At 69.9% G+C, this 57,671-nt stretch carries 36 protein-coding genes and 1 pseudogene; 18 read left to right on the plus strand and 19 right to left on the minus strand.

Annotated features, from left to right (window positions below):
• Positions 1-446 precede the first annotated feature (446 nt).
• Together TsocGM_RS09865 and TsocGM_RS09870 are read right to left on the minus strand one after the other, a co-directional pair.
• Positions 447-1,166 carry a manganese catalase family protein gene (locus tag TsocGM_RS09865; RefSeq protein WP_126725150.1) on the minus strand — a complete coding sequence of 240 codons (720 nt, stop codon included), beginning with the start codon at positions 1,164-1,166 and terminating at the stop codon, positions 447-449.
• Positions 1,167-1,364: 198 nt separating this feature from the next.
• Positions 1,365-2,432: an NAD-dependent epimerase/dehydratase family protein gene (locus tag TsocGM_RS09870; RefSeq protein ID WP_126725151.1), complete on the minus strand. Its 1,068-nt coding sequence runs from the start codon at positions 2,430-2,432 to the stop codon at positions 1,365-1,367.
• A gap of 607 nt (positions 2,433-3,039) precedes the next feature.
• On the opposite strand from TsocGM_RS09870, the gene TsocGM_RS09875 reads away from it, so the two are divergent.
• The gene (locus TsocGM_RS09875; RefSeq protein ID WP_126725152.1) at positions 3,040-4,215 is read left to right on the plus strand and encodes a glycosyltransferase family 4 protein; all 1,176 of its coding nucleotides are present in this window, start codon (positions 3,040-3,042) and stop codon (positions 4,213-4,215) included.
• Between the two features lie 63 nt (positions 4,216-4,278).
• On the opposite strand, the gene TsocGM_RS09880 is transcribed toward TsocGM_RS09875, so the two are convergent.
• The 6 genes from TsocGM_RS09880 to TsocGM_RS09905 form a co-directional block, all read right to left on the minus strand.
• Positions 4,279-4,803, minus strand: a complete 525-nt coding sequence (locus TsocGM_RS09880) for a peptide chain release factor family protein (protein ID WP_126725153.1) — start codon at positions 4,801-4,803, stop codon at positions 4,279-4,281.
• Positions 4,800-5,222 (minus strand): secondary thiamine-phosphate synthase enzyme YjbQ, encoded by a 423-nt coding sequence (locus TsocGM_RS09885; RefSeq protein WP_126725154.1) that lies wholly within the window; start codon positions 5,220-5,222, stop codon positions 4,800-4,802. The genes TsocGM_RS09880 and TsocGM_RS09885 overlap by 4 nt, the downstream gene beginning before the upstream one ends.
• A gap of 159 nt (positions 5,223-5,381) precedes the next feature.
• The gene (locus TsocGM_RS09890) at positions 5,382-7,505 is read right to left on the minus strand and encodes a sulfatase (RefSeq protein WP_126725155.1); all 2,124 of its coding nucleotides are present in this window, start codon (positions 7,503-7,505) and stop codon (positions 5,382-5,384) included.
• 132 nt (positions 7,506-7,637) lie between these two features.
• Positions 7,638-9,053 carry a glycosyltransferase family 2 protein gene (locus TsocGM_RS09895; protein ID WP_126725156.1) on the minus strand — a complete coding sequence of 472 codons (1,416 nt, stop codon included), beginning with the start codon at positions 9,051-9,053 and terminating at the stop codon, positions 7,638-7,640.
• 79 nt (positions 9,054-9,132) lie between these two features.
• Complete coding sequence (locus TsocGM_RS09900; protein ID WP_126725157.1) at positions 9,133-9,660, minus strand: hypothetical protein; 528 nt, start codon at positions 9,658-9,660, stop codon at positions 9,133-9,135.
• Positions 9,661-9,812: 152 nt separating this feature from the next.
• Positions 9,813-14,609, minus strand: a complete 4,797-nt coding sequence (locus TsocGM_RS09905; RefSeq protein ID WP_126725158.1) for a bifunctional serine/threonine-protein kinase/formylglycine-generating enzyme family protein — start codon at positions 14,607-14,609, stop codon at positions 9,813-9,815.
• A gap of 361 nt (positions 14,610-14,970) precedes the next feature.
• On the opposite strand from TsocGM_RS09905, the gene TsocGM_RS09910 reads away from it, so the two are divergent.
• Together TsocGM_RS09910 and TsocGM_RS09915 are read left to right on the plus strand one after the other, a co-directional pair.
• Positions 14,971-15,573, plus strand: a complete 603-nt coding sequence (locus TsocGM_RS09910) for a 3-keto-disaccharide hydrolase (RefSeq protein WP_126725159.1) — start codon at positions 14,971-14,973, stop codon at positions 15,571-15,573.
• A gap of 27 nt (positions 15,574-15,600) precedes the next feature.
• Positions 15,601-16,386, plus strand: coding sequence for an alpha/beta hydrolase (locus tag TsocGM_RS09915; protein WP_233578697.1), 786 nt, complete (start codon positions 15,601-15,603; stop codon positions 16,384-16,386).
• Positions 16,387-16,593: 207 nt separating this feature from the next.
• Here the strand turns inward: TsocGM_RS09915 and TsocGM_RS09920 are convergent, their stop codons facing one another.
• The 6 genes from TsocGM_RS09920 to TsocGM_RS09945 form a co-directional block, all read right to left on the minus strand.
• The gene (locus tag TsocGM_RS09920) at positions 16,594-17,997 is read right to left on the minus strand and encodes a DUF1501 domain-containing protein (RefSeq protein WP_126725160.1); all 1,404 of its coding nucleotides are present in this window, start codon (positions 17,995-17,997) and stop codon (positions 16,594-16,596) included.
• Between the two features lie 132 nt (positions 17,998-18,129).
• Positions 18,130-18,927: a class I SAM-dependent methyltransferase gene (locus TsocGM_RS09925; RefSeq protein ID WP_126725161.1), complete on the minus strand. Its 798-nt coding sequence runs from the start codon at positions 18,925-18,927 to the stop codon at positions 18,130-18,132.
• Between the two features lie 86 nt (positions 18,928-19,013).
• Positions 19,014-20,813 carry a glycosyltransferase family 4 protein gene (locus TsocGM_RS09930; RefSeq protein WP_126725162.1) on the minus strand — a complete coding sequence of 600 codons (1,800 nt, stop codon included), beginning with the start codon at positions 20,811-20,813 and terminating at the stop codon, positions 19,014-19,016.
• A 48-nt stretch (positions 20,814-20,861) separates the two neighbouring features.
• A complete protein-coding gene (locus tag TsocGM_RS09935) occupies positions 20,862-21,935 on the minus strand; it encodes a class I SAM-dependent methyltransferase (RefSeq protein ID WP_126725163.1) in 1,074 nt (357 codons plus the stop codon).
• A 73-nt stretch (positions 21,936-22,008) separates the two neighbouring features.
• Entirely contained in the window at positions 22,009-23,307 is a 1,299-nt protein-coding gene (locus TsocGM_RS09940) for a glycosyltransferase (protein WP_126725164.1), read from the minus strand.
• Positions 23,308-23,635: 328 nt separating this feature from the next.
• Positions 23,636-25,738 (minus strand): calcium-binding protein, encoded by a 2,103-nt coding sequence (locus tag TsocGM_RS09945; protein ID WP_126725165.1) that lies wholly within the window; start codon positions 25,736-25,738, stop codon positions 23,636-23,638.
• Between the two features lie 877 nt (positions 25,739-26,615).
• Between TsocGM_RS09945 and TsocGM_RS09950 the strand changes: the two genes are divergently transcribed.
• From TsocGM_RS09950 to TsocGM_RS09960, 3 genes are all read left to right on the plus strand, one after another.
• Entirely contained in the window at positions 26,616-27,254 is a 639-nt protein-coding gene (locus TsocGM_RS09950; RefSeq protein WP_158633471.1) for a sigma-70 family RNA polymerase sigma factor, read from the plus strand.
• A gap of 37 nt (positions 27,255-27,291) precedes the next feature.
• Positions 27,292-28,410: a serine/threonine-protein kinase gene (locus tag TsocGM_RS09955; RefSeq protein WP_126725167.1), complete on the plus strand. Its 1,119-nt coding sequence runs from the start codon at positions 27,292-27,294 to the stop codon at positions 28,408-28,410.
• Between the two features lie 163 nt (positions 28,411-28,573).
• Positions 28,574-30,247: an SdrD B-like domain-containing protein gene (locus TsocGM_RS09960; protein WP_126725168.1), complete on the plus strand. Its 1,674-nt coding sequence runs from the start codon at positions 28,574-28,576 to the stop codon at positions 30,245-30,247.
• A gap of 91 nt (positions 30,248-30,338) precedes the next feature.
• Here the strand turns inward: TsocGM_RS09960 and TsocGM_RS09965 are convergent, their stop codons facing one another.
• Both TsocGM_RS09965 and TsocGM_RS09970 read right to left on the minus strand, forming a co-directional pair.
• A complete protein-coding gene (locus TsocGM_RS09965; protein ID WP_158633472.1) occupies positions 30,339-35,594 on the minus strand; it encodes an Ig-like domain-containing protein in 5,256 nt (1,751 codons plus the stop codon).
• Between the two features lie 1,048 nt (positions 35,595-36,642).
• The gene (locus TsocGM_RS09970; protein ID WP_126725170.1) at positions 36,643-38,151 is read right to left on the minus strand and encodes a Gfo/Idh/MocA family protein; all 1,509 of its coding nucleotides are present in this window, start codon (positions 38,149-38,151) and stop codon (positions 36,643-36,645) included.
• Positions 38,152-38,455: 304 nt separating this feature from the next.
• Here TsocGM_RS09970 and TsocGM_RS09975 point away from each other — a divergent pair, with 304 nt between their 5' ends.
• The 8 genes and pseudogenes from TsocGM_RS09975 (at position 38,456) to TsocGM_RS10005 (ending at position 47,783) form a co-directional block, all read left to right on the plus strand.
• Positions 38,456-39,499: a TRAP transporter substrate-binding protein gene (locus tag TsocGM_RS09975; RefSeq protein ID WP_199756747.1), complete on the plus strand. Its 1,044-nt coding sequence runs from the start codon at positions 38,456-38,458 to the stop codon at positions 39,497-39,499.
• Positions 39,496-40,047: a TRAP transporter small permease gene (locus TsocGM_RS09980; RefSeq protein WP_126725171.1), complete on the plus strand. Its 552-nt coding sequence runs from the start codon at positions 39,496-39,498 to the stop codon at positions 40,045-40,047. Before TsocGM_RS09975 ends, TsocGM_RS09980 begins: the two co-directional genes overlap by 4 nt.
• Before the next feature lie 3 nt (positions 40,048-40,050).
• On the plus strand, positions 40,051-41,367 hold the full coding sequence (locus TsocGM_RS09985; RefSeq protein ID WP_126725172.1) for a TRAP transporter large permease: 1,317 nt from the start codon (positions 40,051-40,053) through the stop codon (positions 41,365-41,367).
• Positions 41,368-41,385: 18 nt separating this feature from the next.
• Complete coding sequence (locus TsocGM_RS09990; protein ID WP_126725173.1) at positions 41,386-42,588, plus strand: galactokinase family protein; 1,203 nt, start codon at positions 41,386-41,388, stop codon at positions 42,586-42,588.
• A 28-nt stretch (positions 42,589-42,616) separates the two neighbouring features.
• On the plus strand, positions 42,617-43,783 hold the full coding sequence (locus TsocGM_RS09995; protein ID WP_126725174.1) for a P-loop NTPase family protein: 1,167 nt from the start codon (positions 42,617-42,619) through the stop codon (positions 43,781-43,783).
• A gap of 262 nt (positions 43,784-44,045) precedes the next feature.
• Positions 44,046-44,423: pseudogene (locus TsocGM_RS27900) on the plus strand (DUF6797 domain-containing protein); the annotation flags it as partial.
• Positions 44,424-44,441: 18 nt separating this feature from the next.
• The gene (locus TsocGM_RS27905) at positions 44,442-47,081 is read left to right on the plus strand and encodes a DUF6797 domain-containing protein (RefSeq protein ID WP_391732093.1); all 2,640 of its coding nucleotides are present in this window, start codon (positions 44,442-44,444) and stop codon (positions 47,079-47,081) included.
• A 36-nt stretch (positions 47,082-47,117) separates the two neighbouring features.
• Positions 47,118-47,783, plus strand: a complete 666-nt coding sequence (locus tag TsocGM_RS10005; RefSeq protein WP_126725176.1) for a hypothetical protein — start codon at positions 47,118-47,120, stop codon at positions 47,781-47,783.
• A gap of 113 nt (positions 47,784-47,896) precedes the next feature.
• Here TsocGM_RS10005 and TsocGM_RS10010 read toward each other — a convergent pair whose 3' ends face one another.
• On the minus strand, positions 47,897-49,387 hold the full coding sequence (locus tag TsocGM_RS10010; RefSeq protein WP_158633473.1) for a TolC family protein: 1,491 nt from the start codon (positions 49,385-49,387) through the stop codon (positions 47,897-47,899).
• Between the two features lie 422 nt (positions 49,388-49,809).
• Here TsocGM_RS10010 and TsocGM_RS10015 point away from each other — a divergent pair, with 422 nt between their 5' ends.
• Positions 49,810-51,150, plus strand: coding sequence for an efflux RND transporter periplasmic adaptor subunit (locus TsocGM_RS10015; protein ID WP_158633474.1), 1,341 nt, complete (start codon positions 49,810-49,812; stop codon positions 51,148-51,150).
• Positions 51,151-51,222: 72 nt separating this feature from the next.
• Complete coding sequence (locus TsocGM_RS10020) at positions 51,223-54,369, plus strand: efflux RND transporter permease subunit (RefSeq protein ID WP_126725179.1); 3,147 nt, start codon at positions 51,223-51,225, stop codon at positions 54,367-54,369.
• 31 nt (positions 54,370-54,400) lie between these two features.
• Here TsocGM_RS10020 and TsocGM_RS10025 read toward each other — a convergent pair whose 3' ends face one another.
• Positions 54,401-54,754 carry a PadR family transcriptional regulator gene (locus tag TsocGM_RS10025; protein ID WP_199756748.1) on the minus strand — a complete coding sequence of 118 codons (354 nt, stop codon included), beginning with the start codon at positions 54,752-54,754 and terminating at the stop codon, positions 54,401-54,403.
• A 268-nt stretch (positions 54,755-55,022) separates the two neighbouring features.
• Complete coding sequence (locus TsocGM_RS10030; RefSeq protein WP_126725180.1) at positions 55,023-55,604, minus strand: IS5 family transposase; 582 nt, start codon at positions 55,602-55,604, stop codon at positions 55,023-55,025.
• 325 nt (positions 55,605-55,929) lie between these two features.
• Here TsocGM_RS10030 and TsocGM_RS10035 point away from each other — a divergent pair, with 325 nt between their 5' ends.
• Positions 55,930-56,292: a hypothetical protein gene (locus TsocGM_RS10035; RefSeq protein WP_199756749.1), complete on the plus strand. Its 363-nt coding sequence runs from the start codon at positions 55,930-55,932 to the stop codon at positions 56,290-56,292.
• Between the two features lie 341 nt (positions 56,293-56,633).
• The gene (locus tag TsocGM_RS10040; protein WP_126725181.1) at positions 56,634-57,053 is read left to right on the plus strand and encodes a hypothetical protein; all 420 of its coding nucleotides are present in this window, start codon (positions 56,634-56,636) and stop codon (positions 57,051-57,053) included.
• Positions 57,054-57,671: the final 618 nt, after the last annotated feature.

Raw genomic sequence — 57,671 nt, forward strand, 5'->3', positions numbered from 1 at the left:
CCGCATCGCTGGTGGGCGTGGTCTGGGACGGGCAGGCCGACCGACGCCGACGGCGAGGGGGAGGTGCCGGGGCCCCGAGCCCACCGAACCTGCACCGGCAGCTTGACAGTCCCCCTCTCATAGATGGGTTCGCTCCGTCCGGGGACGCCGTGAGGGAGGCCGGGGCCCTTCGGCGGTTGTCGACGAAGGCGCAAGGGGATCGGCCCAGGAGGTCGGTTCCCCAGCGGCTCGGGAAGGACCCGCGATCCCGGCGAGCATGATCGACAGCCCCCGACGGACGACGAACCTCCGATCGATCGATCGGCTCTCTCTGAGATGATCGCGAAATCGGGCCGGTTCGGTGAGCGACGATGCTCAAAGGGGACGCGAATGAGGGCGGCCCGCCGGGGATGGCGGGCCGCCCTGGGGAGGTGGGACGAGAGAAGGTCCGGCCCCGGGGCGTGGGCTCAGCCCTTGGGGCCGCGGACCTTGGCGTGGAGGGCCGCGTCGGGATCCTCCATGAACTGCCAGTCTCCCTGGTTCCAGGGGCCGCGCTCGTCGCTGCCGAGGCCGACGTCTCCCTGGCCATCGCTGGAGAGATTGTAATAGGTGTTCAGCTCGGTGTCGGGCTCCAGTTCTCCCTCGAATTCCTTGCCGAGGCTCTCCAGGGCGGCTCGGAACATGCGCTGGTGCGACATTTCTCGGGCCATCAGGTACTTCAGGGTTTCCTGGCAGCCCTTGTCGTCGGTGAGGGCGATGAGACGTTCGTAGGCCATTTTGGCGCCGGCCTCGGCGGAGATGTTGTGCTTGAGGTCGGCGACGGGGTCGCCGGAGGAGCGGACCCAGTCGCTCGTCCAGGCGTTGCCCATGCTGTCGAGGAAGTGAGGGCCCTTGCCCATGACGGAGAAGAGGGTGTCTTCGTAGGCGGCTTCGCGATCGGCCTTGCTGGTGAGCTGCTCGACCATCAGGCCGACCATCTCCAGGTGGCTGACCTCTTCGGTGGCGACATCCATGAGCAGGTCTCGGATCCCCGTGTGGTCGCAGGCGAAGCTCTGGACGAAGTACTCGGCCATCGCCGTGAACTCTCCGGAGCGGCCGCCGAACTGCTCCAGCAGCTTCTGGGCGAACTTCGGGTCGGGGGCGTCGACCTTCACGGGGAAGATGGGGCGCTTGCGGTGCAGGAACATCGGGGGGAGTCTCCTCGGCGTGGATCGGACGGGATGCCTGTTGACATCGGGTCAGCCGATGCAAGCGGCGCGCCGAGGGACTGTGGTGGCGATCAGCCATCGCCCGAGGAGAGGGGAGGCCGGGGTCGGGTCGGGTCGGGTCGGGTCGGCCCCGGACCCGGCCGTCTTCCGCGCCGCGGCCTCCCCGAGCCCTCCGGATCAGCCGGCGAGGGCGGCGGCGGGGCGGAGGCGTCGGGAGGTCTGGAAGACGTCGTCGACGATGTCGTCGAGGCTCATGGTCAGCTCCCAGTCGGGGTAGTGGGAGCGGAACTTGCGGAGGTCGCTCATGTAGCAGATGTGGTCGCCGACGCGGTTCTGCTCCTGGTAGGAGTGCGGGATCGGCCGGCCGGCGAGCTGGCCGAAGCGGTCGAGCAGCTCCAGCAGGCTGGCGGCGTTGGCCCGGCCGCCGCCGAGGTTGTAGACCTCTCCGGGGCGGGGATCGCGGTAGAAGGCCTCGAAGGCCCGGACGACGTCCTCGCTGTGGATCTGGTCGCGGACCTGCTTCCCCTTATAGCCGATGATGGTGTAGGTGCCGCCGGTCAGGGCGACTCGGGCCATGTAGGCGAGGAAGCCGTGGAGCTGGACGGCGCTGTGGAAGGGGCCGGTGAGGCAGCCTCCCCGGAAGATGCCCGTCTTCAGGCCGAAGTAGCGGCCGTACTCCTGGGCCATCACGTCGCCGGCGAGCTTGGAGCAGCCGAAGAGGCTGTGGGTGCTCTGGTCGATGCGCAGGGTCTCGCTGATCCCCTCGTAATCCTCGGGCCGGGCATAGTCGTACCGGGTGGGCAGCTCGACGAGGGGAAGCTCGTTGGGGGCGTCGCCGTAGACCTTGTTCGTGCTCATGAGGATGAACACGGCCTCGGGAGCGTGCAGGCGGGTGGCCTCCAGGAGATTCAGCGTGCCGACGGCGTTGACGTCGAAGTCGTCGAAGGGGCGGCTCTTGGCCAGGTCGTGCGAGGGCTGGGCGGCGCAGTGGATGATGAGGTCGGGCGTCGTGTCGGCGACGACGCGGAGCATGGCGGCTCGGTCTCGGATGTCGAGGTGGCGGTGCTCGAAGTTCTCGCAGGAGTCCTTCAGGTTGCGGAGGGTCCAGGAGGTGTCGCCGTCGGGGCCGAAGAAGTCGGCGCGCATGTTGTTGTCGATGCCGAAGACGGCGTCGGCCTTGGCGTCGAAGTAGCGGACGGCCTCGGATCCGATCAGGCCGCTGCTGCCGGTGACGAGCACCTTCATGATGTCTGCCCTCGTGGCCACTGCCGCCGGCGGTTGGGTGGTCCCGAAGGCGCCGGCGTCGCTCCGTCGATGTCCATCCCTGGGGGCGGTCGAGGCCGCCCGGCGAGGGGGGATGGTAGCCCGATCGTCGGGGGCTGGCAAGAGCGATGCCCTGGGTTTCCTGGCGAGAGAACCGACCGATCCGGAGGGAATCGAGGACAGGCCGACCGTTGCCCAGCGGCGGACCTCCTTGGACGTTCCCTCGCTGACCAGCAGCGGTCGGGGGAGGTTCTCAAGCCCGACGAACCCGAGGAACCACGGTCGAGTCATCGCCTCCGCCGGGTCGACGCCCAAGTCGTTCGCGAGTTCTCCGATGAAGGCGTCAAGGTGTGGGGGGGACACTGACATGCGATCGATCGCACAAGCCGCGGCGAAGGGCCGAGAGGCCGGGAGAAGGGGGGCGGTCGGGTCGAGCCAGGGTGGCTCATCGCGCTTGCCTGCCGATCGGTTCCTCAGGAGGCCGGCCGATTGATCGGCCTTCACATTCTTGCGACAACGATTAGGATAGCGAAGCACGGTTCGTTGCCGGGAGGCCAGACGAACCCACCTGGGCAGGGAGGTTCCCGCGATGCGCATCCTGATGGTCACCTCGTTTCCGATCGTCGGGCAGACGGACGGCACGGCGATGCTGGCGATCCAGGTCTTCCGGGCCTTGAGGAGGCGGGGGGTCGAGGTCGCGCATGCGTATCTGAAGGCCCGAAGGCCGTGGGACGTGCCGTTCGAGGGGGAGTTCGAGGGGGCGCCGAGCTTCTCGCTGCCGCCGTCTCGGTGGATCGGCGGGATGGCGGAGATTCGCCGGAGGTTCCCGTTCGACCTGGTGCACGCCGAGCACTACGGCGGCGCCTGCCGGGCCCTGGCGGCCTGCAAGCTCAACGGCTGGCCGATGATCTACTCGATCCACTCGCTGCTGGGCGAGGAGGTGGAGCGCGACCGGCTGGGCCGGGGGCTGGTCTTCCGGTCGTACCGGGCGCTGGAGCGGCAGGTCTGCCGGTATGCCAGCGGCGTGGTGGTGCTGGGCCGGGGGGTGAAGCGGATCGTCGTGGAAGAGAAGGGCGTGCCGGAGGAGCGGGTGGTGGTGATCCACCCGGGCGTGAACCTGGCCGACTACGCCCCGGGGCCGGCGGCGGAGATCGAGGGAATCGACCCCGAGCATCAGGTGATCATGTATGTGGGGAACATTCGGGACCCGAACCAGGGGGTGCCGATCCTGATTGACGCCCTGCCCCGCGTGTTCGAGGCCCGGCCGGAGGCGCGCTGCGTGCTCGTCGGCGGGCCGGCCGACGAGGGGGAGCGGTATCGGGCCCGGCTTGGGGAGTGGGGCGACCGGCTGATCGTGCTGCCCGGCAAGACGCCGGAGCAGATCACGGCGCTGACGAGAAGGGCCGACGTGCTGGTCCACCCTCGGCTCGCCTGCCGGGAGAACGACTCGGTGCAGACGAAGATGGCGGTCTACCTCGCCTCGGGCCGGCCGATCGTGGCGACGAATTACGGCGATTATCAGCAGATTTTGGGAGACACCGGCGCCGGGTTGCTCACTCCGGTCGACGCGGAAGCGCTGGCCGACGGCATCGCGGAGGTCCTGGGCGACCCGGTGCTCTCGGGCCGGCTGGCGTCGGCGACGCGGGCGGCGGCCGAGCAATACGTTTGCATGGACCGGAACGTGGATCGGTATCTCGGGCTCTATGAGACGGCGCTGGTGTTGGGACCGAGACGGGAGAGGCGGAAGGCCCGGGCGTCGGCCTGAAGGGAAGGGCCCCTCGTGGAGGTGGGGGAGGCTTGCCGGGCTCCTCGTGGGCGGGGCCCGGCCTCAGCGGAGCGGGCGGAGCCCCAGGTCAGATCGGCGATCGTTGGTCTGTTTGAGTGCCCGGGGCTCCCGCTTCAGGAACTTGACGAGCTGGGAGGCGGAGCAGCCGAGCGCCTCGGACGCGGCCTTGACGTCGAAGTCGAGGGAGGAGAGCACGTCGAGGGCCTCGGCCAGCAGGGCGGGGAAGTCGTCGTGCTCGGGGCTGACGACGAGTCGGCCGCCTCGGAGTCGGGAGGTCCAGAGGGGGCTCGGCCCGGCTCCGGGATCGGCGGGGTGGCGGATCTCCAGGGCGAGGATGACGCGGAGCCGAGCCAGGGCGACGGCTCGGTTCTGGCCCTGGGAGCGGCGCTCGTTGGCCTCGGCGGAGAGGCCGCTGGGGCGGTGGGTGAGGATGGCGGCGGTCTCGACCTTGTTGCGGTTCTGGCCGCCGGGGCCGGATCGGCGGGAGAACCGGACGTCGCAGTCGGCCAAGAGCCGGTCCGGGGGCAGCGTGGCGGGATGGGGGCCGGCGGAGGGACCGAGGATCATTCGCCGATCACCTTGATGAGCACCCGCTTGGGCCTGCGACCATCGAACTCGCCGTAGAAGATCTGCTCCCAGGGGCCGAAGTCGAGCGTGCCGTTTGTGACGGCGACGACCACCTCCCGGCCCATGACCTGACGCTTCATGTGGGCGTCGGCGTTGTCCTCGCCGGTGCGGTTGTGGTGGTAGGTGGTGGGGGAGGGGTCGAACGGGGCGAGGCGTTCGAGCCATCGGGCGTAGTCGTGGTGCAGGCCGGGCTCGTCGTCGTTGATGAAGACCGACGCGGTGATGTGCATGGCGTTGGCCAGCACCAGGCCCTCCCGGATGCCCGATCTGCGGAGGACCTCCTCGACCTGGGGCGTGATGTTCAGGAACCCCATGCGGTCGGGGAGGTTGAAGGTGAGGTATTCGGTGTGGGACTTCATGGAGGGAGGGCTCGAGATCGGGCTGATCGATCGGGAAGGGCCGGCGATCGGAGCGGCCGGGGCCATCGTGGGTGATTGTATCGCCTGGCGTCGATGGTTGCAGCGCGATCCTCGGGACCAGGAGGGGCCCTCGGTTCGGCAGGCGGGAGGAGGAGACGCTCAGGGTGAGGTCGGGTGCTTCGGGAGGGCATGCCGCCAGGGGAGTCGTTGCGACCGGGCGTTGCCGGGACTTGCCGCGAGCGTTGGGGGGGGAGCCAGGCCGAGGGTGTCGAGGAGGGCTCCGAGGCGGTCGAGGGTGGAGCGGGAGGAGGGATCGGCGGCGAGGTTGTGCCGTTCGTCCGGGTCGTCGTCGAGGTTGTAGAGCCAGTGCTGGGGGCCGAGGGATTCGTGGTGGCGGCGGAGGTAGGCCCAGCGGTCCTCGGTGAGCAGCCACATCGGGCCGAAGGCGGCGGGCTTGCGGGGGGAGCGGGGAAGCCAGGGCATGTGCTCGACCTCGCTGAGCACGGGGGCGTCGGGGGAGTCGAGGGCGGTCTCGTCTCCCCAGAATCGGGAGAGGGAGCGGCCGGGGAAGCGGGGGGCGTCGGGGTCGTTGAGCAGGCGGAGGACGGTGGCGGGCACGTCTCGGACGGAGACGGCGGACGGGACGGAGCGCCCCTGGGGAACGCTCATCCCCCGGGCGCCGGCGACGACGAGCGGGACGTGGACGAGCGGGCGATGCAGGCTCATCCCGTGGCCGATCAGGCCATGCTCGCCGAGCATCTCGCCGTGGTCGGAGGTGACGATGACAAGCGTGTTGTCGAGCAGCCCTCGGGCGTCGAGGCCGTCGAGGAGGGCACCGAGCTGGCGGTCGGCCCAGCAGATGCCGTCGTCGTAAGCGTCTCGGATGAGCGCGGCGACCTCGGCTCGGGCGGCGGTCAGGGCCTTGGGCTCGGGGCCGGAGGGGTCGGCGTCGCGCTCGGCCTCGAGGGCGGAGAGGCGGTCGAGCTCGGCTTCGAGCCGGGCGTCGGAGACCCGGGAGTAGGGACGGGGGGCCTGGGGGGGCAGGCTGTAGGGGGAGTGAGCGTCGAAGTAGTTGACGAAGACGAAGTAGGGCCGGCCGAAACGCCGGGTGCGGTCGACCCAGGAGAACAGCGCCTGGTTCAGCTCGCTCGCGTCGAGCCGACGGCGCTGCATGGGGGAGAAGAGGCCCCACTCCCGCTCGAACCGGGTGATGAGGTCGGCGCCGAGCCGGCAGGAGCGGAGGAATTCTCGGGGGGTGATCCGGCGGGTGATGTTGCCGGGCACGTCGTGGTAGTGGAGGAAGCCGCGGTCGAGGCCGTAGTGGGCGCTGCCGTAGAAGATGTTGCCGACGAAGCCTCCGGTGGCGTAGCCGCGGTTTCGGAGGTGCTCGGCCAGCGTCCTCCTCGAACCATCGAGGGGGGAGTTGACGCCGGCGGAGGTCTGCGACATCGGCAGTCCGGTGAACAGGCTTGCATGGGTTCCGAGCGTGAACGGGGCGGTTGCCCTGGCCTCGTCGAAGCGGACGCCTCGGCGGGAGAGGGCCTCCAGGCGGGGGCTGGTGGGGCGTTCGTACCCGTGGAGGCTCAAGTGATCGGCCCGGACGGTGTCGAGCACCACCAGGAGGACGTTCGGGGCCCCCCGGCTCGGCTCGGGGCCGAGGCGGAGGCCCAGCGGCTCTCGGGAGGCGGGCACGACCCCGCAGGTCAGCAACAGGGCGAGCCAGCCGCCGGCGAGGTACGGGAGGCTTCGCCGGGCGAACGAGCGGAACCGGGGGGAGTCGAGCCGGGCCCTGGGGCCGAGGCGGACGGCCGTGCCCAACGCCAGGAGGAAGACGGCCGCCGGGTGGAGGCCGGGGATCGTCCCCAGGGCCGCTCGGACGCCGACGAAGACGAGCAGGATGGGCAAGGCGACCGCGACGGCCCGGGGCAGGAGCCGACGCAGCAGGCCGAGGGCTCCCCCGGCCAGGGCGAACAGCGAGGCGTTCGCCAACGGGGCCATCCACGGGGAGTGCCAGTTCCGCCAGAGATCGGGGCTGCCGAGCAGGGGCTCGAAGACCTCTCGCCAGGAGAGCAGGAGGACGGCCTCGAGCAGGCCGCAGGCCAGGCCGATCCAGCCGCAGAGGGCCCAGATCGCGGGCGCCGAGACGCTTGGCGCCGGCGGCAGCGCGCGGGCCAGCCGGGCCGAGACCACTCGGGCGTGCCGGCCGTGGCGGAGGAGGCGCTTCGAGGCGGCCCGGACCCGGAGGATCGGGGGAGGACGGCGGGTCGGTTCGGTCCCCGGCATGCGGAGGCGACTCCCAGGGGGACGACGCTCGGATCGCCGGGAGGCCCCTCGGGCCTCCTCGGCGGGGTGCGTCGGTGGCCGTTCCGGTATGCGATGCGGGGAGATGCGTCAAGGCCGATCGGACCGGCCGGGTCAGCTCGTCAGGTGGACGAGATCCCAGGCGGCCAGGGTCCGGCCGGCGCCGTGGACGACCTGGAGGGGCTGGCCGTCGAGGCGATCGGTCCAGCCGTCGCTGCGGACTCGGAAGCTGCCGGGGGGGAGGCCGACGAGGACGTAATTCCAGCCGGAGGGGATCGGGAGCCAGGAGTCGGGGTGCGAGTAGAGGTGGGCGTTCATGGCGGTCTGGTCGCCGAAGTCGGTCGAGCCGCGGAGGGAGTCGGACTCGTGCAGCGTCCAGGCGGCGTCGAGGTAGCGGGCGAAGACTCGGGCGGTGCCGGCCGCGAAGCCGCCGTTGATGACCTGGCGGTCGAGCAGCAGGTCGAGCCAGTGGCGGCGGCTGGCCTCGTCGTGGATGGAGGTCAGCCAGGAGTAGGAGCCGCCGGGGGCGGTTTGGCGGAAGGTCAGCACCTCGAGGACCGCCAGCAGGCGGTCGGGGTGGGCTCGGACGAGATCCCAGAGCGGGGAGATTCGAGCCTGGAAGAACGTGTCGCCGGCGTCCCAGTAGGCGACCGGGGTGTCCTCGGGCCAGCGCTCGACGACGGGGCGGAAGTCGCGGAGGCGCCCCTTGGCCGGGTGGAGGTCGTCGGGCACGACCTCCAGCTCGATGCCGGGGGTCGCGGCCAGGAGACGGCGCTCGGAGGGGTAGAGGCCGCTGGCGAAGGCCGTGATGGTTTCGGTGTTGCCCGCTCGTCGGAAGCTGCCGACGAACCGGCGGAGAAACAGCCGATAATGGCGGCGGTCGAAGGCGGCCAGCACTCGGCCGGGAGGGCCTCCCTCCGACGCCGACGGCGGGGAGGCCTCCGGGGGGGGCGAGGCGAGCGGAGGGGGCGGAGCGGCGGGTTCGGCAGGCTCCTGGACGGCTCGGGGAGCGGGGCGATGCCAGGCCTCGGCCCCTTGGAGGTACCCGATACCGAGGCCGTCGCGGCGGAGGTCCTCGCAGCAGCAGAGGCACTCGCACTTGCCCGGCTCCCACCGGAAGATCAGGGCGCGTAGGCGATCGCGCCGGAACATCACCGCGGCCATGCCGACATGGCGGGGGTAGTCCCAGTGGTCGTGGCCCGAGGCCATCTCTCCGGCCGAGTCGGCGGCCAGGGCGGCGAAGGCGGGGCGGCGGCGGAGCCCCTCGACGAGCCGGGAGGCGCAGAGGGGCCCGAGGACGACGTCGTCGTCCAGCAGCAGGACGAACGGCGAGGATCCGACCCCCCGGCCCGCGTTCCGGGCGCGGGTGATCGTCTCGAAGCGGTTGACGTCGGAGGGAAAGGGTGTGCCGATCAGGCGGTGGACGTGCAGCCGGACGCCGCGCTGGGCCTGGATGCCGGCCCAGACGTCGGGCCGGGGGGGCTCGTCGTCTCGGGAGAGCAGCAGGAGGTCGACGTCGGGGAGGTTCACGATCGGGTCCGGTCGAAATTGGGGAGGGGCCGGATGCCCCAGCCAGCGCATGTCAGGGCTGGGGCTCGGGGCGGTTGGATCAGCAGCAGTAGGTGCGGGACGGTTGAATCAGGGCGGCCTCGGCGGCCGTCACCCCGAAGAGCGCACGGGTCTTGACGACGACCGGGGCCTGTTCGGGGACATGGATCACCACCCCCTGGAACAGAAGGATCTCAGGAGAGGACTCCTCGGTGCTCTCCCTTCGATTGAGCTCCTCGATGGCCTGGGCGATGGGTTGGGCCAGCTCATCGACCGTGTAGGAGCGGAGTTTGGTTTCCTCGCGGTCGTCGTTCTTGATCGGCTCGGGCTTGTCAATGACCAGGAGATTCTCCACAGCCAGGAACCGGTCGACCTCGAAATGGGTGCCGATCCGCTGGACCAGCTTGATGAGGTAAGTGGGCCCTCCGATCCCGTACCGGGCCAGGTCGGGAGCCACTCCGGGGTTGCGGATCAAGTAGAGATCCCCCGTTGCTGGGGGGGGGGAAGGGAGGGCGATGGTTCCGGCCAGGGCGAGGGCGAGCTGCTTGACCGGGCCGAACGCCGTCATCGGGATGGGGTCGTCTGCCACGACAGAGGCCTCCGGGTTGCAACCGCGGGCGTTTCGCTGGGAAGGGTGGGGCGCCCGATCGATCAGGGGACGCCGATCAACAATTGGAAGCGAACCGTTCACTCACAGATCTTGTAATAACATCGATGAGCGATCGGAATGTATCCGTTCGCTCACCGGTTATGCAACGATAATCCGTCGGATTCGGCCGAGGGGATCGTCCGGACGACCCGGAAGCCCATCCAGTAGTACACGGAGCTGGCGCGGACCGTGTCGCGGTGGGCCGAGCGGGCCAGGGACGGCGAGCCGTCGAAGACCCCGCCTCGGATCATCCGCCAGGAGTCGCCCGAGGGGGGGATCGGGTCGACGTGGTCGGGGACGGGCCGGTTCCCGGCGTCGGGGGGATAGCCGGGGTAGAGGCCGTTTTCGACGGCGCCGTAGGGGCCGGGAGGCCCGTCGTGGCACCACTCCCAGAGGCTGCCCAGGGTGTCGAAGAGGCCGAACTGGTTCGGGAGGAACTGGGCCACTGGGCCGCTCCTGCCGTTGGAATTCAGCCAGGTGCGGGCGTGGCGGTTGAGCAGCCCGGTCGATGCGCCGAAGGGTCGGGCGGTGGAGGTGCCCGCCCGGCAGAGGTATTCCCACTCGGCCTCGGTCAGCAGGCGGAAGCCGGGGCGGTCGAAGGCGTCGGGGGGCAGGGCGGCGCCGGGCTCGACCGGGTCGGGGTAGCACCACTGGTCGGGGGGGAGGCCGTCCTCCTGGCTCAGCCAGTTGCAGTAGCGAGCGGCGTTGAACCAGGTGATCCCGCCGACGGGGCAGTTGGGGTCGCTGGCGTAGCGCTCGTCGGGCTGGTAGGAGGGGTCGAACGCCTGATACTGCGCGACGGTGACCTCGGTGTCGGCGACGGCGATGGGCCGGACGATCTCGCGGAGGTGGCGGTTCTCGTAGGGGAAGCGATCCGGCTCGTCGGGGGGGGACCCCATCGGGAAGGCGGCCGGGCCGGGGAGGACGACCAGGGTATGCCCGTTGGGGCCGGCCATCCAGCGAGGGCCGATGTCGGGCCCCCCCCTGCCCTCGAATTCGGCGTCCGGGGAGGGCTCCGGCAGCGGGAGCCCCCAGCGGCGCAGCAGCAGCCCGGCGGCGGCGTGGACCCCCGCGTGCGGGTGGCTCGCGAAGAGCCTCGAGGCCGACTCGGCGACGGCCGCCTCGGAGGGAGAGGGGATGACGCTGCGGTTGGTTTCGGCCCAGGCCAGCAGCATGGCCTGGAGGGCGGCCGGGTCGAGGTCGGCTCGCAGGGCGTTCTTCCCCAGCAGAAGGGGGGCCAGGCCGCGCCGGGCGATCGCGTCGATCGTGTGGGAGCGGAGGCTGGGATCGTCTCGGTGCCGGATCGCGTCGGTCAGGGGGTCGGAATGGCCGAGCAGGGCGAGGGCGATGGCCGCCATCGCGGCGCGATCGATCGCCTCGTCGCCCGGGGGCGCCTGGTCGCCGTCGTCGAGGGCCTGGCGGAGCATCGAGAGGGCCGGGCCGGGATCCGGCTGGGCCTGGAGCGCTCGGAGCAGGACGAGCGATGCCTCGGGCTCGGCGGCGATCGCCCAGCGGGCGAGCTGTTCGGAGTCGCGCCGGGGGCCAAGGATGTCGGCCAGGATCTCGGCGGCGGCGAGCCGCTGGCTGGGTTCCCAGGACGGGTCGCTGCACCCCTGGCCGAGCGTGGGGACCAGCAGCGGGGCGGCCGGACCGAGCAGCTCGATCCAGGAGGGGATCGCGTGGCGATCTTCCTCGAGGAGGGCCAGGGCCAGGGCGGGGGCCGCCTCCCGCCAGGCCGGGGCGTCGATCGGCCCCAGTGCGATCAGGGCGCAGCCGGCCCGGAGCCGGAGGGCGGGGTCGAGGTTGTCGTCGAGCAGGTCGCGTCGCAGCCTGTCCGCGCCGGATTGGGACGGGTGGCGGGCCAGCGCTCCCCGGATCAGCCGGACGCCGTCGGCCCTGGCCGATCGGAGGCGATCCCGGAGCGAGGAGGCGCGCGCCTCGGTGGGATCGTCGAGGAAGAGCAACAGCCCGGCGACCTCCCGCGCCCGAGCGCCGGCGCCCGGGGAGAACTCCAGGCGTTCGAGGTTCTCCCGGAGGCGGCGGCGATGCACGGCGATCTCCGGCAGCAGGGCCGAGAGCCCTCGGTCGTCGGCCTCCAGGGCGAGGGTGAGCAGGGCGTCGGCCCGCTCGCGTTCCCGGACGACCCGGAAGGCCGAGAGCAGGGCCGCGGCCAGAACCAGGATGGCGGCCGAGCGCAGGAGCAGCCGACGGGCGGCGGCGAGCATCATCCGGCGCTCGACGGCCGACCAGCGCCGGGGGCTGGTGTAGAGGACGATCCCCGTCCATTCCAGCAGGCTGGGCAGGCGACCGGGCACAGGGTGCTCGGCCCAGCTGGCGGCGATCGAGGCCAGGCGGATCTGGGCGCGACCCTTCCGGGAGGCGTGGCGCTCCCGGTCGAGCCATTGGCGGATCGGGGCCACGAGGAAGTCATGGGAGAGCTGGTACCTCGGCCCGGTCTGGCCGTCGGGGGCGTCGCAGTCGAGGACCGGGTCGACGGGGGAGACGAGGCGGAGGCCGGCGTCGAGGAGGTGGATCAGCTCGTCGAACTCGGCGGGGCGGTCGACCAGGCCGGTCGCCTCGCGCAGTTCCGAGGCGGTGCGGGGGGAGCCGCGGAGGGTCGAGGGCGCGGGAGGAAGCATCGCCTCCAGCGCGGCCTGCGCCTGCTCGCGTCGGGAGCGGTAGGCCGGCGGGGCGGAGGGGGAGTCGAACGCCTCGGAGAGAAAGGTGACGCCGATCCCCGCGAAGCCCCCCAGTTCGTCGAGCGTCTGGGGGGTCCAGGGGCGTCGGCGGACGACCTCGGCGAAGAGGCACAGGAGGATCGGCGTGATCCGGCCCTCGACCCGGGCCAGTTCGGCGACGGCGCATCGGAGGAACACGAGGGCCTCGGCGCCGGGCTCGGCCGGGGGCCGGGGCAGGCGGCCCCAGGCCTTGCCGAACTCGGCGAGCACGGCGAGGGCGTGGCTCTCGTCGAACGGCTCGATCGGGGCGGAATTGGCCCCTTCGATCAGCGGGATCTCGATTGCCTGGAACAGCCGGGTGACGGCCATCCAGAAGTCGTCACGGACGAGGATGAGGGCCTGGAGATTGCGGCCGTCGCACTGGCGGAGCGCGGCGACGAGCGGGGCGTCGGGCCGGTTCGGGTTCGCCTGGAGCCACTGCTCGAATTGGTCGAAGACCAGGAGGACCTTGGCCTGGGAGCTGGAGGCCAGCCGCTCCCGGAGCTGGGCCAGCACGCTGGCCAGGTCGTCTCCGAGGGGTAGGTCCGGGAGGGCTCGGCGGAGGGCGAGCAGGGCGCGGGCTTCGGTTGTCCCGGGGCCGGCTTCGACGTAGACCGGCCGGACCTCGTCGGACAGGCGGGGCAGCAGCCCGGCGCGAACGAAGGACGACTTTCCGGCCCCCGAGGGGCCGTAGAGCAGGCCGACCGGGAAGGCCTGGTCGCCGCGGTCCTCGAGCCGGGCCTTCCAGAATCGGATCGACTCGGGCAGTCCGTCTCGGCCTCGGGGGCCGGGCAGCAGGGTGAGGAAAGCCTCGGCGTCATGGGCGTCGAGGGGCCGGAGGCCGCGAGGGACCGGGACGGGGGCCGGGGCCGCCTCGGCCGGGGAGGGGCCGGGGTCGGAGGAGAGCCAGAGCCGAAGCTCCTCGGCGAGCTCGGCGGCCGAGGCGTAGCGGTCGGCCATGCGCTTGGACAGGCACTTCAGGCAGATGCGGGACAGCTCGGCGGGGACGCCCGCTCGGACCAGGGCCGGGGGCATCGGGTCCTCGTGTCGGATCGTGTGGAACAGCGAGGCGCGGTTGTCGGAGGCGAAGGGGAGCCGGCCGGTGAGCCCCTGGTAGAGGATCACACCCAGGGCCCAGATGTCGGTGCGCCCGTCCAGGCGGTGCGCTTCTCCCCGGATCTGCTCCGGGGCCATGAACGAGGGGACGCCGGCGATCTCCCCGGCGTGGGAGGCGCCCCGGCCCTCCGAGAGCGCCAGCCCGAAGTCGGTCACCCGGGGGAGCCCCGAGGCGTCGACGAGGATGTTGGCCGGGGTCAGGTCGCGGTGGACCAGGCCCGACCGGTGCGCGTGGTGGGCCGCGTCGGCCACGTGGGCGATCAGGAGGGCCAGATCGGCCGGCGCGAGGCCCGCCCGGAGAAGCTGGGAGAGGGGCCGGCCCTCGACGTACTCCATCACGATGAAGACCGAGCGGTCGTCGGCCCGGCCGATGTCGTAGACACGGACGATCGACGGGTGCGTCAGGGAGGCCGCGATCTGGCCCTCCTCCAGCAGCGCCTCGAGCCGGCCGTGCCGGGTCAGGGCGCGGGGCTTGGGCACCTTGATGGCCACGTCGCGCTCGAGTTCATCATCCCGGGCGCGAAAGACCCGGCCGAACCCCCCCTCCCCCAGCACGGCGAGGATCCGGTATCTCCCCAGCCGGGAGGGGATCGGCTCGTCCGAATCGGGCCCGTCCAGGTTGTCCGGGGAGAATGAGGATGGGTCTGGCGGGAGAGTGGAGAGCGGGCCGGGCGCCGAATCGGTCCGGGGCTTGGTCGAGGACGCTCTCCTCCCGGTCGACCAGGTCCGGGTGGTTTGTTGGGGAGGTGGGTTGTCCTGGGTCTGGCCGATCACGTCGAAGGTGGCGAGGATGGCTGCCGACGCGGTGGGGAAGCGAGCGGTATAGTCCCCGGGGGTCGGATGCTCTCCCTCGGCGAGCCGGAGGTTCAGCTCCAGCAGCAGGAGCTGGAGGAAGAGGGACGGCCGTTCGGCCTCGGGAACGAGCTCGATCACCGATTCCAACGACGGCCGATCGCCGCGGCGCCAACTCTCCTCGAAGCGGTGCCGGATCTCCCGGGTCGATGGGGAGGGCTCGTCGGGGTTTCGCTTGGTGTTCGATCCGGGCCGATCGCTCATGGCTCATGGCCCCTTCTGCCCGAGGGCTGGGGAGGCCCCTCCCCGTTGGCCCCGATCCTCTCGTCGGGCGGCCGCCCAGGCGCGATCCGCCTGCCGCCGCTCTCTCCGACAGGTGGCTCGCGATCGAACGACCAGCGCGCGACCCGGATCGGTTCGATCCGTCTCGATCGATCGTGCAAATGTGACACTCCGAGGCCGCACACACCGGCTCGGCGACAGAACTGCTCAGCATATCAGGCGACAAACGCTGTTGGAAGCGCCGAAGCGAGGACTCCGAGCGCGATGGCCGATTGCGTGCCGGGGGGCCGCTCGCCTCTAACCGGGGCATCAACGGGGCCCGATCCTTCCCAGGAGCATCCTGATGGGTCTGCACGCACGCTTCCCTGCCCGATCGGCGCGGTCGACCGTCGTCGCGCTGCTTGCCGCGCTCTCCCTGGTGGCCGCCTCCCGGGCGGATGAACCGGGCTTCCGCCCCCTCTTCAATGGAACGGACCTGACCGGCTGGTGCCACGACGGAGCCGACCTGGCCGGGCAGACCTCGGCCGCCGACGGCCGGTTCGTGGTCGAAAACGGTGTTCTGGTGATCACCGGATCGGAGGAGACGCCGCCCAAGATGACCGAGATCGACTCGTCGGATTCGTTCGACGGCGACTTCACCCTCCGGCTGGAGTTCCGCGCCTCGGAGAACGCCAACAGCGGCCTCCACCTGCGGGACAAGGAATTCCGGCACCAGCTCCAGATCCGGGACTACCCCCGGGTCGGCCCGTACAAGGATCTGAAGTCGTACCGGCCGGGGGACTGGAACACGATCGAGGTGATCGTCACCGGCACCCGCGCCCGATGCTTCTGCAATGGCGAACTGCTCGAGGACGCGATGGAGATCCCCGAGGCGGGGCCGATCTCCCTGCAATCGGAGACGAACGTGATCGAATATCGGAACATCCGCATCAAGGACGGCCGCTGACATCTCCCACCGACGAGGAGCCGGACCATGCGCCGAGCGACGACGATGCTGCCGCCTTTGCTTCCGCCCCTGCTCGCCCTGGCATTACCGATGCGAGCCCCGGCCCAGGAAGCGGCTCGAGACATTCCTTACGCCGACCCGGCGCACGATCGCCAGGTGCTCGACGTGTACGCGCCGGCCGACGCGGAGGATCTGCCCGTCGTGTTCTGGATCCACGGCGGAGGCTGGCAGACCGGGGACAAGTCGGACGTCCAGCTCAAGCCGAAGGCGTTCACCGACTGGGGCCTCGTCTTCGTCTCCACCAACTCCCGGCTCCTACCGGAGGTGGACATGGGGACGATCATCCGGGATGTCGCGAAGGCGATCCGATGGGTCCACGACCACATCGCCGAGTACGGCGGCGACCCGGATCGGCTGCTCGTCATGGGCCATTCCGCCGGGGCGCAGCTCGCGGCGATCGTCTCGATCGACGGACGCTCCCTGGAGGCCGAGGGGCTGTCGCTGGAGATCATCAAGGGATGCGTTCCGGTTGACGGCGATACCTTCGACGTCCCCGCCATCATCGAGACGGCGGAAACCCGGTGCCGGGTGCACGGACTGCCGCAGGCGACCTTCGGCCATCGCGAGAAGTTCGGCAACTCTCCGGAGAAGCACCGCGACTACTCCGCGGTGACGCACGTCGCCTCCGGCAAGGGGATCCCGCCCTTCCTGATGGCTCCTCAGCAGAATCTGTGGGGCGCCCTGGATCACAGCCTTGGGAAGCTACCTGAGCCAGAAACCGCCTCCAACTCCCGAGCCATCGCCAACGCCTGATCCACCAGGATCGCCTCCAACTCCGTCCGCACCACTACCGTCCGCTCCATCGCTCCGCCTCCTAAGTCCACCGGGCCTCCACCTCACCCCTTCATATCCGAGGCCCGGTCGAATCTCCAGGATCGAGAGCTACACTACACCCTGGGAGGCAGGCGAACCGGACTTCCGAACACCCTGCGCCTTGCTCCTCGATCGCTCAAAGATCGCTCAAAGAATGGCGTGGATCACCTCGCCCCGGCTGATCGGGTGGGGGCGTCCGAGTGGGTCGCGATACTCGGAGTGTGGGGGGAAGCCGAGGCAGTGGAAGAGCGTTGCGGTGAGATCCTCGGGGCGGACGAGCCCGTCTCGGGGATAGGCCCCGGCCTGGTCCGACGAGCCGTGGACCTGTCCCCCGTTGACCCCACCGCCGGCCAGGGCAACGGAGAAGACCGATCCCCAGTGGCCCCGGCCGCCGTTGGGGTCGAGCCGGGGGCTGCGGCCGAACTCGGCCATGCAGACGACGAGCGTTTCGTCCAGCAGGCCCCGGCGGTCCAGGTCCTCGATGAGCGCCGAGAACGCCAGATCGGTCGGCGGCACGAGGACGTCCTTCAGGCGGCTCGACTCGGCGACGTGGCTGTCCCAGCAGGGGTTGGCCGGGGGCTCGTCCGGCCCTCGATACCAGTTGACCTGGACCAGCCGGACCCCGGCCTCGACCAGCCGACGCGCCAGCAGCACCCCCTGGCCGAAGGGAGTCTCTCCGTAGCGTTCTCGGACCGACCGGGGCTCCGCCTCCAGGTCGAAGGCGCGGCGGGCCCCGTTGGATCGGAGCAGGTCGAAGGCGCGTCGGGAGTGCTCGTCGAAGGCGACCTCGGGGGCCAGGGCCTGGGAATCGAGCCGACGCTCGATGCGGTCGAGCAGCTCCATCCGATCGCCGAGCCGGGCCGGATCGAGCTCGGCGGGGAGGTCGATCTCTCGGATGCGGTAGCCCTCGGGGGTGGGCCGGGCGTTCAGGAGCCAGGGGTCGGCCGCCCGGCCGAGGAAGCCGGCGTCCTGGCCGGGCCAGACGCTGCCGTCGGTGTTGAAGATCCGCATCGGGAGCGTGACCGACGGCGGCATCGGGCCGTCGGCCCTGGCGACCCGACCGAGCAGCGCTCCGATCGAGGGGGAGTCGTTGGGGGGCCCCGGGTTGGCGTTCTCGAAGTTCTTGGGCTGGTGGGGACGCCCCGTGAGCATGTAATAACCGCTGGACGAATGGGCGTTGTCTCCGGTGGAGACGGCCCGCAGGAGGCAGAGCTTGTCGGCGACCTGGGCGGTGTGGGGCAGGAGCTCGCAGAGGGAGAGGCCGGGGACCGTGGTGGCGATCGGGCCGAAGTCCCCCCGGACCTCGGCGGGGGCGTCGGGCTTGGGATCCCAGGTCGAATGCTGGGGAGGGCCCCCCATGAGGAACAGCAGGATGCACGACTTCGCCTTGCCGAAGCCGTCGCCTGCCGGTGCCGGGGCGGAGAGGTCGTCCGCGCGGGAGAGGTCGGGAAGGCCGAGGCCGCCGAGCAGCCCGAGGCCGCCGATACGGAGGATTTCCCGGCGTCGGTATCCGTCGCAGAGCCGGGCACCGGGGCCGAGCAGTCGAATCATCCGGGTCTCGCTGCCGCTGGGGCCTGAGAGTGGGGAGAGAAACCCTTGTTGAACAATTCGGACTCTAGCACCCCTCCCCTCGGGCATCAAGCGATCCGATCCCCCGCCGCGGCCCCCGCGCCGATCCTCCCCTCACCGGGCCGGCACGAGTCCTCGGGCGGGGCTCCGGATCATCAGGGCGATCCGGCTCCGCTCCAGCATCTCGATGTAGCGAGCGATCAGCGGAGAGGGGGTCAGGTCGCGGATCAGGGCGCAGAAGGCCGAATTGGATGCGAACCGAGAGCGATCGAAGAGAATCCCGAGCCCGCTGAAGCCGGGGATGAGGATCAGCTCTCGCGGCAGAGGAGATTCCCGGAGATAGTCCTCCACGGCCGTGAGCACGCCGTTTTGGCGCCCCCCTTCTCGGGTCGCGTTGCAGAGGGTCGCGTTGTGCCCTCCTCGCTCCATCAGCTCGGAGACCCCCGGCATGATCCCCTTGCGCTGGTAGGGCTGCCGGTAGTCGGCGGGGATCGTCGCCGGGTCGTAGTAGAGGTCGCGGCGGGCGTAGGGCCAGCCGATGTCGTGGAGCAGGATCAGAGGCAGCGGCGCACCGGCACCGACGCTTCGCTCGTCGATCAGCCGCAGTTCCTCCCGGACGGTGTACCAGTTGTGATCGCCGTCCACGCAGACGCAGTCGGCCGGGGCGAGCCGAGGCAGGACCTCGAGGCTCAGCCCCCGGTGGACGGTCAGCCTCCCGACGTGCTCGCGCTCCCAGGCGTCGACGTCGAATCTCGGGGAGGGGTCGATCGCCTGGAGGGTCGCGTTCCGCTCCCGGCAGTATTCGAGCAGATTGATGGTGTTCTTCCCGGCTTCGGAGCCGATCTCGATGAGGGTCTTCGGGTCGGCTGCCATCAACAACGGCTTGACGATCGGCTTCCAGAACGGGTACATCGCTGTTCGACTCCTCGGGGGAACCTGCCCGTGTGCCTCAGGCCGAAGGGTGTGCCGATCGCCCCTCTCCAGACGTCGATCGGCGGTTACGCTCTCCCGTTGTTCGCGCCGACCAATCTCCCCTCCCCCGGCTCGGGGGAGTCCTGGGCCGGAACGTGGGCGAGAAGACCATACTTGATCATCCAGGCGATCGTTGGACGCCGCTTTGGTTCCTCGACGCCGGCTCGTTCCAGCTCGAGGAGGATCGCGGAGAGGAGGCACGGCGCCTCCGCCGCTCGGAGGGCGGCGCGCAGCGCCGACGGGTCGGCCGAGCGTCGTCCGACGGCGTAGTTGGTCAGCGGCAGCTTCAGCAGCCAGTCGAGCCGCTCGACGGCGTCCTCGTCGGCGATCACCTCGTGGTCATCGCCGAGGAAGGTGGTCGGATACCCGTCGAAGGCGACCTCGACCGGGGGGTAACAGGCTGGTGTCGTGCTCGGGTCGGGCCTCCCGCCTCGGCTCGCCTCCGCCTCCCGCCGCCGCTCGTCCAATTCCCGCCAGAGCGATTCGTACTCCGAGACGATCCTCGCCCACGAGAATCGCCGAGTCGCCCGCTCCCGGCCCGCCCGGCCGAGTTGGTGCCGGTGTTCCTCGTCGGCGATCAGCCTCGCGAAGGCCGAGGCCGCGGCGTTCTCGTCCACCACGACCGCCTGGCTGCATTCGCAGAGGAAGTGGTCGTAGTTGACCTCTCCCAGGATCAGCCGGAACGACGCCTCCGACAGCGCGTCGCGGACCATGGCCGTCGGCACCAGGTAGCCCGTCTCGCCGTCGATCACCTGGTCGCGGTAGCCGTCCCAGTCCGAGGCGACCACCGGAAGCCCGCAGGCCATCGCCTCGGTGATGCTGAGGCCGAACGTCTCCTGGATGTTGTCCGATAGCGAGGTGAAGACGTCCGCCGCGTCCCAGACCGGCCGACGATACTCGGGATCCGTCCCGTCGACGATCGTGATTCTCAGGTTCGGGGCGAACACCCGGGCCCCGTCGTGGAAGGCGCGGAGGATCATCTCGTTCGCCGCCCAGCCCGAGAGCAGCAGGTGGACCCGTCGGCCGGTTTCCCGGGAGGCCCGGGACAACGCCCGGTACATCGGGTAGGGGTTGGCCTTGGCGTGGAACGACAGCCGGCCCACGAACAGGAAGACGACCTCATCGTCGGCGATCCCCAGCCGCTGGCGCATCTGGGCGCGTTCCGCCGGTGTGGCCGGGCGGAACTCCTCCGAGTCGACCCCCAGGGGGATCGTCTCCAGCCGGGGGATCATCCGAGGCTGGCCCCCGAACCGGTCCCTCAGGGAGTCGCAATAGGTCCCGGTCACCGAGCGAACCATCCGGGCCACCGCTTCGGAGGTGCAGATCAGGGCGTCGTGCTCCTCGAACGGAGCGGTCACCAGTGATCCCAGGGCGGTCACGCCGTTGAGCGACGCGAGGGTGTGTGTCACCCCCGTGATGCTGAACGAGGCCGGCCCCGTCCGCTGCCGGGCCCAGGCGAATGTGGGAGAGGGGGGCACGGGGAAGTGGAGCACCCTGGCCGGCGGCGCCTCGAGGAAGCGACCACGGAGCGACGGCAGATCCACGACCTCCAGCGAGCGGGGGTCGGACGTCCCGCCGAGCTTCTCCTCCCAGTAGGACCGGATCGATTGGGCACTTGGCGCGTCGGGCACGACGGCGACGAGCCGCCGCCAGCTCCCCGAGTCGAAGAGGCCGTCTAAAAAACCTTTGCCGGCCACGTGTCGGCCCATCAGCCCGGCCGGAGTCCCCGGGGCCCGAGGCCGGCCGGCCGATTCACGGGCCGGCTTCGGTTCGACATACCCGTCGGCGTCGTAGTACAGGGCGACCGACTCGAATTCGATGGCCATCACGCGAGTCTCCAGGATCCGGTTCGGCGGCCGGCGGGGCCTGCCTCTTCAGATCCGCTTGCACAGGACCCACACCAGCTCGACCGGCAAACCGTCGTTGCTGACCCGGAAGAGGTTTCGCCCGCTGGCCCAGCCGGGATACCAGTTCGTCGGCGGCCACCCCTCTGGCGGCTTGTGGGTCCGCTCGTACTCGTACTCGCCGACCTCGGAGATCACCCGCAGGGGGAGCCCCTCCATCGCCTCGCCCAGTTCCTCCCTCGTGAAGAGATTGCTCCAGACGACCTGGGACATCTCCCGGACCAGCGGGGTCGGCTCGTAGCCCCCTCTGGTCAGGAACAAGTCGAAGAGCAGCAGGCCGCCGGGGGAAAGCAGTTCCGCCATCCTCGCCAGCAGGGTCCGCAACTGGGCGACGTCCCGGAAATGGGAGGTCACGACCTCGACGACGATCGCCATCCGGTACGAGGAGGGGGCCAGGGCCAGCCTCGGGTCGAGAACGTCCGCCTGCATCACCCTCACGGCCAGCCCCTCGGCCTCGGCATCCGATCGGATCTGGGCGGCGAAGGAGGCCGTCGGCTCCAGGGCGTGCACCTCGAAGCCCATCCGGGCGAGCGGCAGGCTGTTGCGTCCCGTGCCGGCCCCGATATCCAGCACACGAGCCGGCGGTGAGATCCCCCGAGCCACCGACAGCACCCGGGCATCGGGATGCGTGCCGAAGAGCGGGGGCTCGCGGAGCTTCACCCAGGTTTCGTAGTTGCGGTCCGTCGGCGTGGAAGTGGACTGGAACGAGCAGCGCAGCCCCTTCTTGGGCGGATCGGTCGGCTCATAGGTGAGCGTCACGATCGAGTTGGGATGCTCCCGGAACCCCCGCTCCAACCGGGCCCCGAGCTTCTCCCGCAGCAGCTCCAGCTCTCGGGCGCTGAACGGATGGCCGAGCGCCTTGAAGATCCCCGCGAGCTGCTCCATGTAGTGGTCGAGCATCGCGGGGACGGCCAGCATCTTCAGCTCTCCCCGGGGGATGACGCTGAGGAAGGGATTGGCGAGCACAGCCGCTTCGAGCAGCGCGTCGTCCAGCAGGAGCGGGGGGGCCTTCGGCGGCTTGGCCTTCGTCTTCGTAGGGCTCATCGCATGCGATCCTCGAGAAAAACGCTCCGACCCGACCTCCCATCGAACCGACCGCCCGGACCCGGTCCGTCGGTCAGTCCGCCCCGACAACCCGCAAGATGCGATCCGCCCCGGCCGGCCTCGGCCGGACCGAGGGGGGAGGGGCCGCGATCGCCTCGGTCCTGAGACGGCCCTCGGCGACCTTTCGGTACAGGTCCAGCATGCGCGGCAGCGTCTTGTCCAGGGCGTACTCGGAATCAATCCGCCGCATCCCCTCCCGCCCTAGGGCTCGGTGCGCCTCGGGATCCTCGAGGACGCGGAGGCCCAGCTCCGCCATCCCCTCGACGTCGTAGAACGGGGCGAGGAGCCCGTTCTCGCCGTGCTGGATCACCTCCCGAACCGGATCCGTGTCGGAGGCGACCACCGAGCAGCCGCAGGCCAGCGCGTTGAACAGCGACCACGAGAGGACGAACGGCACGGTCAGGTACAGGTGCAGGTCGCTGATCGAGAGCAGCCGGGCCAGCTGCTGCGGGGGCAAGAGTCCGGTGAAGACGAACTTGGAGAGGTCGTAGTCGTCCTGCTTCAGCACGTGCTTCAGGAACGACTGCTCCTGGATGTACTTCAGGTCGCCGCCGTAGGCGACGCGGTCGGCGCCGACGACCAGGAACAGAACGTCGGGACGGCTCCGGTAAATGCGTTTGGCCACTTTCATGAAGATATCGAAGCCGCGCATCGATTCGAACCCCCGCGACACATAGGTGATGATCCTGGTGTTGGGGCCGATCTTCCGGTCGCCGATCGCCCTGGGCACGCCCTCGTGCTTCCGCCAGACGGACGTCTCGACTCCGTCGAAGATCACCTCGACCTTGTCCGAGTAGGCCCGGGGGAGCGTCGAGTGCTGCCACCGGGTCGGGCTGTACCCGGCGTCGCAGTTCTCCAGGTCGAGCAGGAACATCGCGTTACGGGGGTAGATCCGCAGCCGGTCGATCTCGGCGATGGGGAACTCGGGCCGGAAGTCCAGGTCGCTGTTCTTCGGCCTGTAGAAATACTCGAAATAATTGATGATGGGGCAGTCGTACAGCTCGCGCAGGAACAGGGTCGAGCCGAAACCGCTATGGCCGACGATCAGGTCGGGGGGCTCCTTGAGCTGCGACTTGCAGGCGTTGTAGACCCCCAGGGCATGTCCGACCCCGTTCTCGAACCCCCGGGTCAGGTAGAGCGTGTCCGGAGTTGCCTTCAGCTTCGGGGCGTACCGGATCCGGCGGATTCCCTCGACCATTCCGGCCGGCTTCTCGGAGACGAAGGTGCAGCGAACGCCGTGCGCTCGGATCAGATACCGGGCCACATGCCCGAACTGCGCGGGGAAGTTCTGGTGCACAAACAACACATGCATCGATACCGGTCCCGGCCTCGCGGCCGCTGTTGGTGTCTCTCTCGGCGCCGGCCGAGCGCCCGGATCAGCCAGGGTCCCGATTCCCCGGTACGGGGGGATCAGGTCGTTCGGCGCGCTGTCATCGATCCCGAGTCCTGGTCAACCCGGCTGCCGGCCTCCCGCGACTCGATCCGGGCCCGACCGAACCGGCGATCGCCAACGACAGAGGAGGGCCCCCGGTCACAGGGGCCCCCCTCGTCCGATCGGCCGGATGGGGGCCTCCCCCCCTGGCCGGGCCGGCGGGGGAGGCGGGGTTGGCCATCCATCAACTCCCGAGCGGTTCTGGATCTCAGGGAACGCCGATCGAGTTGACGTAGGTCACCGGGTCGGGGCCGGTGGGCACGATGATCGGCAGGATAGCGCCGAAGACCGTGTCGAAGCCCATCCCGACGAACAGGGTCGACAGGACGCCGGCATAGAGGTAGTCGTTCCCGGCACCGCCGTCGAGGGCGTCGAAGAAGCCGCCGCCGCCGAAGCCGCCGCCGGAGATCGTGTCGTTGCCGGCCTGGCCGAGGACGGTATCCTCGCCGTCGCCACCGGCCAGGTAGTCGTTGCCGTCGCCGCCCTCGATGAGGTCCTTCCCGGCGCCGCCGTCGACGGTGTCGTTGCCCGCGCTGCCGAACACGAGGTCGGCACCGCCGAAGGCCAGCACGCTGTCGTTGCCGGAGCCGCCATCGATCTCGTCGTTCCCGCCGTCGCCGAGGATGGTGTCGTTGCCCGCCTCGCCGTACAGCAGGTTCCCGTCGGAGTCGAGGGCCGAGCCGCCGACGATGTAGTCGTCGCCGGAGCCGCCGAAGATCGCGTCGTAGCCGGAGCCGCCGTTGATCGAGTCGTCGCCGCCGAAGGTGAAGACGACGTCGTCGCCCGAGCCGGCCTCGACCGTGTCGGCCGCGTCGTCGTCCCCGGCCGGCAGGCCGGTCACGATATTGTCATTGCCCGATCCCGCGTCGACCTGGTCGGCGCCGAGGCCGGTGTCGATCAGGTCGTTGCCCGAGCCGCCCAGCACGGTGTCGGCCCCGGCCCCGGTGGACACGCTGTCATTGCCGTCGCCCCCGTCGACCGAGTCGTTGCCGGAGCCCGTGGAGACGGTGTCGTTGCCGGAACCGGCGAGGACGGTGTTGTCCCCCTCGGAGGAGGTGATGATGTCATCCCCGCCGCCCGAGTCGATGTAATCGTTTCCGGAGCCGGTCGAGATGTTGTCGGCGCCGCTGCCGCTGATGACCGTGTCGTCACCGATGAAGGTCACCACGGTGTTGCCGCCGTTGCCGACGTTGATGTAGTTGTCGCCGGGGCCGGTCACCTGGACGTTGTCGCCGCCCGAGCCGCCGAGAATGGTGTTGTTGCCGCCGCCATCGATGACGGTGTTTGCCCCATCACCCACATCGATGTAGTCATCCCCCGGGCCGGTCAGGACGAAGTCGACGCCGCTGCCGCCGATATAGGTGTTATTCCCATCCAGGTCGAGGTAGAAGTTCGACCCAGAGCCGCCGAGGACGGAATCGTCGCCCAGGCCGCCGGTGATGTTGTCGTCGCCCGAGCCGGCATCAACCGTGTCGTCGCCGGCGCCGGCGTCGATCGTGTCGTTGCCATCGTTGGTGATGAGCAGGTCGTCGCCCGTGCCGCCGGCCACACTGTCATCGGCACCGAGCAACCGGGAGTTTTTGCCGAGGTCGTAGACATCGGTGACGCCGACCCCGGAGTTGACCGAGTCGTTGCCGGCGCCGGCATTGATCGTGTCATTTCCGGTGCCGCCGTAGATCGTGTCGTTGCCGTCGCCGGCATCGATCTGGTCATCGCCACCGATGTAGTCGTTCTTCACGTTGGGGTCGGGGTCGGTTGCCGAGCCGCCGACGAACCGGCCGTCGCCACCGATGATCGAGTCGTTGCCCGAACCGCTCGTGATCGTGTCGTTGCCGAGGCCACCGTCGATCGTGTCGTTGCCGTCGCCGCCCAGGACGACGTCACCGAAGGCCAGCGAGTTGGTCCCGGTGAAGTTGTCGTTGCCCGAGCCGAGATCGACCTTGACGAACTTCATCTTGCTCAGAGTGGAGTTCGTCAGGAAGTTCAGCATCACCGTGTCGTTGCCGGCCTTGAGCTCGGCATTGATCCCGGAAACCTCGGTGTAGATCGCCGAGCCGGAGGCGGTGATGAACTGAATGTTGCCGGGGCTCAGGGGAGTCTCGACGGCGATGACCAGGTCGTCGTTGGCCGTGCCGACGATGGAGACCACCTTGGTCACGGGATCCTGCGTGATGGTCGTCAGCAGGCGGCGGGCTTCGAGGACGTCGGCCATCGGCTTGAGGGCCTGGCCGAGGGCGGCGCGGCGGCGATCCGCCCGCACATCGCGGCGAGGACGACCCTTACCTCCAAAACCGAAAATCGGACGAGACATTGTGCATTCCTCCGAGTGCGGCAGATCACGAGGGTGTGGGGATCAGGCCGGCGGCATCACCGCCGGAAGGCGAGTTCGCCACCACGCACACGGTGGGGAGAACACGCGAGGTCAGCACGTATGGGCATGCCAATCATTACAGAAGAGCATCAATTGTTGAGTCTTGGCATTCCTTCGTTTCTGCATGCATGCGGGCGGTTGATGATGGGGCCGTTTTGTGAACGGCCCCCCAGGTTGCACTAGGCATTGGTGCAACCAATCAAGCTTCGCGGGCGTGTGAGTGCGCTGATAGGCAGGCGAGCCTGGTTTCAGGCTCCATGCCCACCCACCTAGACCCGAAATCGGCCCGACACCGAACAAAAAAAGTTGGAACGGCCTCTGGGCTGGCCGGACGGGCCGCGGTCTTCCGAGGCGCGGGGGGCTCCCGCTCTTCGGCCCGGCTCCGGGACCGCCGCGAGGGGGGGGGTGGCGCATCCCGTGGCCTGGTCGTTCCTAATTTCGCTCGACAAAAAAAATTCCACCGCCGCGTGCTGCGCGGTATCGTCGGAAGTCGGGCCGCATGGCGGAGGATGCGGTCACCGGGCCGACTGCACAGTAAGGCGTCCTTGTGTTCTCAAGAACAATTGATTTGACACAACGCATCCGCACGTGCACCTTATCACCGCGCTGATGCTGTGTTGCGGATGGCATTCTGAAGCCAGCATGGATGGCTGGGCGTCTGGATGCGAGCATCCTCTTCTGGTCTGCAGTTAATTTGAATACATCATCGCGGACTTGCGGCACACCTCGTCCCCCGGAAGGCGGACCTGAGGGGTGGTTGCTGCAGGGTGGGGCATCCCCCGTCCGGCCCCCGAGCTCGCGAGGGAGTGAATCACCGATGCCAAGAACCTCAAAGCCCCCAACCGTCGGCGCCTTGAAGTCGCTGTTGGGCGAGGCCCGGAGCGGTTGCCCGCGATCGCGTGCCGAGTTGTTCGAATTGTGCCGGGCCTACCTGCTGCTAATCGCCAACCACGAGATGGAGCGCAAGCTGCGTTCCAAGGCGGGCGCCTCCGACATCGTCCAGGAGACGATTCTCGACGCCTATCACGGCTTCGAGCGGTTTCGCGGCAAGAGCGAGGCGGAGTTCTATGCGTGGATGCGTCGCATCCTGAAGAACAACCTCGCCAATTTCTCCCGAAGCTACCGGGAGACACGCAAGCGGCACGCCAACCTGGAGATCTCGATCGAGGACGCCTTCGACAACGGCTGCGATCCGGCTGACGACAGTGAGTCCCCTAGCGGCGTGGCGATCCGCCACGAGCTCGAGCGGGACATCGGCCGATACCTCGGCCAGTTGCCCAGCCACTATCGTGAGGTCCTCCTGCTCCGGCACTGGGAGGAGTTTACCTTCGAGGAGATTGCCGCTGTCACCGGCCGCTCCGTCGACGCCTCGAGGCAGCTCTGGTGGCGTGCCGTGGACCGCCTCTCCAAGCTCCTCGACGCCGAACGCGTGGGCTCGTCCCGCGCCGACGCCTGATCGGACCCGCCCGGAAACCGACGGAGGTACCGGGTCCATGGCCTCTCCATCCCGACACTTGAAGTTGTGGTTCTATTCGTATTTAAAGGCGTTTGGGATCTCCGGGAGCCCGGGCGGACCGGCGCCCGATCCGGACGCCCCCGACGCCTTCGGGGAGAAGCTCCGGAGGGCCGAGTACGCCCTGCGTTGGCTCGAGCGCCGCCGACCGCGCCGCGCCCGGGAGGACGTGGCTCCCACGGACGCCGACGGGCTCGCCGCGCTGAGTTTCCCGCTCGACCTGGGCCCCTTCCGGGTGCTCCGGGAACTCGGGAGGGGGGGCTTCGGCGTGGTCCTGCTGGCGCACCGCATCCCCGACGGGCCGCTGCAGGCTCTCAAGCTCCCCCGCCCCGAGTTTCTCGTCTCCGACGAGATGCTCGAGCAGTTCCACCTGGAGGCTCGCGTGGCGATGATGTTCGACCACCCGAACCTGATCCGAGTCTCCGAGGTGGGAACGATCGGGCCTCTGCACTACATCTGCTCCCCTTACTACCCGGGACCGACCCTCGCCCAATGGCTGGAGTCTCGGGGCGGCCCGGTCCCGATCGCTGACGCGGTGGCGATCATCGCTGACGTCGGCGAGGCGCTCCAGCACGCGCACGACCGCGGCGTCCTGCACCGCGACCTCTCGCCGCACAATATCATCCTCGTCTCCGCCGTGCCTTCCTGGCGTCATCGGGGAGAGCATGCCGGCGCGGGTTCCCGGGAGGGCCTGCATCCGATGCTTGGCGACTTCGGCCTCTCCCGGCCGATGGGTCAGGGGGACGTTCCTCCCGAGGGGCTGATCGGCGCCCTCGGCTACCTGGCGCCGGAGGAGATCGACCCCTCGCTCGGAGAGGTCGGGCCGGCCTCGGACCTCTTCGCTCTCTGCGCGGTCTTCTATGAATTGCTCACCGGTGCCCCCTTCCGGCCGGTCTGGCACCGGAAACCGGACCTTCGCCAGTTGGTCCGGGAGCGGCCGATCCCCCCGCGGGCCCTTCGCCCCGACCTCCCCGAGTCCCTGGAGGAGATCTGTGTTCGCGGCCTCGCCGAACGACCCTCCGATCGCTTTCCCTCGATCGGTCGCTTCGTCCAGGCGCTCCGCCAGTTCGATCGGGCCGATTATCCCTCGGGGGGGTAACGCGGTCGGTGTCGTGGCGCCCAGGACGGGCGTCCTCGGGCAGGGAGGCTCCCCGGGGCGTGATGGCCCCGGTCGTGAAGGGAGTTGGATCCCTATCGGGCGGGTCGTTGGACCATCGCCCTGAGATTGCCTTACGAATCGTCATGAATTGAGGAGTGCAACGATGATGCCCCCCTTCCGGACGGTAGCCCCGACGCCGAGGCGACGCTCCCGCAACCGCCCCCTCGCGCCCGAGCCGCTTGAGACGAGGACGCTCCTTGCCACCATCTCGGGACGGACGTTCGAGGATCTCGACGGCGACGGTGTGGTGGATCCCGGCGAGGCCGGTTTCGCCGGCCGCTCGGTCTTCATCGATCTCGATCGCGACGGGCTGCGCGGCGAGGGCGACCTCACCGCGGTGACCGACTCCTCCGGCAATTTTCGATTCGATGGGCTGGCCCCGGGCGGATATCTCGTCCGGCAGGTTCCCGATCCCGGCTTCCTCTTCACCAATCCGTCGACCGGGACGCGGGGCGTCCTGCTCACCAGCCCGTCCTCGGTTGCATCGAATCAAAACTTCGGCAGTCGTCTCGACACGCGGGGCACCGGTCGAGTCACCGGCATGCTCTACGAGGATCTCAACGAGAACGGCTTCCGGGAAGCGGGAGAGCCTGGCCTCGCCGGGTTGACCGTGTTCGCCGACCTCAACGGCGACAGCCACCTCGACGGCAACGAGCCGAGCACGGTCTCCGACTCCTCGGGCCAGTACTCCCTGATCCTCCCCGTCGGCAGCCTCTACCAGATCCGAGAGGATGTCCCTTCGGGCTGGGCGCTGTCGCAGCCGACCGAGACCTTCTACTTCGCCCCGATCTTCTCCGAGACGACGGTTCCCGGCCGAGACTTCGGCAACATCCGAGGAGGGGGAGGCGGGGATCCCGGCCCCGGCGCCACCACGATCAACGGCGTTGTCTTTGAGGATCTGAACGGCAATGGCGTCCGAGACGGCGTTTCCGAGCCGGGCCTCGCGGGCCGCACTGTCTTCATCGATACCGACGACGACGGCCTTCTCGATGCGGGCGAGGTCAGCACCCAGACCGCCGCCGACGGCAGCTATACCCTCGGCGTCGACCCGGGGACCTCCACCGTCGCGATTGTGGTGACGCCCGGCTTCGAGCCCACGTCGCCGACCTCGGTCGAGGTGACCGTCGGCCCGATGCAGAACATCCTGGGGGTGAACTTCGGCCTCCGGGCGATCACCGGCCTGACGATCTCGGGCACCGTCTTCCGGGACCTCGCCAACTTCGGCTCCCGCGACCCCGACGAGCCGGGCCTGGCCGACTTCCGCGTGTACCTCGACATCAACCACAATCAGGCCTTCGACGCTGGCGAGCCGAGCGTCCTGTCTCAGGCCGACGGCGGCTACACGCTCGTCGTCACGGTCGACCCCGGGCTCTACCTGCTCCGGCAGGAGCCTCGTTCCGGCTACCGCCTGACCACCCCCCCGGCAGGCTTCTACCTGCTGAATCTCCAGGACGGCATGCCGGTCACCGGGCAGGACTTCGGCAACCTCCGGCTTGCCTCGTCCTCGGGGAGCCTCGCCGCGCTGGTCCCGCCCGACGCCGAGCCGGACGCCCTCCCTGATGCGACCCAGCCGTTGAGGGCTACCGATCCTGCCGATGAGCCCGTTCCGATCGATCCGGGTGCCGGCCGGGCCGCGGTCGTCCCCGTCTCCTCGACGAGCCTGCCCGACGCGGATCGGGTCGATGCCCTCCTCGGGGATGCCCCCGGCGCGTCGGTCCCGGTCTGGGAGGGAGGACGGCTGCGATCGCCGATCGACTGGGATGACCTGCTCGGGTGAGGAACGCCCCGGAGGGTCGGTCGGCCGGGACGCCTGCGATGGCCTCCCGGCCGACCCCCGCCGGCTCCGGCCCCTCCGGGGGCGTCGGCGATCATTCCGGCCAGGAGCGCCCTCCGGAAACCCGGACTCCCCTGGCCAGGGTGTGCAACCGATCGAAGAACGGCCGGGGGAACCGCCGGCCCGACTCCAGCACAAGCAGCCGCCCCGTCCTCGCGAGCGACCGGGTGGCTCGAGCATCGAGCCCCCGCACCTTCCCCTCTCCTCGGGACCCGGCCCCGGCGACCGGGACACTCCTTCGAGGACGAACCGACCCGATGGCCTTCGCGGAGGAAGCGGAACGATGGACAGGAGGGCCGCTCCGAATCGCGACGGCTCCCGTTCCCCCCTCGGCCGGGAGGGGCATGGTGCCAACCGGATCCCCGGCGACCTGGCGGACGATCGCGACGCTCGCCGGGCGCTTCGAGGACTCCAGGGCCTGAAGGCCGCCGATCGGGGCCTGGAGCGGCAAGGCCCTCCCCGTTTCCCCGAAGCGGTGGAACTGGACGCCAAGGTCCTCGCCGGTCGGGCCTCGGAGGCTGATCAGCCAGTCGGCGGTGGCGGGGCGGAAGACGGCCAGGTCGGCCACGCCGTTGCCGTCGTAGTCGGCCGGCACCGGGAGGTCGCGCAGGTCCGTGTCGCCGAATCGGAAACGCATGGCTCCGATGGCCGATCCGTCGGCGTCTCGGAGGCTGATCAGCCAGTCGGCGGTGGCGGGGCGGAAGACGGCCAGGTCGGCCACGCCGTTGCCGTCGTAGTCGGCCGGCACCGGGAGGTCGCGCAGGTCCGTGTCACCGAAGCGGTACACCCGGGCCTGCAGCAGGGCGCCCCCGGCATCTCGGAGCACGATCAGCCAGTCGGCGGTGGCGGGGCGGAAGACGGCCAGGTCGGACACGCCGTTGCCGTCGTAGTCGGCCGGCACCGGGAGGTCGCGCAGGTCCGTGTCGCCGAATCGGGCGATGCTCCGGGCCAGGTTGGGAGCGGGGCCGGCGCTGAGGTTGCTCATCCAGATGGCGCTCTCCGACTGGAAGACGCTGAGGTCGTCGATCCGATCCCCGTCGAAGTCGTACCCTCCTCCGATCAACCACAGTTCGATCGTTTCGCTGATCGCGGTGTTCCCCGCCTCGTCCTCTACCGTCGCCCGGAACCGGGCCAGCCCCGCCCTGGAGCGTGTCGTCCGGACCGCGAAGGAGCCATCCGGCCCGGCCACTGTCGTCCCGACGACGTCCCCCAGCTCGTCCTGGAGCCGGACCGTCGCCCCGGGGTCGGTGACGCCGATGATCGCCGGATGGCGATTCGAGGTGCGGGCATCCCCGACGACCCCCGTATCATCCGAACCCGCCAGGGTGAGCGACGGGATGGCGATCGTCGTATCCACGATCACCGCCCCCAGGACGGCGGCCGGGCCGGCGTTGCCGGCGGCATCAATCTGGCGGAGGGAGAAGGAGTACGAGCCGTCGGGCAGCGGGCCGGGGTCGGTCAGGGTGCCGGGGCCCACTCGGGAGGCGACGACGACGCCGTCGCGCAGCAAGTCCACCCGGGCATTGGGCTCGGCCCCCTCGACGAGGAAGCCGGGGGTCCGGGATCGGGTCAGGGTCCCCCCGGCCGAGGGGGTCCCCCCGGTCGGGGCGGCCGAGGGGGAGTCGGGCGGGGTGGTGTCGACGAGGACCGTTCCGGCGACGGCGGCTGGTCCAATGTTGCCGGCGGCGTCGACCTGGCGGAGGGAGAAGGCATAGGAGCCGTCGGGCAGCGGGCCGGGGTCGGTCAGCGTGCCCGGCCCCATTCGCGAGGCGACCACTGCGCCGTCGCGCAGCAATTCCACGGCCATCTCCGCACCGACTCCCATCACCTCGAACGACGGACTCGCCGATTGCACCAGGATGATCCCGTTGATCACGGGACCGGGAGGGGGCATGGGAACCGGCGGCTCTTGCGGAGGAGAGGTGTCGATCACGACGGTCAGCGCCGGGCCGGCCGGGCCGATGTTGCCGGCGGCGTCGACCTGGCGGAGGGAGAAGGCATAGGAGCCGTCGGGCAGCGGGCCGGGGTCGGTCAGGGAGCCGGGGCCCACTCTCGAGGCGACCATGGCTCCGCCTCGAAGCAACTGGATGGTTGCCCCGATCTCGACCCCCGAGACCTCGAAGGTTGGCGCGTTCGAGCGGGTCAGGATCGTCCCGCCGACGGAGACGCCGCCGACCAGGCCCCCAATGGGCAGCGGGGCCGGGGCCGTTGTGTCGACGACCACCGATCCTGCCGCCGACTCCGGGCCGATGTTGCCGGCGGCGTCGATCTGGCGGAGGGAGAAGGAGTACGAGCCGTCGGGCAGCGGGCCGGGGTCGGAGAGGGGGCCGGGGCCCACTCTCGAAGCGACGACCACGCCGTCGCGCAGCAGGTCCACCTGGGCATCGGGCTCGACATGATTGCCCACCGTGAACGCCGGGGAGGAGGATCGGACCAGGGTCACTCCCCCGATCGTGGCCCCTCCGATCGGGACGGGTACCGGTGGGGCCTGCGGAGGAGAGGTGTCGACGATGACGGTCATCGCCGGGCCGGTTGGGCCGATGTTGCCGGCGGCGTCGACCTGGCGGAGGGAGAAGGAGTACGAGCCGTCGGGCAGCGGGCCGGGGTCGGTCAGGGGGCCGGGGCCCACTCGGGAGGCGACGACCACGCCGTCGCGCAGCAAGTCCACCCGGGCATTGGGCTCGGCCCCCTCGACGAGGAAGCCGGGGGTCCGGGATCGGGTCAGGGTCCCCCCGGCCGAGGGGGTCCCCCCGGTCGGGGCGGCCGAGGGGGAGTCGGGCGGGGTGGTGTCGACGAGGACCGTTCCGGCGACGGCGGCTGGTCCAATGTTGCCGGCGGCGTCGACCTGGCGGAGGGAGAAGGAGTACGAGCCGTCGGGCAGCGGGCCGGGGTCGGTCAGGGAGCCGGGGCCCACTCTCGAGGCGACCACGGCTCCGTCACGCAGCAATTCCACCCGGGCCCCCGGCTCGACGTTGCTGACCGCGAATGCCGGCCTAGTCGACTGGGTGACGATCCCTCCTTCGACGGAGTCCCCTTCGGCGTCCCCTTCGACGATGAACGACACCTGCGGGGCCGGCGGAGCCTCGGTATCGACGGTGATCGACAGCGGCGGGCCGGGTTGTCCCAGATTGCCGGAGGCGTCTCGGGCCCGGACTCGGACGGAGCGGCTTCCATCGGGGAGATCGTTCGGGAACTGGACGACGAATCGCCCTTGCTCGTCGGCGAGCGATTCCGTCAGCTCGATCCCGTTCTCGTCGATCAGTTCCACAATCGCACCGGGCTCGGTGATTCCAGTGAGCCTCGGCCTCCGAACCGCCGTCAGGCCGTCGCCGATGGCCCCGGTGTCGTCCGCTTCGAGCAGCATGAGCAGGGTCGGGGCCGAGGGAGGATTCAGGTCGATCCCCGGCGGCAGGTGATCGTTCTCGATGTTCAGGTTGGTGAAGGTCACCGGCTCGAATGGCTCGACGAAGCGCAGAGTGTCGGTGAGCGAGCCGCCGTTGACCGTGTCTCGGCCCAGGCCGACGACCAGGATGTTCAATCCCGCCCCGTCCTGGAGGAAGTCGGAACCGGGGCCGCCGTCGAGGTAATCGTTGCCGGTGTCCCCGATCAGCAGGTCGACTCCCTCTCCTCCTTCCAGCAGGTCGTCGCCGTTGCCGCCGACGAGCGAGTCGGAGTGCTCGCCGCCGGACAGGGTATCGTTCCCGTCGCCGCCGAGGATCAGGTCGTGCCCGTCGCCCCCCTGGACGGAATCCGCCCCCGGGCCCGCGTCGATCGAGTCGTCTCCATTCCCGCCGAGGATCCAGTCCGGGCCTCCTCCGCTCCAGATCGTGTCGTCCCCGTCGCCGCCGAGGACGGTCTCGGCGAACAGTTCCAGCACGGTCCCCGAGACGAGGAAGTCCGAGCCCGCCTCGCCCACCACAAGGTCCGGGCCGTTGCCCCCGTTGATCGTGTCATTCCCGTCGCCGCCGAAGAGCTGATCGGCGCCGTCCTCCCCGTCGAGGAAATCGTGCCCTTCCCCGCCGTGGACGGTGTCGTCTCCCAGGCCGGCGAACAGTCGATCGTGGCCTCGGCCTCCGTCGATGAGGTCATTCCCCGAGCCGGCCTCGACGGTATCGGCGCCGTCCCCGGCCTCGATCACATCGTCTCCCTCGCCCGAATCGATCGCGTCGTCTCCGGATCCCGAGCGGATGGTGTCGTTGCCGAGGCCACCGACGATGTCGTTCCCGCCGCCCCCGACGACGATGAGGTCGTCACCTCCCCCGGCGTCGATCTCGTTCCGGCCGTCCCCGGCGAGGATCGTGTCGGGGCCCGATCCGCTGACGAGCGTATTCCGCCCCGCTCCCAGGTCGATCAGGTTCGAGCCATCGCCAGCGATGACCGAGTCGTCTCCCGAGCCGGCGAGCACCACATCGTCGCCGGAGCCGGAGAGGACCGTATCGTTGCCATCGCCCGCATCCAGTTCGTTGCGGCCGTCTCCGGCGTCGATCAGGTCGTCTCCCGAGCCCCCCAGGACCGTGTCGGCGCCGCCTCCGCAGAAGACGGTGTCCGGACCATCTCCCGAGGAGATCCAGTTGTCCCCGGTGCCGCCATCGATCGAGTCCCGGCCGGAGCCGGTGGTGATTCGGTCGTTGCCGGCGCCGCCCTCGATCTCGTTGCGGCCGCCTCCGGCGTCGATCTCGTCGTCGCCGTCCCGGGCGATGATCGTGTCATCCCCCTCCCCGGCGACGATCGTGTCTGCGCCGCCGAGCAGCATCCCGGCCACCATCACTCCCAATCCCCCGTCGACCCGGTTCTGGCCTGGCCCCGCGTCGATCGAGTCGTTGCCGGCCCCGCCGTCGATGGTGTCGTTGCCGGCTCCCCCGACGATCGTGTCGTCGGCCCCCACCAACTGGTCGCCGTCGACGATCCCGCCGCCTCCGGAGAGCACGTCGTTGCCGTCTCCGCCGTCGATCAGGTCCGGACCCAGTCCGCCGACGATCGAATCCTCTCCCAAACCCCCGCGGAGCACATCGGCCCCGGCGCCGCCGATGATCGTGTCATTGCCTGCGTCCCCGTCGATCTCGCTTTCCCCCTGGAAACCCACCAGGGCGGAGAGGTCGACGAAATCGTCCCCCCCCTTCACCTGGACGACGATCGAGCGGATGCGATCCGGGGTCGTGGGCAATGTGAACGACGCGCGGTCCACGATGACAACCGTCGACTGCAGCAGCGGATACGCGAGCACGATGTTGGAGGCGTCATCCCCCAGGATCCGCAGGGTCGTGCCATCGAAGAACACCTCGGAGAGCAACGCCCTCCGCTCCAAGGGCTCACAGGCCGGCCTCCTCCTCCGCAACCCTCTCCCCCGACGATGGGATCGATTCGCTCGCTCGCTTGCTTTCATCAGGGGTGACTCCTTCAGTCGCTATGGCCACGTCCCCGAAACCGCCCTCAGGCGATCTCGACGAGACCTCGAACGCCACCGCGAGGCGGAACACCGGTCGAACGCAGGGGAGGCCGGCTCGCTCCGTCATCCACAGTGCCACTGGAGCGGTCTTCCGAGCACACCGACCGGGAAGGCATGCACGCTCTTCATTGAGCGCGTGGTGTCGTTCACACAACCAACCCGCTATCAACTTTCCAGAGCCCGGTGATGATCGTCAATGTAAACGGAAAAATTTACCATTGTTCCTGACGCGAGGATGACCAAAATCAACGCGAGTTTATCGAAATAAAAAGATCGCCAGGTTTCGAGAACGGGTCTTAGACTGCCATTGTACGCGAGAACGGTGTCCCGGCCCGGCCGTCAGCACGCCCGGCTCCGATCGACGGACTATGACGATGTTGCGGCGAAGCGAGCCGCTGTCCCGCCGGGGCCCAGGTCCGAAGGCTGACCGCCGTCAGCCAAATTAGGCTGATTCGGTCGCTTCCTTGTGCGGTGTTCCCCGAGGTTGGTGTCATCGGCTTGAATCGAGCAGACGAACGGTTCCGGCCCTCCTGGGAGGTCGGACAGTTCGCCCCAGCCGGCATCCTCGGCGTGATCGTCGCTGGGGATGGGGCTGCTCGGCGACGGCCCGATCGATCCGGGGATCCCGGTCCCGAGCCCTCCCGACTCGGGACCGCCCAAGGTCAGACGGAGGAGCCGTCGCCGAGCGGCTCGACCCGGGACCGGGAGCGACCCGGCGACGAGAGGCGGGAAAGGCGAGTCGATCCGGCCTGGAGACGGCGGCGGAGCGTCGAGAGGACCCGCCGGGGAGCGGCCGGTCAAGGCCTTCCGATCCGCGCCTCCGGCTGAGGGGGTCGAGGCCGGTCGGCGCGATCGGGGGGCTCGGGAGCGGGAGCGGGTACGGAAGGAGGGATCAACCCCCGGTGAGGTCGGGCACGACGAACGGTTCTCGGTAGTCGCGTCGCGACAGGGCGTTGGCGGCGTCGGCGAGGTCGCCGACGAATCGGCCTTGCTCCTCGTCGAAGCGGACCCAGGGTCCGAGGGTGGCCGGAGTGTCTGCGAGGTCGACGCCGTTCTCGCTCAGATACGCCCGGCAGCGCTCGAAGGCGTCGGCAAGCTCGGTGTTGCCCGAGGTCGCGGCCCGGATCGCCTCGAGGTTGGCCTGCTCGCCGAGCCGATGGGAGACGTTCCCCATGTGGCAGCAGGCCGTCGAACGATGCCCCTCGATCGCCTCGGCGGTCAGGTCGCCCGTCGCTCGGCTCCGGATGGCGTCGAGGAAGGAGGAGAGGTGGGCGCGCTCGATCGCCCCGGCGTTGTCGCCTCCCTCCAGGTCCTCGATCTTCTTCCCCTGGTGGTCGTAGAAGGCTCCGCCGCCGGAGTCGCCGGCGAAGTAGCCCTCCTCGCAGTCGATCACGATGCCACCGTTCAGCCCCCGGAACTTGCCGGTCGAGAACGGCCGGTTGCCGGCGCTCACGTTGCGGACCTCGCAGAGCAGCGGGGCGGGCTGATAATCCAGCAGAGCGATCTGGGTGTTGGCCGTCTCGCCGCAGTCTCGGAAGGCGAACCGCCCGCCGATGCTCATGGCGCGGGGAGGGGTCCGATCCTGGCCCAGGGCCCATCGGCAGACGTCGATGACGTGGATGCCGTTGTTCCCCAGCTCGCCGTTGCCCGTGTCCCAGAACCAGTGCCACTCGTAGTGCAACTGCTTGCGCCGGAGCGGTCCCTTCGGGGCCGGGCCGCACCAGAGGTCGTAGTCCACGGTTGCTGGTGGCGGGGTGGGGGCGTCGACCGTCCCGATACCGTCGCGGGGCCGGTACACCAGGGCGTGGGCAAAGCGGATGCTCCCAAGCTCTCCGAGGTTCAGCCGGTCGATCACCCCTCGGAGGAACGGGCTCGACCTCCTCTGAGTGCCGACCTGGACCATGCGGCCGTACTTGCGGGCGGCCGCCACCATCTGCCGGCCCTCCCACAGGTCGTATGAGAAGGGCTTCTCGATGTAGACGTCCTTGCCCGCCTGGCAGGCCCAGATCGTCGCCAGCGCGTGCCAGTGATTCGGCAAGGCGATGACGACCGCGTCGACGTCGGTGCGGTCGAGGACCTCGCGGAGGTCGCGATGCGAGGAGACCGTTTCCCCGTGCTTGCCGGCGGCGTCGAGCTCTCGGTCGAGATGCTCCTGATCCGCGTCGCAGAGTGCGACGATCCGGACCCCGGGGATTTCGCGGAGCCGGCCGATGAGTTGATGGCCCCGACCGCCCACGCCTCCGACAGCCGTTGTCGAGCCCAGGCCGAGGACCGCGACGTTCACCGTCTCGTTGGGGGAGTTCGGCCGGGCCCCGGCGCTGATCGTCAGCCGAGGCATCCCCAGCGCCAGTCCCGCCGACATCGAACCTCTCAGGAAGCTCCGGCGTGGGATCGGTTTCATGGCCCTGCTCGCCGTGGTCTGGGGGACGTTGGACAGGAAGACGGACGCCCTGCGTCTTGGGTGGGGCGCGATCGCAAGGGGATCGGCCCACGACCGAGCCTAGCCGGTTTGCCGGGTGCCGTCGAGTCACCACCCAGCGTCGGCGCGTTGTCCCTTGGCTGGGGCCCTTCTCCTCGGCCGAGGCCGGCCCGGGGGTTGCGACCGGAGATCCCGGGGCTTATGATCGCGTGGAGTCGATCCGCAAATCCCATCGGTTGCTGATCTCACTGCACTTCGATTCGATCGGCGAGGAATTCCCCCCATCATGTCGGGCCCGGGTGGCGGGCGGCCGGGGTTGGCCGCCTCGTTCTTCATCGTGGGGATGCTCGTCGGGGTGGGCGTCGCCACCTCGGGATTCGTCCTCTTCGAGCGTGCCCGAGGCAGGGACGACGGGAGGGCACAGCGCCGCCTCGTCCTGAAGCTCGGCCACGGGCTCGATACCGGACACCCGGTCCACGAGGCGATGCAATTCCTGGCGGACCGGCTGGCGGAGAAGTCGGCCGGGGGCATGGTGATCGAGATCTTCCCCAACGGCCAGCTCGGCTCGGAGACCGAGTGCATCGAGCAGGTCCAGCGGGGGGCCCTGGCGATGACGAAGTCCTCGACGGCGCCGCTGGAAGGCTTCGTGCCGGAGATGGCGGTCGTTGGCATCCCCTACCTGTTCCGAGACGGCGAGCACCTGTGGCGGGTGCTCGAGGGGCCCATCGGCCGGGGGCTGTTGCGGGCGGGAGAGGGGCAGGGACTGCGGGGGCTCTGCTACTACGACGCCGGCAGCCGGAGCTTCTACACCATCGACCGGCCCGTGCTCTCCCCCGACGACCTGAGCGGCCTGAAGATCCGGGTCCAGCCGAGCCGGACGGCGCTGGAGACGGTCGAGGCGCTGGGGGGCTCCCCGACGCCGATCCCCTTCGGCGAGCTGTACACCGCGCTGGCCCAGCGGCTGGTCGACGGTGCCGAGAACAACCCCCCGAGCGTTCTCACCAGCAGGCATGCCGAGGTCTGCAAGCATTACGCGCTGGACGAGCACAGCGCCGTGCCCGACGTGCTGCTGATCGGAACCCGGGCCTGGGAGGCGCTCTCTCCGATCCAACGGCGATGGCTCCAGGAGGCGGCCGACGAGTCGGTCGCCTACCAGCGCGAGCTCTGGGCCCGGGCGACCGCCGAGGCGCTGGCGGAGATCGAGCGCCAGGGCGTGACCATCCACCGCCCCGACCGCTCCCTGTTCGCCTCCCGGGTCGAGCCGATGCACCGGGAGTACCTCGGCACGGCGGTGGGCGACCTGATCGAGCAGATCAAGCAGGCCGAATGAGTCGCACCATGCGGAAGGCCCTCAGCGCGCTGGCGGGTGCCCTGGCCCTCGGGCTGGAGGCGGCGGTCATCGGGGCGTTCGCCGCCCTCGTGCTGGTGGTCCTCTGGGGGGTTGGCAGCCGGTTCGTGCTCAATGCGCCCAGCCGGTGGACGGAAGAGGTGGCGATCTTCCTGCTCATGTGGGTCGCGTTGCTGGGGGCGGCGGTCGCGTTCCGGAGGCGGCAGCATCTGGGGGTCGACGCGCTGGTCGGCGTGCTGCACCCGGCCGCCCGGCTGCTGCTCGCGATGGTCGGGCAGGTGCTCGTCGCCGTCTTCGCCCTGGCCGTGCTCATCGTCGGAGGGGCCGTGCTCGTTCGGGAGACGCTCGAGGCGGGCCAGGTCACGCCGGCCACGGGGTTGCCGATGGGGTACGTGTACCTCGCGGCGCCCATCTCCGGCGCGTTCATCCTTCTGTTCGCCGTCGAGCGGTTCGTCGGGCTGGCCCGGGCCGGCCTCGGCCCCGATCCCGGGCCGGCCCCTCCCCTCCCCGACGCCGAAGAGGGCCCCTAGGCGATGGACGCCCCGCTGCTGATCCTCCTGGTGTTCTTCGTCCTGCTGACGGCGATCGACCTGCCCGTCGCCGTGGCCATCGCCCTGGCGACGCTGATGGCGACCCTCTCGCTCGCCGATCTGCCGGCCTGCTACATCGTGGCGCAACGGATGTCGATCGGCATCGCCAGCTTCCCGCTGCTGGCCATTCCCTTCTTCATCCTGGCGGGAGAGCTGATGGGCCGGGGGGGGATCGCCCGCCGCCTGATCGACTTCTCCCTGGCGCTGATTCCCAGCCGCCGGGGAGGCCTGGCGTATGTGAACACGATCACGTGCATGCTTTTCGGGGCGATCTCCGGCTCGGCGACGGCGGCCGTCTCCTCGATCGGAGGCATCATGATTCCCGAGATGGAGCGGCAGGGAGAGGACCGCCGCTCTGCCGTCGCGCTGACGACCACCGCCGCCACGACCGGCCTGCTCATCCCGCCGAGCAACATCATGATCGTCTACGCGGTGGCCGCCGGGAATGTCTCGGTGGCCGCCATGTTCGCCGCTGGCCTGTTGCCCGGCCTGCTGGTGGGGGGAGCGATCCTCGCCGTTTGCGCTCTCGCTCGACGTCGGGCCCCCCTCCCCAGGACGACGGACCGGGAGGACGACGGGTCGCGGTTCGCCCTGGGGCGCATCGTCTCGACCGGGGTTCGGGCCGCCCCCGGCCTCTCCCTGGTCGTGCTGGTCCTGACGGGGATCCTCCGGGGATGGTTCTCGGCGACCGAGGCCTCGGCCATCGCCGTGCTGTACGCGTTCCTGCTGGCGGTCGTCTTCTACCGGACGGTCCGGCTGCGGGAGCTGCCCGCGATTCTCCTGCGGTCGGGCACCATGACCGGCGTGGTCTTCCTGCTCATCGGCACCAGCCAGGCGATGAGCTGGATCCTCACGTATGAGAATGTTCCCCAGTCGGTCGGCGAGGCGATGCTCGACGCCTCGACCAGCGGGATCGTCATCCTGCTGATGATGAACGCGATCCTCCTCCTGGTCGGCGCGGTGATGGACATGACCCCGGCGGTCCTGATCTTCACGCCTCTCTTTCTGCCCGTCGCCGAGCGGCTGGGGGTGGATCCGGTCCACTTCGGCGTCATGATGGTCGTCAACCTGTGCATTGGCCTCTGCACTCCTCCGGTCGGGACCTGCCTGTTCGTGGGTTGCTCGGTCGGCCGGATCGGCATTGCCGAGGCGATCCGGCCGATGGTCCCCTTCCTGCTGGCCATGCTCGCGGCCCTGGCCCTCATCACCGCCTGGCCGGCTATCACGCTGTGGCTGCCCGGGGCGCTCGGACTGGATTGACCCCTGAAGATCGACGCCATGCCTCCTCCCTCGGATCGGATCGAAGCCCTTCGCCGCGAGGCGGCCCGGCGCACCGGGGCCGAGCCCTCCCGCATTCGAGTCGTCCGAGCGCCGTACCGGATTTGCCCGATCGGCGCCCACATCGACCACCAGCTCGGGCCGGTCACCGCGATGGCGATCGATCGCAGCGTGCTGCTGGCCTTCGCCCCGTCCGGCTCGAGCCGGGTGCGGCTGGAGAGCCTCGACTTCGAGGGCATGGTCGAGTTCTCCCTGGACGACGTGCCTGGCCCGACGCCGGGAGACTGGGGGAACTTCCCCCGAGGCGCCGTCCTGGCCCTGCGACACCGGCGGCACGAGGTGGGGCAAGGGATCGTCGGTGTGGTCGCCGGAGAGCTGCTCGGCGGCGGCGTCAGCTCGTCGGCCGCGGTCGGCATCGCCCTGCTGCTGGCGATCGAGGCGAGCAACGGACTGGACCTCTCGTCCGGGGAGAACATCGCGCTGGCCCGGTCGATCGAGAACGACTACCTCGGCCTTCGGAGCGGCATCCTCGACCAGGCGGCCATCCTGCTCTCCCGACTCGGGCACCTGACGCTCATCGACTGTGCTTCGGGAGAGCACGAGCACATCCCTTCCCCGGCGTCGATGCCCCCGTTCCGGATTCTGCTCGCCTACTCGGGCCTGCGCCGGGCCCTGGTGGGCACCGACTACAACCGCCGGGTGGACGAGTGCGCCGAGGCCGCCCGGACGCTGCTCTCGGCCGCCGGCCGAGGAGAGGCCGGAGCGGTCCTCGGTCACCTCTCGGCCGACGAGTACGCCGCGTTCGGCCATCTTCTGTCCGGTCCCCCGGCCCGCCGAGCCGCCCACTACTTCTCCGAGGTCGACCGCGTCCGCCGAGGAGTGGCCGCCTGGCGGATGGGGGACCTGGCCGGCTTCGGGGCCCTGATGACGGCCTCGGGGGAGAGCTCGATTCGCAATTACGAGTGCGGGAGCCCGCCGCTGATCGATCTGTATGAGATCCTTGTCGCGACCGAGGGCGTCCTCGGCACCCGGTTCAGCGGCGCCGGCTTCCGAGGCTGCTGCGTGGCCCTCGTCGATCCCGAGGACGCCGATCAGTCCGCTGCCCGGGTCCGAGCGTCCTACTCCCGGCGCCGTCCGGAGCTGGCCGCAGATGCCCCCGTCGTGCTCTGCGACCCCGACGACGGCGCCGGATTCGTCGATTGACCCCTCGAAGGATGCGGGCCTCCTCCCCATGATCGACCCGAACCGTTCGTCCTTCGGCCCCGACCGCCCGCTCCCCCGCTCGATCGCCATCGCGGGGGCCTGGGGCTACATCGGCCGCAAGTTCCTCGACGTGGCGCTCTCTCGGGGCCTGACCGTGTTCGTCTTCGACCCCGGCCCGGCTCCCGACGACATCGACCTCGGCCGGCTGACCCGGATCGATCACGAGGCCGACTTCTACCGAGTCGATGCCGACCTCGTCCACCTCGCCGTCCACCCCGAGCACCGTCGGCTCGACCTGCTGCTCGACCGAGAGCGGCCCCCGCTCATCCTCAACGAGAAACCAATGGCCGAGCCCGGCCGCCCGGAGCATTGCCGTCGCGTCGTCGAGGACGTCGCCGCCTCCCCGGCCGTCGTCCTGTACGACTTCCCCGAGCTGTTCGACCCGCTCTCGGCGAGGATCCTGGAGTACCTCGGCCGGTTTCGGGAGGTTCGCATCGACGAGGTCGTCCTCCAGCGCTCGAAGGACCGGGAGGATCCGGCCATCCCCCGCAACGCCAAGCGGATGGTTTCCATCCAGTATCAGGAATCTGTGCACTGCCTGGCCTTCGTGCTGTACCTGCTGGCCGCGGTCCAGGGCGGGACCGATCGCGTCCTGAACGGCGGCGTCCGACTGGTCGGCCGGGCGGAGCGCTACTCCCCTCCGAATCCGGAAGCCTACCCCCACGCCGTCGACGGGAGGTGCCGCTACCGGATGTTCCTGGGAGGCGTGCGAGTCGAGGGGAGCACCAACTTCAAGCGCCATGCCGAGTGGGCGAAGCGGCGCCTGATCCGAGGCGTCGGCGACGGGGAACCGTTCGAAATCGACGTCTCGTTCCTGGAAGGAAAGAAGGACTTCCGCATCAACGGCCGCGACCAACCCTGCGACCCGGCCGCCAGCTCCTATCAGCATGTCCTCGAGACGGCGACCCGATGGTCCCGGCAGTTCGACCGCTCCCAGTTGATGGGGGGGCTCTTTCCCAATCCGGCGTTCACCCTGCTCACCTACCAGCTCTCCGCCGCGCTCTGGCGGAGTTGCCGAGAGCGGGAGGCGATCGCCATTGAATCCGCGGACCGCCTCCGGTCGTGGGACGCCGGGTTCGATCCCGACCTCGCTCCCCTCGCCGATGACGGCGAACTCGACGAGCCCTGGGTCTGATCGCCCAGGGCCTTGTCAGGCCCGCCCCAGGAGCCCAAGCTGGGGGCCGGGCCCGGGGCCCCGTTCTCCCCATCGCCGAGGAGCCCGATCGGAGGAACCCGAACCGATGCGATCTCGACTCCTGCTCGCCTTGCTTCTCCTGCCGGTGTCGCTGACCGCCTTCGGTCAGGGGTCCGACGAGGGCGGCGCGGCCCTCGGCCCGATCTCCGCTCAGGATCCCTAGACGCTCTCCCGGGAAGCCCGGGAACGGGGGGACGCCCAGCGAGGAGCCCTCGTCTTCGCCCGTCCCGAGCTGAATTGCCGGCAATGCCACCTTGTTGGGGAGGAGTCCGGCCTCGGCCCCGACCTCTCCCGGCTCGGCGATGACCTCAGCGCGGCCCATCTCGTCGAGTCGATCCTCCGGCCTTCCGCCGACATCCGGGAGGGGTATCAGACGGTCCAGGTGGCGACCCGGGACGGCCGGGTGCTCACCGGGCTGCTGGCGGAGGAAACCCCTGATCGGATCGTCCTGCGCGATGCCCAGGGGGAGGAGATCACGGTCCCTCTTGCCGAGATCGAGGAGCGTCGGCGAGGCGAGTCTTCCCTGATGCCGGATGGGTTGGTCGAGACGCTGGCCTCGCCCCAGGAGTTCCTCGACCTGGCCCGGTACGTGATCGAGGTGGCCGAAGGGGGGCCGGATCGCGCCCGGGAGCTGGAGCCCGATCCAGCCGCCATCGCGGCCCTCCGGGCGCTGCCCGAGTACGAGGCCCGGGTCGACCACGCCGCCCTGATCGCCGAGTGGGACGTCGAGAGCCTCGAGCGCGGCCGGGCGATCTACGAGCGGGTCTGCGCCAACTGCCACGGGACGCTCGACCGCGAGGGATCGCTGCCGACCTCCCCCCGGTTCGCCTCGGCCGAGTTCAAGAACGGCGCCGACCCGCTGGGACTGTACCGCACCCTGACCCGAGGCTTCGGCCGGATGATGCCGCAAAGCTGGATGGTCCCCCGGCAGAAGTACGACGTGATCCACTATCTGCGAGAGGCATACCTGCGCGAGCACAACCCGACGCGATACGTCGAGGTCGATGCCGCCTACCTCGCCGGGCTGCCCGAAGGGGATACCCGGGGACCGGAGCCGCCGAGCATCGAGCCCTGGGTGGCGATGGACTACGGGCCGGTGATGATGCACACGATCGAGGTCGGCCGGGACGGCTCGAACATCGCCGCCAAGGGGATCGCCGTGCGGCTCGACCCGGGCCCCGGAGGGATCTCCCGCGGTCATCACTGGGTGGTCTACGAGCACGACACCCTGCGCCTGGCGGGAGCCTGGAGCGGATCGGGGTTCCTCGACTGGAACGGCATCCAGTTCAACGGCCGGCACGGCGTCCACCCGAGGGTGGTCGGGCGGGTCGAGGCGGCCAACCCGACCGGACCGGGCTGGGCCGGCCCGGAGGCCCTCGGCTTCGACGACCCCCGGCCTCTCGCCCGAGACGGGCGCCCCTATGGCCCGCTCCCCCGAGACTGGGCCCGATACCGAGGCCTGGCCCTGCACGGCTCGCAGGCGATCCTCTCCTACGACGTGGGTCGGGTCCCCGTCCTGGAGACCCCCGGCCTGGTCGAGACGGCCCTCGGCCCGGTCATTACCCGGTCCTTCGAGCTCGGTCCCCGCCCCGACGACCTGCTGCTTCAGGTGGCCCACCTTTCGGGCCGGGACGTCCGGCTCCGGCCGGTCGAGGGCCATCCCTCGGCCGTCATGCTCGGGCCTGAGGAGGCCGAGCCTCCCGGTGGACTCCTGTTTGACGGCGCCTCGAGCGTCGAGATGGGGGAGGCCCCCGAGCTGGATGTCTCGGCGGGCGATCGGACGATCGCCGCCCGGATCCGGACGACCGAGGGAGGCACGATCTTCGCCAGCGCTCCCGGCGAGGGGAACTGGGCGCCCGGCTCCCAGGCCCTGTTCGTGAGGGGGGGACGTCTGGTCTTCGACATCGGCTGGGAGGGGGCCGTCGCGTCGAACCGGGAGGTCGACGACGGACGCTGGCACGATATCGCACTGACGTATGAAAATGATTCGGGTCGAGTTCGGCTCTTTATCGACGGCAATCCCGACGCCGAGGGCCGGCTGCGGGCTCCGGAGCGGCCCGAGCCTGGAGGGAGAGTCGTTCGGCTGGGCTTCGCGTCGCCCGACTTCCCCGGGCCGGATCCGTATTTCCGGGGTCGGATCGAATCGGTTCTCGTCTTCGGTCGAGTCCTGGGAGACGAGGAGATCCGCCGGCTCCCCTCGTCGCCTTCCCCCGGGCCGGTGCTGGCTGATTGGAGGCCGGACCAGGCTGAGGCCAAGGCTGAGGGGGACGCGGTCCCCGACCGGACTGGCTCGGGGCTCGACGGCGTCGTCCGGCTCGGGCCGGCGTCGCTCGAGCGGGCCGATCGGGTGGTGGCTGGGTGGGAACACTCCGGGGGTGAGGGGCTGGAATGGGTCGAGGCCGCCTCGGGGGACCTGAGACTGCGCATCCCGGCCGGGCCCGAGCCGCTCCGCTTCGTGCTCTGGTTCGCCGGGCCGTCTCGGGAAGTCGACCCCCTGGCGCTGGCCGACTCGGTGCGGATCGGACCCCCCGGCGATCTGAGATCGCTCACCGACGGCGGGCCGAGGAGATGGCCGGAGGAGATCGTGACCCGGGCCGAGGCCGGGGAGGACGACGGCCCCTTCGCCGTCGACGTGCTCACGCCCCCGGACGCCAACCCCTGGAACGCCCAGGTCCGCTGCTCGGGGCTGGACTTCCTGCCGGGAGGCGACTCGGCCGTTCTCTGCTGCTGGGACGGCGACATCTGGCGGGTCGACGGCCTATCGGACGCGTCCGGGGAGCTGCGCTGGAGGCGGATCGCGTCGGGCCTGTTCCAACCCCTGGGGATCAAGCTCATCGGCGGGGAGATCTACGTGACCTGCCGAGACCAGATCGCCATCCTCCGCGACCGAGACGGTGACGGCGAGGTCGACTTCTACGAGAGCTTCAACAGCGACCACCAGGTCACCGAGCACTTCCACGAGTTCGCCACCGGGCTGGACACCGACGACGAGGGGAACCTCTACTACGCCAAGGCCGGCCGCCACGCCGCCGAGGCCCTGGTGCCGCACCACGGGACGCTGCTCCGGGTCAGTCCCGATGGCAGCCGCACCGAGATCGTCGCCACCGGCTTCCGCGCTCCCAACGGCGTGCTGGTCAACCCCGACGGCACCTTCTTCCTCACGGACCAGGAGGGGCACTGGACGCCGAAGAACCGGATCAACTGGGTGCGAGAGGGACGCTTCTATGGTTACATGTGAGGCTACCACGAGATCGATGATCCCTCCGACTCAGCGATGGAGCCCCCGCTCTGCTGGATCACCAATGCCATGGACCGCTCCCCCGGAGAGCCGATCCGGGTGGACAGCCCCTCCTGGGAGAGGCTCAACGGCGCCCTGTTGAACCTCTCCTACGGGACCGGCCGGATTTTCGTCGTGCCTCACGAGCGGGTTGGCGACCTGATGCAGGGGGGCGTCACCCCCCTGCCAATCCCCTCCATGCCGACTGGAGTGATGCGGGGCCGCTTCCACCCGGAGGACGGCCACCTGTACGCCTGCGGTATGTTCGCCTGGGCCAGCGATCGCCAGCAGCCGGGAGGCTTCTACCGGATCCGGGCCACCGGCCGTCCCGTGTTCGCGGTCGTCGGCCTGCACGCCCGGCCGGGGGGCCTGGATCTCTCGTTCAGCGACCCGCTGGACCCCGAGTCCGTCTCCGACCCTTCCCGCTTCTCCGCCTCCGTCTGGTCGCTTCGCCGGACGGCGCGCTACGGCTCCGAGCACGTTGACGAGCACCCCCTCGCCGTCACCTCCGCCCTCCTGGACGACGACGGCCGGACGATCCATCTGACCATCCCCGAACTGGCCCCGACCCAAGGCCTGGAGCTCCGCTTTTCGATCGCCGGCGCCCAGGGCGACCCCGCCCAGGGAGTCGTCCACGCGACGATCCACCACCTCGGCCCGTGAGGGCATCTCGGCCCGACCTCATCCGATCCGTCCGATCCCCTGCGATCTCGCCTTCTGGGTCCATTCGTCCAGGCGTCGAGGCTCCGGCTCCCGAGGGAGTCGCTCGGTTCGAATCAGGGCAGGGGCATGGAGAACGGGTTCGACGGGGGAGCGTCGGTGGTCGAGGAGGCCGGGGGCAGTAGCGGGGGGCGGCCGATGGCGTGATAGAGCCGGAACTGGGCCCGATTGTAGTCCAGCACCGCCTCCAGGGAGTCGGTTCGGGCCTGGACCAGGGCCTGGATCGGCTGGAGGACCTCGATCGGGCGGGTGGCGCCGGGGAGGCGGGCGCCTCGTCGGATATTGGTGAGGTTCAGCTCCAGGGAACGCTGCGCGTCGGGCAGTTGCCGGGCGGCGCGGTCCATCCGCCGGAGGGCGGCCAGCCGGGCCTTGTCGGCCCGAACCACCTCGGCCGCCACCAGGTCCTGTGTCTGGACGAGGCGGAGGACGGCCTCCTGCCGCTCGGCGTCGCTGCGGCGGATCCGGGCGTGGTCGCCGAGCCCGAGGTGCTCGATTGTCCAGAAGAGGTTTACGTCGGTGTCGAACCGGCCGTCGAAGTTGCCGAAGAAGGAGTTCGATCCGCCGCCGAACCCGCCGGCCGAGGTGCGCAGGGCCAGGCTCGGGATGATCGGCCGGAGCTTCGCCTGCTTCAAGCGAACGAGGGTGGCCTCGACCAGTGCCTGGTACTGGGCCAGCTCCGGGCGGTTCTGGAGGCCGGCCACGATCAGGTCATCCACCGGGCAATCGTCGGCCACCAGGCGGAGCACCGACTCGGGCGGCTCGATCGGGGCGACGACGATTCTCGGGTCGAGCCGGGTGCGGCGGACCACCTCGGCCGAGGCGATCTCCAGGGCGCCGACGGCGTCCTCCACCTCCACCTGGCGACGTTCCAGCTCGGCCAGGGCGCGGCGGTGGTCGGCCTCCAGCCCGGCGCCGGTGCGGGCGAACGAGCCGGTCAGCTCGGCCAGCTCCTCGGCGTGGCCGACCGCCTCTCGGGCGATCTGGAGCCTCCCGGCGGCAAGCTGCAAGTCGAGGTACGCTTCGGCCAGGCCGAGCAGCGCGTCGTTGGTCGCGCTGGCGACTCCTGCCCGTTCGGCCTGGACCACCTGGCGGGCGGCCAGTGGGGCGAAGATCGCGTCGGAGATGCGGATGACGGCCGTCGTGCCCGAGACCGGCGCCGGCCCTCCCGCCGGAATCGGCCCGGTGATCCCCTGGCCGAGGGCTCCGGTCGCCCCCAGGAACAGCGAGCTCTTGCTGATCTGGCGGACGGCCCCCTCGACGATCTGGGTGCTGCCGTCATGCCGGATCCAGTTGGGGCCGAGGAACAGGCTCGGCAACCAGAGGGCTCGGGCGTGGACCAGGTCGGCGACGGCCTGTGCCACCCGGGCCCGGGCGATCGCGATGTCCAGGTCCCTCGCGCCGGCCAGTCTCAAGGCGCCGGCCAGGTCGATTGGATAGATCACCTGCCCGGGCACCAGGGGCCTCCCCGGTTCGGGAGAGGGGAGCGCGGCAGGGAGCACGGGCGGGGCGATCCCATCGGGGGCCGCGACTTCCGGCGGGGGGATCATGGCGATCCTCCCCGACGCCCCCTCCTCGATGATCGGGTCGGCCGGGGGGACGGACTGCTGGCCGGTCGCGTGCCCTCCGAGAGCCCCTGCCGCCAGTAGGCACACTCCCACGATCGCCCGCGGCCGACCGCTCGCGGTATGCCACCCCTGGTCCATCACTCGGGCCCTCCCTGGCCTGCTCGGGATCGGGTCCGGCTCCCCCGACTCCTCCGGGGGCCCTGGGGCGCACCCCGGGACGAGGATCGACCGGCCGAGGGCCCCCCTCCCCCCCTCGTCCTTGCCAATCATCGACCAGCCGGCATAATATCGGCATTCGACATCATCGCCGTCCAATCGTTCTGTCGCAGGGGCGCGGCTCCCCGACTGGCTCCCGAGCGATGGTCGGCCGGGGACGCCCAGGGGCGCGGGGAGGCTCGTCGACCATGATCCGGGCCGGGATCGTGACCAGCGGTAGCTCGGCGCTCGTGGCGCTTCTGGTCATGGGGGCGGGGTGCAGCGGGCCTGACGCCCCCGTCAACGCCGCCGAGTCCGGCGAGGCGGCCGGAGAGGTGACGACGGTTCCGGTCATCCGACCCGAGCGGGCGACGCTCCGCCGGACGACCACCCAGCCCGCGACCGTCCACCCCGACCACCAGGCCGAGATCCACGCCCGGGTCTCCGGCTACCTGGCACTTCTGGAGGCCGACATCGGCGACCGGGTCGAGGCCGGGCAGGTGCTCGGCGTCGTCGACGTCCCCGAGTTGACGAAGGGTCGGCAACGCCGGGAAGCGATGATCGCCCGCCTGGAGGCCGACGAGCGCCGGGCCGCCGCCGAGATCGACCTGGCGGGGGCCGACGTCGAGGCCACCGAGGCCATGAGGGATCAGGAGCTCGCCGAGATCGCCACCGCCCGGGCCGCCCTGGACGCCCAGCGCGCCGAGTTCAACCGCGTGCAGGGGCTCGTCTCCGAGGGGGCCGTCACTGGACAGCTCCTGGACGAGGCCCGGGAGCGGCTCGAGTCGGCCGAGGCGACGCTGGCTTCGGCCGAGGCGGCGGCGGCGTCCGCGAGCGCCAATGTCGACGTCTCCCTGGCGAGGCTCGCCGCCTCGCAGGCGAGCCTGGAGACGGCGAAGGCCGAGACCGAAGTCGCCCGCAAGGAGCTGGAGGAGCTCGACGCAATGATCGCCTTCGCGACCCTCAGGGCGCCGTTCCCTGGGGTGGTGACTCGGCGGCATGTCGACCCCGGCGACCTCGTGCGGGAGGGCCAGGGGGCCGGCCCCGAGGGGCCACTGTTCGTCGTCGCCAAGCTCGACACGGTCCGAGTCCGCGTCGCGCTGCCGGAGGACGACGCTCCCGGAACCGACGTCGGCGATCCGGCGGTCGTCATCTTCCGATCGCTCCCCGGCCGCTCCTTCGAGGGCCGGGTCGACCGCATCGCCCGCGGCCTCGACACCAGCACGCGGACGATGCTCGTCGAGGTCGACCTGCCCAACCCAGGGCTCTCCCTGCTGCCCGGCATGTACGGCGAGGCGACGATCACCCTGGAACAGGCCGAGGGACTGGTCCTGCCCGCCGGCGCCGTCCGCTACGACGAGGAGGGCCGCAGCTTCGTCTACGTTGTCGACGAGACGGACGCGATCCGGGTCGTCAACGTGGGCACCGGCCTCGACGACGGGTCCCGCATTGAGATCACCTCGGGCCTCGACGGGTCCGAGCGCGTCGTCGCTCCGACGATCGACCGCCTGCAGGAGGGGCAGCGCGTCCGGGTCGAGGAGGCCGGCTGATCGGCCCCGGCCAAGAGCCGCCCCCAAGATCGCCTCCCGCCCTCCCGCCTGCCCGAGCCGACGAGCACGCCGATGCCTCTGATCCGATTCGCCCTGCGGAACCCCTACGCCGTCGTCTCGCTGGCCGTCGGGCTGAGCCTGCTCGGCGCCGCGGTGCTGCCCGGGGTGCCGGTCGACATCCTCCCCGACTTCAAGCGACCGGTCGTCGTCAGCTTCTTCTCCTACCCGGGGCTGCCGACCCTGGATATGGAGAAGGGCGTCACCTCCCGGGTGGAGCGGGCGCTAACGCTGGCCGGGGGGATCGAGCACCAGGAATCCCGGACGATCCCGGGGGCCTCGGTGATCAAGGTGTTCTTCCAGCCGGGCACCGACCCCAGCTCGGCGATGAACGACATCGTGAATCTCGAAGCCAGCGACATGTTCCATCTGCCTCCGGGCATCGAGTGGCCGTTCACCCTCCGGAGCGAGCCGGCCAACCTGCCGGTGATCCTGGCGGCCATCGGCGGCGAGGGGCTGAGCGAGAGCGAACTGTACACGATCGGCTACTACGCCGTCCGCAATAAGATGGGCGGCCTCCGGGGGGTGCAGATCCCCCACCCCTTCGGCGGCAAATTCCGGCAGATGATGGTCTACGTCGACCCGGCCCGGCTCCGGGCCGTCGGCCTCAGCGCCCAGGACGTCGTCGAGGCGCTGAATCGCTCGAACCTCGTCCTGGCCGCCGGCACGGCCAGGCTGGGGCACTACGAGTACCAGATTCACCCCGAGAACACGCTGCCGACGACTGAGGAAATCGAGGCGGTGCCGATCGCGATCCGAGACGGCCGCCCCATCTTCATCCGGGACGTCGGCCGGGCGGTCGACGACGCGGCGATCCAGTACAACATCGTTCGCGTCGACGGCAAGCGAAGCGTCTACTGCCCGCTTCTCCGGGAGCCGGGAGAGAACACGATCGCCGTCGTCGACCGCATCCGGGAGGGCCTGGCGACCGAGATCCCGAAGATGAAGGCCCAGGGGGAGATCCCCGAGGCGACCTCGGTGACGCTCGTCAGCGACCAGTCCTCGTACATCCGAGACGCGATGCGGAATCTTGGCTACGAGGTCGGCCTGGGGGCTGTGCTCGTGGCCGTCGTCGTTGCGGCCTTCCTCCGCCGGATCCTGCCGACGCTGGCCGTGCTGCTGGTGATCGCGCTGTCGATGCTCATTGGCAGCCTCGGCTTCGCCTTCAGCGGAGAGACGATCAACGTGATGACCCTCGGCGGCATTTCGCTGGCCGTCGGCACCGTGGTCGACGCCGGCATCGTCGTGATCGAGAACGTGGTCCGGCACCAGCGGATGGGTAAGTCGCCTCTCGACGCCGCCCGGGACGGCGCCGAGGAGGTGGCCGGCGCGGTGCTCGCCGGCACGGTGACGACTTTGGCCGTCTTCATCCCGGCGATCTTCCTCTCGGGGATGATTCGGGACCTGTTCGAGCCGCTCTCGATCGCGGCGACGGCGACGATCGGCGCCTCCTACCTCGTGGCGATGACCGTCGTGCCCGCCTTCTGTGCCCGGTTCGTGCGCTCCCGAGTCCGCCTCGGCGGCGAGGGGCCCGCCGCCGAGGCCGAGGTCCCCGAGCCCCGGGGGGCCTACGCCAGCCTGCTCGGCACCGCGATCCGGTTGCGATGGCTCGTCATCCCCGCGACGGCCGCCCTGGTGCTCGCCTCGGGGCTGCTGCTGCCGGGCATCGGCACCGAGCTGTTCCCCGAGGTCGACGCGGGCACCTTCGAGCTCCGCGTCCGGACGATCCCCGGCACCCGCCTGGAGGAGACCGAGGCGCTGGTCGCCCGGATCGAGGAGACGATCAGGGAGGTGATCCCTCCCCGGGAGATCGAGTCGCTCATCTCGAACGTTGGCCTTCCCGTGGGCAAGGGGGCCGGCTTCTCCACCGTGCTCAGCCCCAACTCCGGGCCCGACTCGGCCTTCCTGGTCGTGAACCTGGCCCGGGAGGGACGGTCAATCGCCACGAGTACGTATATCGGCATGCTCCGTGATCGATTGGCCGAGGAATACCCGGCCGAGAAGTTCTTTTTCGTCAGTGGCGGCATCGTCCACGCGGCACTCAACGAGGGGGTGGCGGCGCCCATCGACATCCAGGTCTCCGCCGGCTCTCTGGAGGCCGCCCGGGCCAAGGCCGAGGAGATCGTCCGAGCCGTCTCGAAGATTCCCGGCGCCGCCGATGTGCAGATCGCCCAGTCCCTCGATTACCCGCAGCTCGACGTGGCGGTCGACCGCACCCGGGCCAAGTACCTGGGGCTCGACCAGGAGGAGGTCGCGCGCACGATCCTCACGGCGCTCGGCTCCAGCGTCGGCCACGCGCCGACCATCTGGATCGACCCGGCCAGCGGCACGGACTTCTTCATGGGCGTCCAGTACGAGACGAACCAGGTCGAGTCGCTCGACGAGATCCGCAACATCCCGCTCTCCCTGAGCACTCCCGACGGCCCGATCACCGTCCCGCTCTCGAACGTGGCGACCGTCAAGCGGGTGAACATCCCCGGGGAGATCGCCCACTACAATATCGCCCGGGTGCTTGACGTGTACGTCAACGTCTCGGGCCGGGACATCGGCTCGGTCGCCGCCGACGTCGACCGCACGCTGGCTGCGCTTCCCGAGGCCCCGGGAGTCAGCCTGACCGTCCGGGGGCCGGTCGCGACGATGAAGGCCGGCGGCCGGACCCTGGGCCTCGGCCTGCTTGTCGCCTCGGTGCTGGTCTACCTGGTGATGCTGGCTCAGTTCCGGTCGCTCGTCGACCCGCTGATCATCATGCTCGCTGTCCCCCTCGGCCTGGCCGGCGTGCTGGCGGCGCTGGCCCTCACCGGGACGACTTTGAATATCCAGTCGCTGATGGGCACGCTGATGATGATCGGCGTAGTGGTCAACAACAGCATCCTGCTGGTTGAATTCGCCAACGTGCTCCGCTCCCGGGGACTCGACGCCGGCCGGGCCGCCCTGGCCGCCGCCCAGATCCGCCTGCGGCCGATCCTGATGACCTCGCTGACCCTGGTCGCGTCGATGCTGCCGCTCTGCGTCCGACTGGCCCCCGGCGGCGAGGCGATGATCCCGCTCGCCCGAGCCCTGGTCGGCGGCATGCTCGCCTCGACCGTCCTCACCCTCTTCCTCGTCCCTTGCGTCTACGCCGTGGTCAAGCAGCGAGCCCCGGCGGCGGCCGACGGCTCGTAGCCCGACCGGTGCGAGCGGCCAGGGGCGAGGGTCACTCCCCCCCGCGCCGGCCATACGGCCCTTCCTCCGGGACCCGGTCGTGCAGCACCTCCGCCACCAGCTCCCGGAGCTTCCTCTCGGCCTCGTCCAGTGCCGCGATCCCCTCGGGGGTGGCCCGGTAGTACTTCCGCCGCTTACCTCTCACGACGTCCGACGAGCAGCTCAGCAGCCCTGCCTGATGCAACTGGTGAAGCATCGGGTAGAGTGTCCCCGGGCCAATGTCATAGTCGTGTCGGCGCAGTTCCTCGATCATCTCGGCGCCGAAGATCGGGGTCTGGGCCGCGTGGTAAAGGACGTGCATCCGCACGAACCCCCCGAAGAACATCCGCGTCAGCACTTCGCCCATGAGATCGTAATCCGATTGGAGAGGCGATCCCGCCCGCCAGTGTCCGATCGGCCGGACTCGGCCCGTGTTGCGACCGGAGCCCGACCCGCTCCGTTGGATCATGGAGGTCGGCCGATGCCGCATGCCCCGCCCGACGTCGTTCGAGTTGACTTCGTGGTTATCCGGAACGCTGAAAGGCGGCTCCTCGCCTGTACATGAATGGATACTGCTTTTGCTTCTCCTCCGGCGTCAGCCGCCGGAGCATCTGGCCGATCGCGCTGATCCGCACTCACGTCTCGCTCGACTCCGGGCGCCATTCGTAGTCCTTGCTGTGCCGACGGTCCCGGCCCCGCCACGCGAAGGTACGCTCCGACACCCAACGCTTCGGCAGCTTCACGAACCCCTCCGCGTCCGGCGGACGCCGCACTCCTTCGACCCAGAATGGGGCCCTCGTCTGCTCCAGCCAGCCGTCCAACTCGTCGTTGCGGTACTTCGCGTCGCCCCAAATCACCTCCAGCCGCGGCAGCCGATCCCGGTCCAGCCGCCCGAGCAGCCCCGGGGCGGTCGCCCCGTCGTCGGCCGAGGCCGCCGTGACCAGCACGGCCAGGAGCAAGCCCAGCGAATCGACGACCATGTGCCGCTTCCGTCCGCTGATCTTCTTGCCGCCGTCGTAGCCCGGCTCGCCGCCGACCTCGGTCCCCTTGACCGTCTGGCTGTCGATGGAATCGACACGCGGCGTCGGATCACGGCCCTCGGCCACCCGGACCTTCACCCGCAAGGCGTCGACGATCCGCTGCCAGGTGCCGTCGTCGCGCCAGAGGGCGAAGTCGTCCCAGACGGTGCTCTTGGGCAGCAGGTCGTGCGGCAGCAGCTCCCACTACTGGCAGCCGGTCCGGGCCTGGTAGAGCAGCATGTTGAGCACCTCGCGGATGTCGGTCTCGCGGGCCGCCCGCCGGGCTTGGCCGGCGGGATCAGGGGCCGGACGACCTCCCATTGGTCGTCGGTCAGGTCGGTCTTGTAGGGCCGACACATCGAGTCCTGGGCAGCTAAACCGTGGCGCGATCTCCCGTTACCGCAGGAATTCTAGGGGTGAGTCGACTTCCCCTGGTGTCCCAGCCAACTTGAAGGCTCCCTGGGCGGCACGGTAACCTATGGGGTGGTAACGAGTTGAAGTCCTCCCACCATGAGGTGCCCCCATGGAATCCTTGGCTCACTTCTGCTGCCAGAACCCCGACTGCAAGGACCATGGCCTCCGGGGCGGGACCAACCTGACCGCCTGCGGTCGCTATGGCCAGCAGAAGCAGTATCGCCTGCTCTACTGCCGCACCTGCAAGGCCCGCTTCTCCGAACGCAAGGGCACCCCGCTGTACCGCTCGCACTTGCCCGAGGCGACGGCCACCTCGATTCTCAAGCACATCGATGACGGGTGTGGCGTCCGTCAGACCGGGCGGCTCGTCGGCGTCCACCGGGACACCGTGATGCGGTACAGCCGCCTGGCGGGCGACCATGCCCAGCGAGCCCACGACGAACTCGTGGCGTTTTCCCCCCCGGACCCGTGAGGTCCAGTTCGATGAGAAGTGGGCCTTCGTCTTCAAGAAGCAGGGGCATTGCGACCCGACTGACCCCGCCGACGAGAACCGGGGGGATTACTGGGACCATGTGGCCTTCGACCCCGAGCACAAGCTGGTCGTCAGCGTGGTCCCCGGGGCTCGGGGGCTCGAAGAGGCCGAGGCGGTGGTAGCCGACTTCCATCGCCGCACCGGTGGGCGGCGGATGCGGCTGATGACGACCGACGGCTACCCGGCGTACGAGACGGCGATCTTGCACACCTACGGCGAGTTGGTCATCCCGCCCCGCACGGGCAGGCAGGCCGGGCCGCCCCGAGACCCCGTACACCGCCGTGCCGAGGGGCCTGAATTACGCCACGGTGGAGAAGCGGCGGGAGAAGGGCCGAGTGGTCGAGATCGTCTGCCGGATCATCTTCGGCACGCTGGCGGCGGTGCTGATGGCCCTGAGGCGGTCGGCAGTCAGCCGGGCGATCAACACATCGTTCGTGGAGCGATACCACGCCACGGACCGCCATCGCAACGCCCGCAAGGCGAGGAAGACCTATCGGTTCTCGAAGGACTGGCGTCAGCATGAGGCGGTGACGGACTTCACGATGTATTCGTACAACGTCTGCTGGCCGGTGAAGACGTTGCGAGTCCGTCGGGGTGATGGCTCCTGGAAGGCCCGGACTCCGGCGATGGCGGCGGGCTTGGCCGACCACATCTGGACGCTCTCCGAGTGGCTGAAGTTTCCGGTCGTTCAACGTGCGTAGGTCACCAGGGGCGGTCGTCCAAAACAGACAATTGCGGTGACCGGTCCCGCCCCGACTCCGAGGGGATTGGGGCGTGTCGTTCATCGGATCGAAGCGGGGCTTGGGAGTGGTCTCTCGGGAAACTGGAACGGCACGGGCTCGGAGGGATCGAACGGGTTCGTAGCGGGACTCGCTGCGAGAGGGGTGCGGCCACAACCGGGACCTTCCCGAGCCAGGCGAAGAGGAACTGGATCGCATTCATCGCAGGTCTTGCCGAGGAAGAGGTCGGGAGGATCGCTTCGGCCTGGAGTCCGAGGGGATCGTGTCCTGCTGTCAGCCCGGTCGCGCGGTCCGCGATCCTGGAGAAAACCGCATCGTGGCGAATCCGCCGTGGCGATCGGGTGAGCAAGGGATCGGGTCCGGTTTGTCATCTTGCGAGCCCAGTGGTCGTTCTCCCATGCGGGACCTCGGCGCGAGGTCGGTCCGAACCACGACGGCGACGAGATCGCCGGGGAGGCACGACGATGATCCTGCTCGTGAAGCTGGCCCTCGCCCTGACCCGGATGGGGCTCCTCGCCGGGGGGGGCGAGTGAGCCCGCACCGCGCGTTGCCGCTCCCCGGAGCGGGGGACCGGCGGCG

It is taken from the genome of Tautonia sociabilis (genome assembly GCF_003977685.1).
Taxonomy (GTDB): Bacteria; Planctomycetota; Planctomycetia; order Isosphaerales; family Isosphaeraceae; genus Tautonia; species Tautonia sociabilis.

Coding starts and splice junctions, on each gene's coding strand:
- TsocGM_RS09865 (WP_126725150.1), bottom strand. CDS start 1,166: ATGTTCCTGCACCGCAAGCGCCCCATCTTCCCCGTGAAGGTCGACGCC.
- TsocGM_RS09870 (WP_126725151.1), bottom strand. CDS start 2,432: ATGAAGGTGCTCGTCACCGGCAGCAGCGGCCTGATCGGATCCGAGGCC.
- TsocGM_RS09875 (WP_126725152.1), top strand. CDS start 3,040: ATGCGCATCCTGATGGTCACCTCGTTTCCGATCGTCGGGCAGACGGAC.
- TsocGM_RS09880 (WP_126725153.1), bottom strand. CDS start 4,803: ATGATCCTCGGTCCCTCCGCCGGCCCCCATCCCGCCACGCTGCCCCCG.
- TsocGM_RS09885 (WP_126725154.1), bottom strand. CDS start 5,222: ATGAAGTCCCACACCGAATACCTCACCTTCAACCTCCCCGACCGCATG.
- TsocGM_RS09890 (WP_126725155.1), bottom strand. CDS start 7,505: ATGCCGGGGACCGAACCGACCCGCCGTCCTCCCCCGATCCTCCGGGTC.
- TsocGM_RS09905 (WP_126725158.1), bottom strand. CDS start 14,609: ATGAGCGATCGGCCCGGATCGAACACCAAGCGAAACCCCGACGAGCCC.
- TsocGM_RS09910 (WP_126725159.1), top strand. CDS start 14,971: ATGGGTCTGCACGCACGCTTCCCTGCCCGATCGGCGCGGTCGACCGTC.
- TsocGM_RS09915 (WP_233578697.1), top strand. CDS start 15,601: ATGCGCCGAGCGACGACGATGCTGCCGCCTTTGCTTCCGCCCCTGCTC.
- TsocGM_RS09920 (WP_126725160.1), bottom strand. CDS start 17,997: ATGATTCGACTGCTCGGCCCCGGTGCCCGGCTCTGCGACGGATACCGA.
- TsocGM_RS09925 (WP_126725161.1), bottom strand. CDS start 18,927: ATGTACCCGTTCTGGAAGCCGATCGTCAAGCCGTTGTTGATGGCAGCC.
- TsocGM_RS09930 (WP_126725162.1), bottom strand. CDS start 20,813: ATGGCCATCGAATTCGAGTCGGTCGCCCTGTACTACGACGCCGACGGG.
- TsocGM_RS09935 (WP_126725163.1), bottom strand. CDS start 21,935: ATGAGCCCTACGAAGACGAAGGCCAAGCCGCCGAAGGCCCCCCCGCTC.
- TsocGM_RS09940 (WP_126725164.1), bottom strand. CDS start 23,307: ATGCATGTGTTGTTTGTGCACCAGAACTTCCCCGCGCAGTTCGGGCAT.
- TsocGM_RS09945 (WP_126725165.1), bottom strand. CDS start 25,738: ATGTCTCGTCCGATTTTCGGTTTTGGAGGTAAGGGTCGTCCTCGCCGC.
- TsocGM_RS09950 (WP_158633471.1), top strand. CDS start 26,616: ATGCCAAGAACCTCAAAGCCCCCAACCGTCGGCGCCTTGAAGTCGCTG.
- TsocGM_RS09955 (WP_126725167.1), top strand. CDS start 27,292: ATGGCCTCTCCATCCCGACACTTGAAGTTGTGGTTCTATTCGTATTTA.
- TsocGM_RS09960 (WP_126725168.1), top strand. CDS start 28,574: ATGATGCCCCCCTTCCGGACGGTAGCCCCGACGCCGAGGCGACGCTCC.
- TsocGM_RS09970 (WP_126725170.1), bottom strand. CDS start 38,151: ATGAAACCGATCCCACGCCGGAGCTTCCTGAGAGGTTCGATGTCGGCG.
- TsocGM_RS09975 (WP_199756747.1), top strand. CDS start 38,456: ATGTCGGGCCCGGGTGGCGGGCGGCCGGGGTTGGCCGCCTCGTTCTTC.
- TsocGM_RS09980 (WP_126725171.1), top strand. CDS start 39,496: ATGAGTCGCACCATGCGGAAGGCCCTCAGCGCGCTGGCGGGTGCCCTG.
- TsocGM_RS09985 (WP_126725172.1), top strand. CDS start 40,051: ATGGACGCCCCGCTGCTGATCCTCCTGGTGTTCTTCGTCCTGCTGACG.
- TsocGM_RS09990 (WP_126725173.1), top strand. CDS start 41,386: ATGCCTCCTCCCTCGGATCGGATCGAAGCCCTTCGCCGCGAGGCGGCC.
- TsocGM_RS09995 (WP_126725174.1), top strand. CDS start 42,617: ATGATCGACCCGAACCGTTCGTCCTTCGGCCCCGACCGCCCGCTCCCC.
- TsocGM_RS10005 (WP_126725176.1), top strand. CDS start 47,118: ATGGAGCCCCCGCTCTGCTGGATCACCAATGCCATGGACCGCTCCCCC.
- TsocGM_RS10010 (WP_158633473.1), bottom strand. CDS start 49,387: ATGATCCCCCCGCCGGAAGTCGCGGCCCCCGATGGGATCGCCCCGCCC.
- TsocGM_RS10015 (WP_158633474.1), top strand. CDS start 49,810: ATGATCCGGGCCGGGATCGTGACCAGCGGTAGCTCGGCGCTCGTGGCG.
- TsocGM_RS10020 (WP_126725179.1), top strand. CDS start 51,223: ATGCCTCTGATCCGATTCGCCCTGCGGAACCCCTACGCCGTCGTCTCG.
- TsocGM_RS10025 (WP_199756748.1), bottom strand. CDS start 54,754: ATGGGCGAAGTGCTGACGCGGATGTTCTTCGGGGGGTTCGTGCGGATG.
- TsocGM_RS10035 (WP_199756749.1), top strand. CDS start 55,930: ATGGAATCCTTGGCTCACTTCTGCTGCCAGAACCCCGACTGCAAGGAC.